The sequence below is a fragment of the Burkholderia sp. SJZ089 genome (assembly GCF_007828315.1).
Classification (GTDB): Bacteria; Pseudomonadota; Gammaproteobacteria; order Burkholderiales; family Burkholderiaceae; genus Burkholderia; species Burkholderia gladioli.
Genome location: NZ_VIUM01000006.1, coordinates 228,069 through 283,919, shown reverse-complemented (window position 1 = coordinate 283,919; position 55,851 = coordinate 228,069). Strand labels below are relative to the sequence as shown.

The window sequence follows — 55,851 nt, the reverse complement described above, 5'->3', positions numbered from 1 at the left end:
ACATGTCTCTGCAAGGATTGAGGTGGCCCGCACGGAATCGGTCCAGGAATGGACGCGCTGCCTCGGGCATGGCTGCCGGCGGGCGCATTGGATGCGGCACGTGCGGCGACAAAGACCGCCGGGCAAATGGCGTCTCGCTACGAACTCGACCGCGATGTGCCGGCGAGAGGCGATGTTACGATATAACGTATCAATTCACAAGCGGAGCACGGCAAGGGGCGCCCGGCCAGCCGAGCCTCAATCAATACATGGGAAACAAATCGACGGCATCGTCGGGCCTTACCTCGCCAAAGGAAGCAAAACCCGCCCGGCGCCGGCCGCTCAGCCCACCACGCCCGTCACCAGCAGCAGGTTGGTGCCGGTGATCACGGCGAACAGCAGCCAGGCGAACAGGCGCGCGGGCAGGCCGATCGCGTTGTCCTGCATCAGCCGGCGGTCGCTGACCGAGCGGATCAGCGGCCACATCGCGAACGGCAGTTGCAGGCTCAGCAGCACCTGGCTCCACACCAGCAGCTTGCCGACCGAGCCGTCGCCGAGCACCAGCACGCCGATCAGCGCCGGCACCAGGGCCAGCCCGCGCGTGATCAGGCGACGCTGGTAGCAGGGAATCTTCACTTGCAGGAAACCGTCCATGATCACCTGCCCGGCGATCGTGCCGGTCAGCGTCGAACTTTGCCCGGAAGCCAGCAGCGCGATGCCGAACAGGATCGCCGCGCCGCCGCCCACCAGCGGCGTGATCAGCTGGTAGGCCTGCTCGATGTCGGCCACGCCGGTATGCCCCGCCGCGTGGAAGGCCGAACCGGCCAGGATCAGGATCGCCGCGTTCACGCACATCGCCACCAGCAGCGACACCCAGGTATCGACGCGCACCATCGCCAGCGTGTCGCGAAACTGGCCGCGCTCGCCGCCGGTGACGCGGCGAGTCTGGACCACCGAGGAATGCAGGTAGAGGTTGTGCGGCATGATGGTCGCGCCGACGATGCCCAGCGCCAGCACGATCGCGTCCTTGCTGTCATGGCCCGGGTTGCCCGGCACCAGGCCCGCGGCCACCGCGTGCCAGTCGGGCGGCACCATCGCCACCTGCGCCACAAAGCAGCACGCCATGGTGCCGATCAGGCCCAGCACGATCGCCTCGATCTGCCGGAAGCCCTTGCCCTGCAGGCCCAGCACGATCACCGTGTCGAGCGCGGTCAGCACGATGCCCCAGGCCAGTGGCACGCCCAGCAGCAGCTTGAAGGCCAGCGCGCAGCCCAGCACCTCGGCGATGTCGCAGGCAATGATCGAGATCTCGGCGGTGACCCATTGCAGCCACTTGCCGAACGGGCCGTAGCGTTCGTAGCTGGCCTGCGCGAGGTCGCGCCCGGTCACCAGGCCGAGCCGCGCGGCCAGCATCTGCAGGAAGATCGCCGCCAGGCTCGAGAAGGCCACCACCCACAGCAGCGAATAGCCGAATTCGGAGCCGGCCTGGATGTCGGTCGCCCAGTTGCCCGGGTCCATGTAGCCGATCGCCACCAGCAGGCCGGGGCCGGCGAAGCGGCGCAGCTTCTGGGACCACGGCGCGCGGGCGTCGATGGTGATGCTGCCCTTCACTTCGGCGGGACAGAACGGGGCGGTCGGGATGGTCGGCAGCGGCATTGGGGGCGGGCGAGAAAAAGGGGGCGGCACGGCGGAACCCGTGCATTGTACTGAGGCCGGAAAGATCCGGCCGGGATCGTGCGCCGCGAACGACGCCGCCCTATTCTCGTCCCCTCCCGGCGCCGCCGAGGGCGAGCCTGGGCCAAGAGCTCTCGAGCCACCGACGCGACGAGCCGGCCCGGGTCAACGCGTCGGGCCGCCACCGCGACGAGCGCCCCCTTGCCGGCGCGTCAGGCCGCCGCCGCGATGCGAACCTGTCGCCCCAGGTCGCGGCTCGCATGACGGTGCCCGCCGTGCCGCACGCGACGCGAACGCGGGCGCGAGCCAGCCGCGCCTGCCCGGCACGACCTGGTGGTTGTCACGCGTGGCCGGGCCTTCGCGATCACCGATCGTCGGGCAACTGCTCGACTGGCTGCTGGCGCAGGGCGACCCGGCGGGCGACGGGACGAACCCCGCCGCCTGAGCCAACCCGCGCGCCGCGCGGCGCCGAACTCAGAGCTGCGCCTCGACGATCGCGCGACCACGAATCGCGCGCTCGACCAGTTGCTCGTCCTCGACCTTGCGGATCGCATCGTCCAGCAGCCCCTCGGGCGCCTCGGTCACCAGCTTCAGCATGCCGGAGAAACCGCGCGCATCGAGCACCACCAGGGTCTCCATCGAATCGGCTCGGCTCACCAGCACGCGGCGCAGGGCCGGGCCGGCGCCGAAGCTGGCACACAGGGAAATCGTCTCGTCGCCGAGCGTGTAGTTGAAGTGCTTGATCATGGCGCACCGTCGCGGCAAGGGGCTGGTCGATGGGCGCGCGCCAGGGCCGGCATGCCGGCGCGTCGGGGCGCGCTGGCGGCGCCGCTCGACAGCTTCGACCGGTCACCGCTATCGGCATGCTAGGGGCCCTGGATTAAGGCGCGCTTAAGAGCCCGAAGGCCCCGACCCACCCGAGCAATCCGGCGCGGCGCGGGCGGCCTTGCCCGCCTCGACGTCGCGCAAGCCGGCCACCGGCACGCGATGCCGGCGCGCGGTCAGGTCGGCGACGATCGACGCGGCGATCTCGGGCGGCGTGCTGCCGCCCAGGTACAGCCCGATCGACACATGCCGGCGCGCGAGGAAGGCCTCGAGCGCGTTCAATGCCCCGCTCCCTGCGCGCGGATCCGCGCCGAGGCCGCTTCCAGATCGCGCCAGGCCGGCTGGTCCGGCGCGTATCGCTTGCGGATGTAGGCGGCCAGCTCGGCCATCTGGCGATCGTCGAATTCGTCGCGGAAGGCCGGCATGTAGCCGAGCGCGGCGGTGGCCGGCTGGGCGATGCCGTTCTGCAGCACGCGCAGCAGGTTGTCGGGATTGGCATGGCTCACGCTGGTGTTGAGGCCCATCAGCGGGCGCACGCCGAAGTGGCCGACACCGCCCGATTCCGCGTGGCAGACCGCGCAGGCCGCATCGAAGGCGCGCCGCCCGTTCTCCATGCCGAGCGTCGAGACCAGCTCCGCGCCGCCGGCGCGCGACGCGGCGGCGGCCGAAGCCGCCTGCGCGTCGACCGAGGGCGACAGCGAGGCGAGGTAATGCGCGATCGCGCGCACGTCGCCCTCGGGCAGCTCGGCCAGCCCCGCCACCACCGGCGCCATCGGCCCGGCCGCCACGCCGTGCTCGGGCGAGAAGCCGGTGCGCAGGTAGCGGAACAGCGCGTCCTCGGTCCAGGGCACCGGCGCCGCGTGCGAGGCGGCGACCAGCGCCGGCGCGTCCCAGCCCTCGGCCTGGCCGCCGCTCAGGTAGGCGAAACCGCCCTTCTCGGCGCCCAGCGCGTTGCGCGGCGAATGGCAGGCGCTGCAATGGCCGGCACCATCGACCAGGTACTTGCCGCGGTTCCACTGCGCCGAGCGCGCCGGATCCGGCACATAGGGCGTGTCGTCGTGATAAAGCCAGTTCCAGCCGGCCACCAGGCGCCGCTGGTTCATCGGGAACGGCAGGCGCGTGGGCGGCGCCGCCGCCTTCACCGCCGGCTGGGACATCAGGTAGGCATACAGCGCGAGCATGTCGGGCTCGCTGAGCCTGGCGAAAGCCGTGTACGGAAAAGCCGGGTAGAGATGATGGCCGTCGCGCGAGATGCCCTCACGCATGGCGCGCGCGAAGGCCGGGTAGGACCAGTTGCCGATACCGGTCTCGGCATCGGGCGTGAGATTGGTCGAATAGATCGTGCCGAACGGCGTTTCGAGCGGGAAGCCGCCCGCGTTGGGCTTGCCGCCCGGCGCCGTGTGGCAGACCGCGCAGTCGCCGGCGATCGCCACCAGGCGGCCGCGCTCGAGCGTCTCGGCGCTCCAGACCTGGGCGCCGCCCGCCGAGCCGGCCGGGATCGGCGCGATCGGCGCGGGGCCCGGCAGCATCGCGCCGGCCAGGCCGATCAGCCCGCCCACCACGCCGCCGATGCCGCCGCCCTTCAGCCAGCGCCGCCAGCGCTGCGCAGCCGTGGGTTGCCGCGCCGCCATCGCGGCGCGCGCCTGGTGCGTGGCCAGCGCCTCGCGCACCGTGCGCGCGTCGAAGGGCGGCGCGCGAAAGCGCACGCCGGTGGCGTCGTAGAGCGCATTCGCGATCGCCGCCGCCGCGGGCGCGGCGGCCCGTTCTAGCCGCGCGCGTTCGGCCGGGTCCAGCGAGGCGAGGTCCGGCGCGGCCGCCAGCTCGCTCGTGGCCTGGCCGGCGCGCGTGAGTTCGTAGGCGAGCGCGTCGCCGCCTGCGCCACCTTCACCGGCGCTCTCGTCGAAGGCATGGCGCGCGGCATGCTGCACGCCGAGCAGGCGCGCCACGGTGGCCTCGACCTGCGCGGCCGCCACGCCGGAGCCACGCGGCAGGCCGTCGGGGCCCGGCTCGCCGGCGCCCTGCCCGGCCACCACGCGACGCAGCGCGACATCGCCGCTGGCCGGATCGACCTCGATGTCGACCACCCAGGCGCTCCAGTCCGGACGCGCGTCGAGCGACGCGGCGCCCGGCGCGCCCTGCTCGGCCCGATCCGCCTCGACGCGCCGCCCGTCGAACGCGAAACCGCGTCCGCGCAACCAGGACGAGGCCGGCACGGCAATCGCCGGCGCCTGCCATCGGGCCCGCTCGCTCACCATGCGGATCACCGCCTGCGCGCCCGCGTCGGCGACCGGATCGAGATGGCGCAGGCGCAGTTCGACGGGATCGGCGCGCAACTCGGCCGCGCATTCGTCGAGACCCGATTCGCGCGCGAACACATGCGCATGCGCCGGAATCGCGAACGCGGGATCCTCCACCTCGATGCGCGCCTCGGCGTGCCGATAGACGAAGGGCAAGGCGCGCCCGCCATACGCGCCATACGCGCCAGAATCCCCATGAGCAGGCGCCTCGCCCGATACCGGCACCGGCCGCGAACGCGCCTCGCCGCTCGCCGTCGACAGGCGCGCCCGGTAGCGCCAGCTCGCGAGCCGCCCCTGCTCCGAGATCCCCGCCTCGACCTCGAGCATCGCGCTCACGCCCGGCGTGCCGGTCGGCCAGCCGTATTCGGCATGGCGCCGCGAGGCCACCTCGGCCTCCCGGCCCGCCTCGTGCCCGCCCCGCGCCGCCAGGCTTGCCGCCGGCGCCTCGCGCGCCTCGGCCAGCGCCGTCGACTCGGCTTGGTTCACCGCGCGATCAGGCTTCATGGTCGGCTTGCAGATAACGTGCCGCGCGCTGCACGGCGCGCACGATCTCGAGATGGGTGCCGCAGCGGCACAGATTGAAACGCAGCGCCTCGCGGATCGCCGCGTCGTCGGGCGCCGGCTCGCGATCGAGCAGGGCCTTGGCGCTCATGATCATGCCGTTCAGGCAGTAGCCGCATTGCGCGGCCTGCTCCTCGATGAAGGCACGCTGGATCGGATGCAGCGCCTCGGGCGTGCCGAGCCCTTCGAGCGTGGTGACCTCGCGCCCGCTCGCGGCGCCGGCCGGCACCACGCAGGAACGCGTTGCCTGGCCATCGACCAGCACCGTGCAGGCGCCGCATTGGCCGAGCCCGCAGCCGTACTTCGGGCCGTTCAGGGCGAAATCGTTACGCAGGATCAGCAGCAGGGGCGTGTCGGGCGCGGCGTCGGGGACGCTGCGCGCCTCGCCGTTGACGCGGAGCGTGAGCGGCCCCGCAGGATGGCCGGAATGCGACATGACAGACTCGATTCAATAGGCCGACGCGCGTGGCAGACGCGCGAGCCGGCAGGCAACTCCGCGCGGCGCAGGCCGCGCGATTCCGTTATACCTCGCCGAAATTCCGGCGGGGCGGCCTCGAACTTCCGTCAGACCTCGCCGCCCCCTCGTTCCGCGGGGCGCCCGGCCAGCGCCCCTTGCCGCGCAACCGCCTCAGCCGGCCACCGGCTCGCGGCTCGGTGCCTCCAGCGGCACGCCGAACACATCATAGGCGAACACCCAGGCCGGGTCCTCGTTGGTGCGCAGCCAGGTGTTGTTGTGCGAGACCAGCTGCACCTTCGAGGCGCGCGCCGCGCGGTTCGCCTCGTAGAGCGCGAAGGCGTTCGCGTAGTCGGCGATGCCGACCTCGTCGAGGCAGCGCGCGAGCATCGCCGCGTCCTCGATCGCCATCGCCGCGCCCTGCGCCATGTGGGGCTTCATCGGGTGGCAGGCGTCGCCGAGCAGCACCAGCCGGCCGCGGCTCCAGAGCGGCAGCGGGTCGCGTTCGAGCAGCGGCCACTTGGTGATCGAGGGCGAGACGTCGATCAAATGCTGGATGTCGGGATGGAAACCGTCGAAGGCCTCGCGCATCTCCTCGCGGCTGCTGTCGACCATCGACACGCCGGCCGGCCACTCGGCCTGCGGCACGCCCGTCACGTAGTAATACTCGTCGCGCTTCTCGGTGACGTAGTAGACCATCATGTGGCGGTCTCCCGACCACCACTTCACGCACATGTCGTAGGGCTTGTTGTCGAGCAGCGAGGCCGGGAACACCGCGCGATGCGCCACGTAACCGGTGTAGCGCGGCGGCTCGGCGCCGAGCAGGTGCTCGCGCAGCCGCGAATTCACGCCGTCCGCGCCGATCGCGATATCGGCCGTCTCCACCGTGCCGTCGTCGAAAGTGAGGCGCACCTCGCTGCCGGTGTCCTCGATCGCCGTGAGCTTGCGGCCGAAGGCGATGGTGCCCGGCGCCACGGCCTGGGTCATCAGCGCGTGGAAATCGCCGCGATGCACGGTCAGGTAGCTCGCGCCGTAGGTCTTCAGCGCGAAATCGCCGAGCGGGATCTGCGACATGACCTCGGCCGTGATGCCGTCGCGGCTGTACCAGAAATCCGGATGCGAACCCATCGCGTTCAGCGCGTCCTCGCAGCCGATCCTGCGCATGATCTTCATCACGTTCGGGCCGAGGTGGATGCCGGCGCCGAGCCGCGAGAACGACGGCGCCTGCTCGTAGAGCCGCACGTCGTAGCCGCTGCGCTGCAGCAGCGCGGCGGCGGCGGTGCCGCCGAGGCCGGCGCCCACGATCGCGATACGGGGTTGCTTCATCGGAATCTCCTCATCTGAGCGCCGGCGGCGGGGACGGTCGGCCACGGCGCTGGTTACGTTGAAATCTAGCGTACACACTGCAAAATATTCGCACAAGCAAAAATTTTCGCACCGTATCCGGGCACGCCGCCCGCACCAAAATCGATCGAATAATCGGCAATCAAAGGGATTACCCTTAAGCCTCCGGCATTTTTGAGACGTTGTGATATTCAAATGTACACGCTAGACTTTGCCTCAGATCCGGCGATCGCCCGGCGCCGATGCCGGCATCAACGCGACGCCGCCCGACGCCAATCCGCCGCCATCCATTCGCAGCCCAGGAGCCCCTGATGACCCGCACCTTCCGCATCGGCCAGATCGTGCCGAGCTCGAACACCACCATGGAAACCGAGATCCCCGCGATGCTGCGGCTGCGCGAGGCGATCCGCCCGGAGCGCTTCACCTTCCATTCGAGCCGCATGCGCATGAAGAAGGTGGTCAAGGAAGAACTGGCCGCGATGGATGCCGAATCCGATCGCTGCGCGCTCGAGCTGTCGGACGCGCGCGTCGACGTGCTCGGCTACGCCTGCCTGGTGGCGATCATGGCGATGGGCCGCGGCTACCACCGCGTTTCGCAGGAACGCCTGACGCGCCACACCGCCGAGAACGGCGCCAAGGCACCGGTGCTGACCAGCGCGGGCGCGCTGGTCGACGCGCTGAAGGTGATCGGCGCGAAGAAGATCGTGGTGGTCGCGCCCTACATGAAGCCGCTCACCGAGCTGGTGGTCGACTACATCGGCCACGAGGGTTATGAAGTGATCGCCTGGCGCGCGCTCGAGATCCCCGACAACCTCGACGTCGGCCGCCACGATCCGGCGCGCCTGCCCGAGATCGTCAAGAGCCTGCCCTACCAGGACGCCGACGCGATCGTGCTGTCGGCCTGCGTGCAGATGCCCTCGCTGCCGGCGGTGGCCAAGGTCGAGGCGATGACGGGCAAGCCGGTGATCACCGCCGCGATCGCCACCACCTACTCGATCCTGCGCGAACTCGATCTCGAGCCGATCGTGCCGGGCGCCGGCGCGCTGCTGTCGGGCGCTTACTGAGCGAGGCCGCCATCATGAGCTCCACCTTCCTGTACGGCGCCAACGTCCACGCCAACGGCATCCGCCAGCACTACCTGCGCTACGGCGGCGCGAGCGGCGAGCGCGCCGCGCGGCCCGCCGTGATCCTGATTCCCGGCATCACCAGCCCGGCCATCACCTGGGGTTTCGTCGGCGAGGTGTTCGGCGCGCGCTTCGACACCTATGTGATCGATGTGCGCGGCCGCGGCCTGTCCTCCGCCTCGGACACGCTCGACTACAGCCTCGACGCGCAGGCCGCCGACGTGGCCGCGCTGGCCGCGGCGCTGAAACTCGAACGTTACGCGCTGGTCGGCCATTCGATGGGCGCGCGCATCGCCGCGCGCGCCGCGCTGCGGATCGAGGCGGCCCTCGAATCGGTGGTGCTGGTCGATCCGCCCGTCTCGGGGCCGGGCCGCCGCGACTATCCGGGCAAGCTGCCCTGGTACGTCGACTCGATGGCGCTGGCGCGTGCCGGCACCGACGCCGAGGGCATGCGCGCCTTCTGCCCGAGCTGGACCGACGAGGAACTGCGCTTGCGCGCCGAATGGCTGCACACCTGCGACGAGCGCGCCGTGCTGGCCTCCTACGAAGGTTTCCACCAGGACGATTTCCATGCCGACGCGGCGCGGCTGCGCGTGAGCTCGCTGCTGATCACCGCCGAGCGCGGCGACGTGGTGCGCGACGAGGACGTGGCCGAGCTGCAGCGCGCCACCCCGGCGATGCGCCATGTGCGCGTGCCGGCCGCCGGCCACATGATTCCCTGGGACAACGCGGCCGGCTTCTACGCGGCCTTCGGCGATTTCCTCGGCGCGCCGCTGGTGCCCGCCGCGGCCGCTGCCTGATTCGAACGGAGCCGAACATGCCGATTAGCGATTTCCAATTGATCGACGCGTGGAAGCGCGTGCTGACGCTGTCGCGCCTCGAGGCGGGGCAGACCGTGACGATCCTCACCAGCTCCTCCACCCATCCGCAGACGCTGTCCTGCGCGCTGATCGCCACCCAGCAGATGGGCGCCATCGTGAACCGCCTGGACCTGCCGCCCGTAAACGGCGAGAAGGCCTTCAGCCGCGATTCGCTGGCCTATCTCGGCACCACGCCGCTGACCGGCAACCGCGCCGCGATCGCGGCCCTGAAGGCCAGCGACCTGGTGCTCGACCTGATGACCCTGCTGTTCTCCCCGGAGCAGCACGACATCCTGAAGTCCGGCACCAAGATCCTGCTGGCCGTCGAGCCGCCCGAGGTGCTGGCGCGCCTGGTGCCCACCGAGGGCGACCGCACGCGCGTGCTGGCCGCCGCCGCGAAGATCTCGGCCGCGCGCGAGATGCGCGTCAGCTCGCCGGCCGGCACCGCGCTGGTCTGCCCGCTCGGCGATTTCGGGCCGACCGCCGAATACGGCTACGTCGACGAGCCGGGCCGCTGGGACCACTGGCCGAGCGGCTTCGCGCTGACCTTCCCGAACGACCGTGGCGCGCAGGGCACCATCGTGATCGATCGCGGCGACATCCTGCTGCCGCAGAAGCACTATGTGTCCGAGCCGATCGTGCTGACGGTGGAAGGCGGTTACGCCACCCGTATCGAGGGCGGCGTGGATGCCGCGCTGCTGCGCGACTACATGGAGACCTTCCAGGATCCCGAAGGTTATGCGATCTCGCATATCGGCTGGGGGCTGCAGCCGCGCGCGCGCTGGTCCACGCTGGGCCTCTACGATCGCGAGGCCACCATCGGCATGGACGCGCGCGCCTTCGAGGGCAATTTCCTGTTCTCGCTCGGCCCGAACAACGAGGGCGGCGGCGATCGCACCACCACCTGCCATATCGACATTCCCCTGCGCCACTGCACCGTGCAGCTCGACGACGACGTCGTGGTGCGCGACGGGCGCGTGCTCGACCAACCCGCCTGACGAGGCCCGCGCATGAGCACCATCGATACACTGTCCCGCCACGCCGAAGCCGGCGTCTACCGCCAGCAGGGTTTCGGCACGCCGCTGCCGCCGGCCGGCAACATCGGCCTGCTGATCATCGACCTGGTGGTCGGCTTCGCCGATCCCGCCACCTTCGGCGGCGGCAACATCCCTGCCGCGATCGCGCGCACGCGCCAGGCGCTGTCGATCGCGCGCGAACGCGGCTGGCCGGTCGCGCACAGCCGCATCGTCTATGCCGAGGACGGCAGCGACGACAACGTGTTCTCGCTGAAGGTACCCGGCATGGCCACCCTCACCGAGGATCACCCGAACAGCCAGATCGTCCCCGAGCTCACGCCCGCGGCCGGCGAGCTGGTGGTGCGCAAGCAGGTGCCCTCGGCCTTCTTCGGCACCCAGCTCGCGCCCTGGCTCACCCAGCGCGCGGTGCGCACCCTGCTGGTGGCCGGCGCGGTGACCAGCGGCTGCGTGCGCGCCAGCGTGGTGGACGCGATGTCGTTCGGCTTCCGGCCCTTCGTGCTGTCCGACTGCGTGGGCGACCGCGCGATCGCCCCGCACGAGGCCAACCTGTTCGACATGGCGCAGAAGTACGCGGCCGTGATGCCGCTCGACGAGGCGATCGCCGCGATCGAGGCGGTGCAGGCGGCGCGCTGAGGTCGAGGTCGAAGCCGCATTCGCCCTCGCCGCTCCGGCTCGCCTGGCGCTGGCCCGGCGACGGCAAGCGGGCGAAGGCTGCCGGGACTGAATTGACCGGCTCGATTCATCGGCTCGATTCACCGGCCCGACTTGCCCGCAAGATTGACCGGCGCGTTTTGGCCGACTAGATTGCCGGATGCCGGCGCGCCTCGCGCCCCGTCGTCCGGCGCTCCTCCCTCCTCGCGGAACCGATGCCCGTGAACCGCTCCGAACTGCTTGCCCGCGACGGCTGCCTGAGCGTGATCCGGCGCCCCGTGCCCCCCGTCAAGCCCGCCCCGGGCCAGCCCGGCAGCCTGTCCTCGTACACGCCCGAGGTGCCCGAGGTGTTCGTCGCGATCCTCGACGACGGCCGCGTGCTCGCCTTCAACGGTCACGTCGACCTCGGCACCGGCATCCGCACCTCGCTGGGCCAGATCGTCGCCGAGGAACTGGACCTGCTGCCGTCCCAGGTCGAGATGCTGCTAGGCGACACGGCGGCGACACCGAACCAGGGCCCGACGATCGCCAGCGCGACCATCCAGATCTCCGCCAAGCCCTTGCGCGCGGCGGCTGCCCAGGCGCGCCGCAAGCTGCTCGAACTGGCCGCCGCGCGCCTGGGCGTGCCGCTCGAACGGCTCGCGAGCGACGGCGGTGTCGTTTCGATCGTCGATGGCGATGGCGATGGCGATGGCGATGGCGATGGCGATGGCGATGGCAAGGATCAGCGCGGCAGCCCGATCGACGCAAGCCGGCGCCTGAGCTTCGCGGAACTGGTCCGCGGCCAGCGCCTCGCGCTGGAGCTCGACCTCGACACGCCCGTCAAGGACCCATCGCGCTACCGCGTGATCGGCCGCTCGTCGCCGCGCGTCGACCTGCCCGCCAAGGCCACCGGCCAGCTCACCTTCGTGCACGACATGCGCGTGCCCGGCATGCTGCATGGCCGCGTGATCCGTCCGCCCTACAGCGGACTGGACAGCGGCCCCTTCGTCGGCCGCCTGCTCGCCGGCGTCGAGCGCGAGTCGATCGCCCATCTGCCCGGCATCGTCGCGGTGGTGACGCTGGGCGATTTCGTCGGCGTGGTGGCCGAGCGCGAGGAACAGGCGATGCGCGCGGCGCGCGAGCTGCGCGTGCGCTGGCATCCGCTGCCGCCGCTGCCCTCGCTCGACGATCCGCGCGCGGCGATCGAGGCCGCGCCGGCCACGCGCCGCCCGCTGCTGGAGCAAGGCGATGTCGAGGCGGCGCGCGACACGCCCGGCGCGACCACCCTCTCGCGCACCTACGTCTGGCCCTACCAGTTGCACGGCTCGATCGGCCCGTCCTGCGCACTGGCCGACTACCGCGCCGCGGGAGCAGGCCGCATCACCGTGTGGTCCGGCACGCAGAACCCCGTCACGCTGCGCTACGACCTCGCCACCCTGGTCGGCCGCGACGAGGCCGATCTCGACATCGTGCGCATGGAAGCGGCCGGCTGCTACGGCCGCAACGGCGCCGACGACGTCTGCGGCGATGCGCTGCTGCTCTCGCGCGCGGTCGGCCGCCCGGTGCGCGTGCAGCTCACGCGCGCCGACGAACATCTGTGGGAGCCCAAGGGCACCGGCCAGGTGGTCTCGATCACCGGCACCGTGAGCCGCGACGGCCGCCTGCTCGGTTACGATTTCGCCACCCGCTACCCGTCCAACGACGCGCCGCTGCTGGCCTCGCTGCTGACCGGCACGATCTGCGCCGAGCCGCGCGTGTTCGAGATGGGCGATCGCACCGCGGTATCGCCCTACGAGAGCCCGAACCGGCGCTTCGTCTGCGACGACCTCGCGCCGCTGGTGCGTTCCTCGTGGTTTCGCGGCGTGTCCGCGCTACCGAATTCCTTCGCCCACGATGCCTTCGCCGACGAATGCGCGGCGCTGGCCGGCGTCGATCCGCTGGAATTCCGGCTGCGCCACCTGGCCGACACGCGCGCGGCCGAGTTGCTGCAGGCGGTGGCGCAGCGCGCCGGCTGGGTGTCGCGGCCGCAGGCGAGGCCCGACGAGGCGCGGCTCGCGCGCGGACGCGGCATCGCCTACGCGCGCTACGTGCACAGCCGCTTCCCCGGCTTCGGCGCGGCCTGGTCGGCCTGGATCGTCGAGCTGCTGGTGGATCGCGTGACGGGCGAGATACGGGTGGAGCGCGTGACGGTCGGCCAGGACACCGGCACCATGATCAACCCCTACGGCGTGCGCCACCAGATCCACGGCAACGTGATCCAGGTGCTGAGCCGCTCGCTGAAGGAGCGCGTGCGCTTCGTGGACGGGAAGGTGGCCACGCGCGAATGGGCCAGCTACCCGATCCTGACCTTCCCCGAGCTGCCCGCCGTGGACGTGGTGCTGATGCCGCGCCAGGGCGAGCCGCCGCTCGGCGCGGGCGAATCGGCCTCGGTGCCGGGGCCGGCCGCGCTCGCCAATGCGATCTTCGACGCGACCGGCGTGCGCCTGTACGCGCCGCCTTTCAATGCGGAGACGGTGAGGGAAGGATTGCGCGCCGCCGGCCGCCTGCTGGAAGCGTCGGCGCCGGAGCGTGCCTGAGCACGCCGCGCGCCGTCAGGCGCCGGTCGGTGCTGCCTGGCGTGGCTGGCGTCGATTGATGCCGCCCGAGGCCGGCGAACGCAGGCAAGCGCCGCGAAACATGCCGAGCCTCGCATCTCATGCCGGCCGCGCATCCCGGCACGCCGCGCCCGAGCAGCGCGGCGCCGACGCTCATTCGCCGTCGCTCTCCAGCATCTTGTTGAGCAGGTACTGCAACGCGACGCGCTCGCCCACGTTCAGCGCCCCATAGGTGCGCTCGGTCACCTGCTTGGCGAAGGGCACGGTGCGATCGATCAGCGCCAGCCCGGTGGCGGTGGCGCGCACCAGCAGCTTGCGCCCGTCGCTCGGATCGGGCAGCACCTCCACCAGCGAGCGCACCTTGAGCCGCTCGACCACGCCGCGGATGGTGGCCTGGTCGATCGCCGTGACCTTGACGATGTCGTTCAGCGAACAGCCCCTGGTTTCCTTGACCGTGCAGAGCGTGACGAACTGCGCGGCCGTCAGGTCGGAATCCGGGATCGCCTCCTGGAAGATCGCGACGTGGCGCTGGTAGGCGCGTCGCAGCAGATGGCCGATCTGGTCGTGAAAATCGTAGGAATCGCGGGAGGACGGCATGAACGGCGGGGCCTGGCGGCCCGAGGTCGAAAGTGAGGAAGTGTACACCCTCGAGTTTCGTATTCCTCACGGGATTGGCCCGTCGTCGCGCCTGCATCGGGTGTCACGCGTCACGGCGCGAACAGGCACGGAAGATGCATGCAGTCCACGGGCATCGAATCATGATGTACACGCTTCAATTTATGGCGTACTCGCACTATCCGGGTGCAAGCCGATCGCGCCGGATCGAGGCCCGTGCACCGATCCGGCATTGATGAAAACACCTAGCAAAACAAGGCATCCAGCGCCTATAAAGAGATTGCGGAGGATCGTTTCCCGGCTCTCGTTTCAGGCCGGTTTTTGTAGTGTGTACGCTCATTAAATGGCGTGATATACAGACTCCCGGGCGTCATCGCGCAAGTGACCGTAGCGACCGGCACCAACCCAACCGTCCTATCCGAACAGGGGCAGTCCCATGTCAACGACTCATCCGAACGCGGCCGTGCCGGCCGCCCCGGCGCAACACGCGGCGCTGTACCGCAAGGTCACGATCCGTCTCGTCACGATCTTCTGTCTCTGCTATTTCGCGGCCTACCTGGACCGCATCAACATCGGCCTGGCCAAGCTGCAGATGCTCGACGCGCTGAAGTTCAGCGATTCGATCTACGGGCTCGGCGCCGGGCTGTTCTTCGCCGGCTACATCCTGTTCGAGGTGCCGAGCAACCTGGTGCTGCAGCGCGTGGGCGCGAAGCTCTGGATCGCGCGGATCATGATCACCTGGGGCATCCTGTCGGGCGCCACCCTGCTGGTGAAGACGCCGACCCAGTTCTACGTGCTGCGCTTCCTGCTCGGCGCGGCCGAGGCCGGCTTCCTGCCCGGCGTGCTGCTGTACCTGACGCAGTGGTACCCCGACGCGCGCCGCGCCCGCATCGTCGCGCTGTTCATGGTCGGCCTGCCGCTGTCGAGCATGGTGGGCAGCCCGATCTCGGGCTGGATCATGCGCGCCTTCGACGGCGCGCATGGCCTGGGCGGCTGGCAGTGGCTGTTCCTGCTGGAAGCGCTGCCCTCGATCGTGCTCGGCTTCGCGGTGCTGCGCTGGCTGCCGAACTCGATCGAGACCGCCGCCTGGCTGGCCGAGGACGAGAAGAAAACCTTGCGCGCCAATCTCGACAGCGACGCGGGCGGCCACAAGAGCCATGCGCTGCTGCGCGCCTTCACCGACCCGAAGGTCTGGGCGCTCGGCATGATCGACCTGTGCGTGCTGCTCGGGCTCTACGCGGTGAGTTTCTGGCTGCCCACCATCCTGCGCGACACCGGCGTCAAGGACGCCTACCAGATCGGCTGGCTGATGGTGATCCCGAACGCGGCGGCCGTGCTCGCCACGCTCTACTGCGGCGCCAGCTCGGACCGCACGCGCGAGCGTCGCTGGCATATCGTGGTGCCCTTCGCGGTGGCGGCCGTCTCGCTGGTGATCGCGGCGGCCGCGCCGCACGGCACGCTGGGCACGCTGATCCTGTTCTCTCTGGTCAATGCCGGCGCGGCCGCGGCGATGCCGGTGGTCTGGTCGCTGCCCTCGATGTTCCTGAAGGGCGCCGCCGCCGCGGGCGGGATCGCCTTCGCCTGCTCGCTGGCCAACCTGGGCGGCTTCGGCAGCACCTACTTCATCGGCTGGCTGCGCGACACCTTCCATACCCAAAGCGCCGGCCTGTACGGCTTCGCGGTCTGCATGCTGGTGGGCTGCGCGCTCGCGCTGGCTTACCCGAAGCAGCTCGTGAACCGCTGAAACGCGCGCGCCTGTGCGCATCCTCGCGCCGCACCGGCAACTCGCCGCGCGCGGCGTTTTTCATGGCGCGTGCAAACGATATCGCGCGGCACCGTTGCCGGCCCCACCGGAGTGTTTTCGAGGTACCCGACATGGCATGCCGGCAACGGAAACCCGGGCGAAATAGAGAGCCCGGCGATCAGCGGCGAGCCAATAAATCGGCGATTGATATCCGGCTCGCTGTTGGCAACCAGCTTCGGCCGGGCCCGAAACGGAAAACGGGCGACGCAAGGCGCCGCCCGTTCGACTGCCACTCACTGCATTGCTTCCGACACAACTGCTACAGCCTGCTTCAACGGTACTCACTGCGTACTTCCTGCTACAGACTTGCGTGCTACCTGCTGCAACTTCAACCACCCACCACTGCAAGACAACAACGACTGCGACCTCAACCACTACCACTCACCAGCTACTACCACTCACTGCCTGCATCGCGGGCGGATCCGATCGAATGCGATCATTTCGCATCACTGAATGAATCGGCAAGCTCGCCGCCCGCGATCACGATGCCGTGCTCAGGGATGGCTGTACATCGCGTCCCAGTCGGACTTCGAGACGCCGCGGCCGATCGGGCTGCCGGCCTGCACCTTGTTGCTGACGCCGCCGTAGCCGCTGGTGTCGGCGCCGTTCAGCGCGGCCACCTTCTTCTCGGCTGCCAGGATGTCATCGGGATAGCGCGGATCGGAGCCCGCGGCCGGACGCCAGCCGGTCTGCTCGAGCTGCACCAGTTCGGCGCGCACCTGGGCACGCGTCACGGCGCCATTCGATTGGGTTTGGGCGAATGCAGCGGCGGGAACCACGAGGGCGGCTGCGATGGCGACGGCTTGAATCAGGTTCTTCATGATCGATACCTCCAGGATGTTGTGCGTTCGGTCGCTGTGTTGCTCAACCGATGGACTGAAGTGTAGGACGCATCGAAACCTAGGGTTAACACCTAAATCGCGACAACAGTGTTTCCATATGAAGAACAAATCCCCGCCAAGCCTTGCCGGGCGGGGCTCGCGGCGCTGCCCGGAAAGCCCGGGGCGGGCCGGATATCCCTACTGATGCATCGGCAAGCACCACCGGCGGCCGTTCGCTTTCAAGGCTTTCAACGAACCTCGGCCGCCTTCCCGGCCTGCGCGGCCTCGGCGGCGGCGGCCACGCAGGCCGCGAAGGTCGCCGCCGCCGCCGGCCGTTCGCCTGCCGTGCGCTCGACGTAACCGATCTCGCGGCTCGGCGGATCGCCGTCGAGCGGCAGCGCCACCGCCGTGCGCGGAATCCGCAGCGCCGCCGCCTGCGGCACCAGGGCGACGCCGACGCCGCGCGCCACCAGCTCCACGATGGCCTGCAGCTCGTCGAGCTCGACCACGTCCTGCACGTTCAGGCGCATCTTGCGCAGCCAGCGCTCGACGATTCGGCCCCCGAAGGAATTCCGGTCGTAGCGGATGAAGGGTTCGCTCTTGAGCAGCGCGCGCCAGTCGCCATTGCGCTGCGCGCGCGGCACCAGCAGCGTGAAGGGCTCCCGCACCAGCGCGCGCCACTGCAGTTCGGCCGGCAGCGCGAACGGCGGCTTGATCAGCACCGCGCCGTCCACCTCGCCCGAATCGACCTGCGCGAGCAGGTTCAGCGACACGCCCGGCATCACGCGCACGCGCCAGCCCGGCGCGCGTTCGCGGAACAGCGCGATGGCCTGCACCAGCAGGGAGGTCTGCGCCGAGGCGATCGCGCCGATCCGCAGCAGCCCCGTGTCGGGCTCCGCCGCGCCCTCGTTGGCCAGGCGCGCATAGACGGCCAGCAGTTCCTCGGCGCGCTCGACGGTGCGCCGCCCCGCCGCGTTCAGCGTGGCCGAGCGGCCGGTGCGATCGAACAGCGTGAAGCCGAGCTCGTCCTCCAGCCGCTGGATCTGCGCGCTGACCGCCGACTGGGTCAGGCCCACCTGGGCGCCGGCGCGCGCGAAGGTGCCGTAGCGCACCACCGAAAGAAAGGTCTTCAGCTCGCGGATCATGGTTCGATTGATCGAAATTATTTGTGCCAAGTCACAAAATATATCGTTTTTCAGCGAATTTTGTCATGCATAGACTGGCTCTCATCTCGCGTGACCAGCCCCGCCCTGGCGCCGGCCGGCACGCTCCCCCGCATTCGAACCACCCCGCAATGGATGTCGACATGAGCACCACGAGCCTTACCCAACCGCCCTTCCACCTGGCCTTCCCGGTCCACAGCATCGCCAGCGCGCGCGAGTTCTACGGCGACCTGCTCGGCTGCCCCGAGGGCCGCAGCGCGCCCGAGTGGGTCGACTTCAATTTCTACGGCCACCAGATCGTCGCGCACCTGGCGCCCGAGGAATGCGGCCATCGCCATACCAGCGCCGTCGACGGCGACGCCGTGCCGGTGCGCCACTTCGGCGTGGTGCTGTCGATGTCGCAATGGGAGGAGGCCGCGGCCAGGCTGCAGGCCGCCGACATGAAGTTCATCATCGAGCCGCACGTGCGCTTCAAGGGCGAGGTGGGCGAGCAGGCCACCATGTTCTTCCTCGATCCGTCGGGCAATGCGCTCGAATTCAAGGCCTTCGCGAACATCGATTCGCTGTTCGCGAAGTAAGCACGCCCCGCCGCCCGAGCCACGTCACGCCACGTCCGCGATGCGCCACTCACTCCCCGCCCAGCCCGCGCCCGCCAACGGCGCCACGCGCTGGACGCTCGCGCCCTCGGGCGAGCGCCTGCTGATCGTCGACCTGCATGCCCCGGACCTGCGCCGCGCCAACCTGGCCGCGCGTCGCGCGGCGGCCGCGATCGGCGCGGCGCGCCTGCCCTTCGTGCTCGACATCGTGCCGGCGATGGCCACCGTGGGCGTGCACTACGCGCTGGAGCGGGTGCCCTTCACGCGCGCCGACGGCTCGCCCTACGTCGCGCTGGAACGCCTGATCGGCGCCTGTCTGGCCGAGGCCTGGCAGGCCGGCGAGGGCCATGCCGACGAGGCCGAGGCGGGCCGCGTGATCGAGATCCCGATCTGCTACGGCGGCCTGCACGGTCCCGATCTGGCCGGCGTGGCCCAGGCCTGCGGCATCACGGAATCCGAAGTGATCCGCCGCCACAGCGCGAGCCTGGTGGACGTGATGATGCTCGGCTTCGCGCCGGGGCACCCCTACCTCGGCCTGTTCGATCCGGCGCTGGCGGTGGCGCGGCGCGCCACGCCGCGCACCTCGGTGGCCTCGGGCTCGGTGGGCCTGGCCAATCGCCAGTCGGTGATCTACCCGAGCATGCTGCCGGGCGGCTGGAACGTGATCGGCCGCACCCCGCTGACGCTGTTCGACGCCACGCGCGAGACGCCCTGCCTGGTGGCCGCGGGCGACCGCGTGCGCTTCGTGCCGATCGGCGAGGACGAATTCCGCGCCGCCAACGAACATCTCCCGAGGAAGGCCGCATGAGCATCGAGGTGATCCGTCCCGGCGCGCTCAGCTCGTTCCAGGACCTGGGGCGCGGCGGCTATCAGCATCTGGGCGTGCCGGCCAACGGCGCGATGGACGAGCGCGCGCACCGGCTCGCCAACGCGCTGGTCGGCAACGCGCCCGGCGAGGCCACGCTCGAGATCACGCTGACCGGCCCCACGCTGCGCTTTCATCGCGCCGCCGTGATCGCCGTGTGCGGCGCCGACCTCGACGCCTGGCTCGACGAGCAGCCGCTGCCGCGCGAGCGCGCGGTGGTCGCGCCGGTCGGCAGCACGCTGAGCTTCGAGCGCCGCCGCAGCGGCGTGCGCGCCTACCTGGCGGTGCGCGGCGGCTTCGAGCTGGCCATGCCGATGGGCAGCGCCAGCACCGCGCTGCGCGCCGGCTACGGCGGCCATCGCGGCCGCGCGCTGCGCCGCGGCGACACGCTGACGATGCGCGAGCGCTATCCCTCGTTCCGCGAGCGCCCCGACTACGGCGAGGTGTTCGCGCCCGGCGTGCTGCGCGCGGCGGGCGAGCCGCTGCGTGTCGTCGCCGGCCGCGAATGGGCGCGCTTCACGCCGCACGCGCAGGCGGCCCTGCTCAACACCGTGTATCGCGTGAGCCCGCAGTCGGACCGCATGGGCTACCGGCTCGAAGGCCTGCCGCTGAGTCTGCTCGAACCGTTCGAGGCAGCCTCCGAGGCACTGTCCTGCGGCACCGTGCAGGTGCCGCCCGACGGCCAGCCGATCGTGCTGATGGCCGACCGCCAGACCACCGGCGGCTACCCGAAGATCGCCCAGGTCTGCTCGGTGGATCTGCCGCGCCTGGCGCAAACCCTGCCGGGCGAATCGATCGCCTTCGAACGGGTCGAGCTGGCCGAGGCGCAGCGCCTGGCGCTGGCGCAGGCGCGCGGCTTCGACACCTGGGAGCGGCGCGATGCGCACTGAACTCGACTTCAACAGCGACCTGGGCGAAAGCTTCGGCGTCTACCGGCTCGGCAACGACGCGGCCGTGCTGCCGCACGTCAGCTCGGCCAACATCGCCTGCGGCTTCCACGCCGGCGACCCGCGCACCATCGCCCGCACCGTGAAGGCGGCGCGCGCGGCCGGCGCCGCGATCGGCGCGCATCCCGGTTATCCCGACCTGGTCGGCTTCGGCCGCCGCGAGATGCAACTGAGCGCCGAGGAACTCTACGAGATCACCGTCTACCAGGTCGGCGCCGTGAAGGCCTTCGCCGAGGCGGCCGGCTCGCGGCTCTCGCACGTCAAGCCGCACGGCGCGCTGTACAACCTGGCCGCGCGCCGCCGCGAGATCGCCGAGCCGCTGTGCGCCGCGGTGCGCGATGTCGACCCGGGCCTGATCTTCTACGGCCTGGCCGGCTCGGCGCTGGTGGAGGCCGCGCGCGACGCCGGGCTGGCGGTGGCGCAGGAGGTGTTCGCCGATCGCACCTACCAGGACGACGGCACCCTCACGCCGCGCAGCGACCCGCGCGCGCTGATCACCGACATCGAGATCTCGATCCGGCAGGTGTTCGAGATGCTGCGCGAGGGCGTGGTCACTTCGGTCAACGGCATGGCCGTGCCGATCCAGGCCGACACGCTCTGCATCCACGGCGATCAGCCCGGCGCCGCGCTGTTCGCGCAACGGATCCGCGCCGCGCTCGACGCGGCCGGCATCGCGGTGCGCCCGCCGCGCGCGAGCCTGCCGGCCACCGCCGCCGGCTGACGCCGTCTTCGCTTTTCCACGCCGACCCCACCGGCTCAAATCCTCAGGAGTCCAGATGTTGAACGCAAGCACGGCAGAGCTCCCGGCGGCAGCGGCGGATGCCGACAGCACCGCCTCGTCCCGCGCCATCGCGCGCAAGGCCGCGCTGGCGGCCGCCGCCGGCACGGCGATCGAATACTACGAGTTCGGCGTCTACGGCTACATGGCCGCGCTGATCGGGCCGCTGTTCTTCCCGGCCGACCATCCCACCGCCGCGCTGCTGTCGATCCTGGCGATCTTCGGCAGCGCCTTCCTGATGCGGCCGATCGGCGGCATCGTGCTGGGGCGGCTGGGCGATCGCGTGGGCCGGCGCGCCGTCTTGCTGGTGACGGTGCTCGGCATGGGAATCGCCACCGCGGCGGTAGGCCTGCTGCCGACCGCCGCCACCGCCGGCGTGGCCGCGCCGGTGGCGCTGCTGCTGGCACGCCTCGCGCAAGGCTTCTTCTCCGGCGCCGAGGTGACGGGCGCGGCCACCTATCTCGCCGAATCGGCGCCGCGCGGCCGGCGCGGCTTCTACGGCGCCTTCACGCCGGTGGGCGTGGCGATCGGCGGGGCGCTGGCCGCCACCGTCTGCGGGCTGACCACGGCCCTGGTCGGCGCCGAGCAGATGCATGCCGGCGGCTGGCGCATCCCGTTCCTGGCGGCGCTGCCGCTGGTGCTGCTGTCGGCGCTGATCCGCAAGCGCGTGGACGAATCGGTGGCGTTCCGCCAGTCGGCGGCGCGCCACGAAACCGTCAAGGCGCCGCTCTCCGAGCTGTTCGCGCATCACCGCGCGGCCCTGCTGAAGGTGTTCCTGATCTCGCTGGGCCAGAACGCCGGCTACTGGGTCGGCTTCATCTTCATGAACATCTACCTGACCAGCTACCTGAAGTACGACAAGGCCAGCGTGTTCACCCTGATGGCCGTGATCAGCCTCGCGATGGCGGCCCTGATGCCCTTGTGGGGCGGGCTGTCGGATCGCATCGGCCGGCGCCGCGTGCTGCTGGTCGGCTTCGCCGGCTACATCGCGCTGATCTTCCCGATGATGGTGCTGATGAACCAGCAGAGCTTCGCGCTGGCCGCGCTGGCGATGTTCGTGGTGGCGCTGCCGATGCCGGCCGTGCAGTCGGTCGGCTACCCCACCTACGCCGAGCAGTTCCCCACCCGCGTGCGCTACACCGGCATGGCCTTCAGCTTCAACTTCGGCGCGATGCTCGGCGGCGGCGTGACGCCCTACCTGGCCACCGCGCTGATCGGCAGCACCGGCAACCTGATGTCGCCGGCCTTCCTGATGGTGGGTGCGCTCGTGATCGGCGGCCTGGCCCTGCTGAGGATGCGCGAGACGGCCGATGCCGCGCTCGATTGACGACCGAATGGGGATCGCTCCCGGATGAACACGATCGACTCCGGCGCCCTGCGCGCCTCGCCCGATGCCCCCGCGCTCGACACGCCCCGCGCCGCGCGGCTGGCGTTCCGCGCCGGCTACGACGGCAATACGAGCGGCGCCGCGCCGGGCCACGCGCAAGGCAACCTGGTGATCCTGCCGGCCGCCTGGGCCGACGATTTCGCCGCCTACTGCCGCGCCAACCCGACGCCCTGCCCGCTGATCGGCATGACCGAGCCGGGCAGCCCGCTGCTGCCCGCGCTCGGCGAGGATCTGGACCTGCGCCGCGACCTGCCGCGCTATCGCGTCTGGCGCGACGGCGTGCTGGTCGACGAACCGCGCGAGATCGCGGCGCTCTGGCGGGACGATTTCGTCGGCTTCGTGATCGGCTGCTCGCTGTCCTTCGAACATGCCCTGGAGCAGGCCGGGCTGCGCGTGCGGCACGTCGACGAGCGCAAGGTGGTGCCGATGTACCGCAGCGCGATCCCGACCGTGCCGGTGGGGCCGTTCCGCGGGCCTACCGTGGTCTCGATGCGGCCCTACACGGCCGAGCAAACCGCGATCGCCTTCGAGGTCTGCGCGCGCCTGCCCGGCGCGCACGGCGCGCCGCTGCATGTCGGCGATCCGGCCGCGATCGGCATCGCCGACGTGAACCGTCCCGACGAAGGCGAGCCCACCGAGATCCGTGCCGGCGAGCAGCCGGTGTTCTGGGGTTGCGGCGTCACTCCGCAGGCGGCCGTGATCGAGGCGCGCCCGCCGATCTGCATCACGCATGCGCCGGGCTACATGCTGGTCTGCGATCCGCTGGTGGCGGATCTGCGCCTGGTTTGAGCGTCAGGCGCGCTGGGCGCTTGGGCTTGGCTCAGGCGCAGACCGCCGCACCGGCCGCGTGCCGCGCTCGCCAGGCCCGCCCCGCACGCGAGGCACCAGGCCGACCCAGCGCGCGCGAGATGAATTCGCCGGCCTCGACCAGCCGCGCCAGGTCCACCCCGGTCTCGATCCCCAGCCCCTCGCAGAGATAGGCCAGGTCCTCGCTGGCGAGATTGCCGGTCGCGCCCGGCGAGAACGGGCAGCCGCCGATCCCCGCCACCGAGGCGTCGAAGATGGCGATGCCGGCCGCCAGCGCCGCGCAGACGTTCGCCACCGCCATCCCCCAGGTATCGTGGAAATGCCCGGCCAGCGCCGCGAGCGGCACCTCGCGCGCGCAGGCCGCCACCAGGCGCCGGGTGGCGAGCGGCGTGCCGCGCCCGACCGTGTCGCCGAGGCTGATCTCATGACAGCCCATCCGGTACAGCTCGCCCGCCACCGCCGCCGCCTGCGCCGGCGCGACCTCGCCCTGGTACGGGCAGGCCATCACGCAGGACACGTAGCCGCGCACCGGCACGCCCGCCTCGCGAGCCGCCTCGATCACCGGCACGAAGCGCGCGAGGCTCTCGGCGATCGAGCATTCGATATTGGCTCGCGAGAAGGCCTCGGTGGCCGCCGCGAACACGGCGACCTCGTCGCAGCGCGCCGCGAGCGCCGCCTCCAGCCCGCGCCGGTTCGGCACCAGCGCCGACAGCACCACGCCCTCGCGACGCGGCAGCGCGTGCAGCACCTCGGCGCCGTCGGCCATCTGCGGCACGCGCCGCGGCGAGACGAAGGCGGCCGCCTCGATATGCCCGAGCCCGGCATCGGCCAGCCGCTCGATCAGCTCGACCTTGGTTGCGGTCGCAACCAGCGTTGCCTCGTTCTGCAGGCCATCGCGCGGCCCCACCTCGACGATGCGCACGCGTGCCGGAAGCGGCACGCCGCTTGCGTCACCGAAGCCGCCGCCCGGCGTACCGCGTTCGGTCGGCGCCATGTTCGGCCGTTGCCAATGCGCCCTCGGCGGCGCGGGAAATGTGCATCGCATCGTGTCGTCCTCCGTGTCGAAGCGCGCCGTCGGGCGCGGCGGAACGCGAAGCGGCCCGCGGCCCGACTATCGGATCCGCGCGCCCGCGCGGCAAGGGACGGTTCGCGACGACAGTCGCCGCGCTGTCATGGTGACAGCGCGACGGCAGCCACCCGGCAGCGACCCGGCAACGGTAGCGAAACGCGTTCCCGCGCCGAGGCTGACGATCGGCTGTCGATGCCCGGGACCATTCGCGCCGTCGGAGCGCGAGCCGAGGCTCGGCGGAACTAATCGGGGCGGGACGCAATCATGTTAACGTCCTGCCAACGCTCTCCAAGACGGGCCGCCGCCGACGCGGAGCCCCACCCATTCCCTATGCGACAGATCCTGATCGGCTGGCTGCTGGCCATCGTCGTCACCGCGGCCCATGCGGCCGCGCCCGCCTCCGCGGCTTCGGCCTCGACCGCCTCCGGCGCCGTGCCGCCGCTCACCCCGCAGCAGGCCAAGCAGGCGCTCGCGGTGCTCGAGAACACGCAGCAGCGCGCGCAGTTCGAGGCCACCTTGCGCGCCATCGCGGCGGTCGGCGAACTGAGCACGCCGGTACCCGCCAGCGCGGCCAGCGCCGCTTCCGCGGCAAGCGCGCCACCGGCATCGGCGGCCTCCGCGCCGGCCGCGCTCCAGACCAATGGCCTGGCCTCGCAACTGGTGCGCCAGGGCTCGCACTGGGCCGCGCAGATCGGCAATGCGCTGCGCGATTCGCTGCGCTCTCTGCTCGACGTCGGCTCGGTCGGCAGCTGGTGGCGCAGCAAGCTCACCCACGGCGCCGAACGCGCCGACTTCATGCACTTCCTGCAGTTGATCCTGAGCGCGCTGCTCCCGGCGCTGGCGATCGAATGGTTCGCGCGGCGCTTGCTGCGACACGCGCTGGCCGCGCTGGCCGCGCGCCGTGCCAATGGCAATCACGACGAAAGCGCAGAATCCGAGGCTGATGCCAAGCCAGCCCCCGCCGACGACGCAGGCCAGGACGCCCGACAAAGCGCCCACGCCAGCCGTGGACGCGGCGACGCCCAGCACCACAGCACCCTGTTGCGGCGCATGCCGCGCGCGCTGGTGAGCCTGGCGCTGCGGGCGATTCCCGTGCTGGTGTTCGTCGGCGCGGCGACGCTGGCGATGTCGATGCTGACCGAGGACGACACGCCGCCGGCCAACGCGATCAGCGCGCTGATCGACATCTACGTGATCTGCCGCGTGGTGGCGATCGTCACGCGCCTGTTCCTCCAACCCGACGCGCCGAACCTGCGCCTGCTGCACATGAGCGATCGCTGGGCCATCTTCACGCAGCAGTGGATCCGCCGCATCGGGTTGGTGGTGGGCGGCTGCGCGGCGGTGGTCGAGACGGCCGCCAACTTCGGCCTCAGCGAGGCGGGCCACCTGGCCCTGCTCAAGGCCGTCGCGCTGGTGGGCCACGTGATGGTGTCGATCCTGATCCTGCAGTGCAGCCGCCCGGTGGCGGCGCGCATCCGTGCCCACGCGGCCGGCAATCCCTCGGTGACGGTGCTCGGCAACGCGCTGGCCGATGCCTGGGCGCCGGCCGCGGTGTTCATCGTGATGGCGCTGTGGTTCGTCTGGGCGCTCGACGTACACAATGGCTACCACGTGCTGTTCTCGCTGGGCGGGCGCACCATCGCCGTGATGATCGGCATGCGGATCGTCTCGATCATCGTGTTCGGCGCGCTCGCGCGGCTGTTCCAGCGGCGCGACAGCGAACGCGGCACGCTGGTGCATCGCCATGCCTATCGCTACTACCCGCTGGCGCGCCAGATCGTCTCCGGCGTGATCGGCATCGTCACCCTGGTCCTGCTGCTGCAGATCTGGGGCGTGCCGGTGCTGCGCGCCTTCGAGGCCGGCACCATCGGCCACCGGCTCGCCTCGGCCCTGGTGACGATCGCGATCGCCGCGGCGGTGGCGCTGCTGGTCTGGGAAGCGGCCAATATCGCGATCGAGCGCCGGCTCGACAGCTGGACCCAGCAGGGCAACCTGGTGCGCGCCGCGCGCCTGCGCACCCTGCTGCCGATGCTGCGCTCGCTGCTGTTCGTGATGATCGCGCTGGTGGTGGTGCTCACCGGGCTGTCGGAACTGGGCGTCAACGTCGGGCCGCTGCTGGCCGGCGCCAGCATCTTCGGGGTCGCGCTCGGCTTCGGCTCGCAGAAGCTGGTGCAGGATTTCATCACCGGCATCTTCCTGCTGATGGAGAACGCCATGCAGGTGGGCGACTGGGTCACCCTGGCCGGCGTGTCGGGCACCGTCGAATACCTGTCGATCCGTACCGTGCGGCTGCGCGCCAGCGACGGCTCGCTGCACACCGTGCCGTTCAGCTCGGTGTCGACCGTCAACAACACCAACCGCGGCCTGGGCAACGCGGCGGTGAAGGTCAGCATCCAGTACGGCGAGGACGTCGACCTGGCGGTGGCCACGCTCAAGGAGATCGGCGCGGCGCTGCGCGAGGATCCGCAGTACAAGGACGGCATCCTGTCGGACTTCAGCTACTGGGGCATCGATTCGGTGGACGGCGCGGCGATCGCGATGTCCGGGCAGATCCAGTGCAAGGACTCGACGCGCTGGGGCGTGCAGCGCGAATTCAATCGCCGCATCGCCGAGACCTTCCGCGATCGCGGCATCCGCATCGCCAACCCGCAGCGCAACGTGCTCGCGCGCGAGGCGCACGACGGCGCGATACCCGAGGATGCCGATCCGGCCACGCCGGCCGAGCGCGAATCGGGCAAGCCGGCCGGCGCGCCCGCCGACACGCCGCCGCCGGATCGTGGCTGAGGACGGCACTGGGGGCATTCGTATCGCTTGACGTTACCTGCCGGCCAGCCACGTCGCCCAAGGCCGTTCGCGAAGGCTGATGCGGCGCTCGGCAACCCGCCGCGCTCAGGCGCCCGCGCCGTCCGCCTCCTCGGCGGCGAGCCCGGCCAGCGCCCGCGCCAATGCGCGGATCCGCGGCTCCCGCGCGCGCTGCACGGGATACACGAGGTAGTAACCGAGCCCGTTGGGCAGCGCCGCGCCGAACGGCATCAGCAGTTGACCCGCCGCCAGCCGTTCGCGCGCCATGCGCGGATCGCCGATCGCCACGCCATGGCCTTCCGTCGCCGCCGTCAGGCTCAGTTCCAGCGTGTCGAGCATGAGCCCGGCCCGGGCGTCGATGCCTGTCGCGCCGGCCTGCTCCAGCCAGCCGCGCCAGCCGCCGTCGCCATGGCCGCCATGCAGCAGCGTGGCGCGCGCCAGATCGGCCGGCGCGCCCAGTGAAGCGGCCAGCGCGGGCGAGCACATCGGCGCCAGCCGCTCGGCGAACAGCGGCACCGCCTCGATCCCGGGCCACTGCCCCGCGCCGCGTACCACCATCGCATCGACCTCGTCGGCCGAGAAATCGGGCCGATCGTCGGCCGAGGTGCGGATCCGCAGGACGATCCCGCCAAGCGCGGCGTCCAGCGCCGCCCGGCGCGGCAGCAGCCAGCGGATCGCGAAGGTCGAGGGCAGGCGCAGCGAGAGCGCCGCGGCCGGCGCCTGTTGCGCGCCCAGCAGCGCCAGCGCCTGGGTCGCGACAGCCAGCAGCGCCTCGCCCGCGGCGGTCAGCCTGAGTCCCGTCGCGTGCCGCAGGAACAGGGCATGGCCGCCATGCGCCTCGAGCTGCTGGATCTGGCGGCTGACGGCGCCCTGCGTGCGGCACAGATGCTCGGCGGCGCGGCTCACGCTGCCGAGCCGCGCCGCCGCCACGAAGGCCTGGTAGGCCGGCAGCGGCGGCAGGGAGCGCGTGAGCGCGGCCAGCGGGTATGCCTCGGCGGCATACCCGGCTTGCGGATTTTTCGATGGTTCGGACATGGCCGTTTCGCTATCGTCGCGGCTTCGGCTCCGGTCGCGATCCCGCGGCCGCGAAGGCCGCTCGAGCGAGGGAGACAGGACATGGAACAGACTTCGGCAGCACTATACACCGCGAGAATCCGCGCTTACCTGGGCGCGCTGGAGCGCGGCGACGCGGCCGCCCTGCTCGCGCTGTTCGCGCCCGGCGCGCGGATCGTCTCGCCGCTGGCGGGCACCGCCGCGCCGGCGGACTTCTACCCGAAACTGTTCGCCGCTTCGAGCCCGAGCCGCATCACCCTGCTCGACATCGCCGTGAGCACGACCGGCTCGCCTCACGCCACCGCCTATTTCCAGTACGACTGGGTGCTGCGCGACGGCGCGGCGGCGCCGTTCCGCTGTGTCGATGTGTTCGGCTTCGATGCCGGGGCGCGCATCGTCGAGCTGGTGATCGTCTACGACACGCATCCGATCCGCGAGGCGGTCGGCACGCAGTTTTCCTGACCGGGCGCCACGCTCAGGCGCCCTCGCCCGCCTCGCCGAACCCTTGCGCGAAGGCCTCGCGCAGATAGGCCACGAAGGCCGTCACCACGCGCGGCACATGCGTCGCGTAGGGCCGCACCGCCAGCAACTGCTCGGCGAACACGCCCACCGGCCGCCACTCGGGCAGCACGCGCACCAGCGTGCCGGCCTGCAGCGCGGCCACCGCCGAGAAATCGGGCAGCAGCGCGATGCCGAGATCGTCGAGCGCCGCGTCGCGCAGCACCTCGCTGTTGTTGGCGCAGAACGGTCCGGCGATCGGCACCGTGACGCGCGCGGCGCGCTGGCGGCGCGTGCCGGCGCGCTCGAAGGTCCAGGCCGCCGAATCGTGGCTGCGCGGGTAGAACAGGCAGTCGTGGCCGGCCAGTTCGTCGGGATGGCCCGGCCGGCCGCGCGCGGCGAGATAGGCGGGCGTGGCCACCAGCAGCGAGACGGTGCGGCACAGCTGCCAGGCCACGTGCGTCTCGGGCGCCGAGGCGCTGTGGCGGATTGCCAGGTCGTAACCCTCGGTGGCCAGCGACACCAGCCGATCCGACACGTCGAGCTGGATCCGCACCTCGGGATGGCGGCGCCGGAACTCGGCCAGGCGCGGCACCAGTTGCTGGCGCGCCAGCGCCACCGGCGCGCTCACGCGCAGGCTGCCGCGCACCACCTCGGCGGTATCGCGCACGCCGGAGAAGCTCTGCGCGATGCGCTCGTAGAGCGGCCGCGTCTCGTCCACCAGATGCCGCCCCGCCTCGGTGAGCCGCACGCTGCGCGTGGTGCGCTGCACCAGCGGCACGCCGGCGGCACGCTCGAGTTCGGCGATCTTCAGGCTCACGGCGGCCTTGCTCACGCCCAGGCGGCCCGCCGCGGCCGTGTAGCTGCCCTGGTCGGCCAGCACGGTCAGCCAGTGCAGGTGGGCCCACAGGCTTTCGATGGATTCGCTCGGCATGATGGATCGTGGATCGGTCGGATGATTGTTCAGTTTTTTAAACAATGATTTCACCGACAGTGTATATCCATCGCCCGGCCCGGCTCCTACACTGCCAGACATCGAACCGCCTTACCCTGGACATCCTGGAGGAGCCCATGAACGCCTACAACGATCGCAGCGACGTCGAACACTTCATCGGCGGGCAACGCACCGCCGGCCACGGCCAGCGCTCGCAGCCCGTCTACAACCCGGCCACCGGCGACATCGCCCGCACGCTGCGCCTGGGCGACACGCGCGACGTGGACGCCGCGGTCGCCTCGGCCAAGCAGGCCTTCGCCGGCTGGAGCAACACGCCGCCGATCCGCCGCGCGCGCGTCATGCTGCGCTTCCTGGAACTGATGAACCAGCGCCGCGACGAGTTGGCCGCGATCATCACGGCCGAGCACGGCAAGGTGTTCAGCGACGCGCAGGGCGAGGTCTCGCGCGGCATCGACGTGATCGAGTTCGCCTGCGGCATCCCGCAACTGCTCAAGGGCGACTACACGGAACAGGTCTCGACCGGCATCGACAACTGGACCACCCGCCAGGCGCTCGGCGTGGTGGCCGGCATCACGCCGTTCAACTTCCCGTGCATGGTGCCGTGCTGGATGTTCCCGGTGGCGATCGCCGCCGGCAACGCCTTCATCCTCAAGCCCAGCGAGCGCGACCCGTCGGCCGCGCTGTTCATGGCCGGCCTGCTCAAGGAAGCCGGGCTGCCGGACGGCGTCTTCAACGTGGTGCAGGGCGACAAGGAAGTGGTCGACGCGCTGCTCGCGCATCGCGATATCAAGGCCGTCAGCTTCGTCGGCTCGACCCCGATCGCGAACTACATCTACGAGACCGGCGCCAAGCACGGCAAGCGCGTGCAGGCCCTGGGCGGCGCCAAGAACCACATGGTGGTGATGCCCGACGCGGATCTGGACGCGGCCGTCGATGCGCTGATCGGCGCCGGCTACGGCTCGGCCGGCGAGCGCTGCATGGCGATCTCGGTGGCGGTGCTGGTGGGCGACGTGGCCGACAAGATCGTGCCGCGCCTGGCCGAGCGTGCCCGCACGCTGAAGATCGGCGACGGCATGAACGCCGAGTCGGAAATGGGCCCGATCGTCACGCGCCAGGCGCTGGAGCGTATCGAAGGCTATATCGGCCTGGGCGTCGAGGAAGGCGCCGAGCTGGTGGTGGACGGCCGCGGCCACAAGGTGCCGGGCCACGAGCACGGCTTCTTCACGGGCGGCACGCTGTTCGACCACGTCACGCCCGAGATGCGCATCTACAAGGAAGAGATCTTCGGCCCGGTGCTGGCCTGCGTGCGCGTCAAGGACATGGGCGAGGCGATCGACCTGATCAACGCCCACGAGTTCGGCAATGGCGTGGCCTGCTTCACGCGCGACGGCCACGTGGCACGCGAGTTCGGCCGCCGCATCGAGGTGGGGATGGTCGGCATCAACGTGCCGATCCCGGTGCCGATGGCCTGGCACGGCTTCGGCGGCTGGAAGCGCAGCCTGTTCGGCGACATGCACGCCTACGGCGAGGAAGGCGTGCGCTTCTACACGCGCCAGAAGTCGATCATGCAACGCTGGAACGAGAGCATCGAGAAGGGCGCGGAGTTCGCGATGCCGACCGCGAAGTAAGCCCTCCAGCGCGATGGTTCGGGCTGGCGCAGCCCGCAACGAAAAAGGCCGGCAAGCGAACTTGCCGGCCTTTCCTCATTTCGGCCGAGGCGCCGCCGCCCCGCCCTCGAGTATCACCACTCCACCACGATCTTGCCGAAGTGCCCGCCCTGCTCCTGCCAGCGGAACGCCTCGGCCAGTTCGCCGAACGCGAAGCTGCGGTCGATCACGGGACGGATCGCGGTGCGCTCGAGCGCGGCCACGTAGTCCTGCTGCTGGCGCCGGCTGCCGACGATCAGCCCTTGCAGGCGCGCCTGGCGCGCCATCAGCGCGGCGGTCGGCACCTCGCCCTGCATGCCGGTGAGCACGCCGATCAGCGAGATATGGCCGCCCACGCGCACCGCCTCGATCGATTGCGCGAGCGTGCCCGGCCCGCCCAGTTCGAGCACGTGGTCGACGCCGCGGCCGCCCGTCAGTTCGCGCGCCACCGCGCCCCATGCCGGCGTCTGCCGGTAGTTGATGGTGTGATGCGCGCCGAGCGCGCTGGCCTTTTCGAGCTTCTCGTCCGAGGACGAGGTGACGATCACGGTCGCGCCCATCGCGCGGGCGATCTGCAGCGCGGCGATCGAGACGCCGCCGGTGCCGAGCGTGAGCACGGTGTCGCCGGCCTTCAGCGCGCCGTCACCCACCAGCGCGCGCCAGGCGGTCAGCCCGGCGGTGGTGAGGGTCGCGCTCTCGGCAGCACGCCAGCCGCGCGGCGCGTGCGTGAAGGCGCCGGCCGGGCGCACCACCACCTCGGTGGCGAAACCGTCGACGCCGTCGCCCGGCGTGCCGGCGAAATCGCCGACGGCCGGGTAGGCGGCGCCGTCCACCCAATGCGGGAAGAACAGCGAGACCACCGCGTCGCCGGGCTGGAATTCGGTCACGCCCTCGCCCACCGCCTCCACCACGCCGGCGCCGTCCGACATCAGCACGCGGCCGTCCTCGGTCGGGATGGCACCCTTGGCGACCAGCAGGTCGTGGAAGTTGAGCGAGGTGGCATGCAGCGCGACGCGGACCTGGCCCGGGCCGGGCGCGCCCGGATCCGGCACGTCACGGATCTCGATGCGTTCGAGGCCGCCCGGTGCGCGCAGGACGGCGGCCTTCATGCCGGCCTCCCTTGCGCGGCGTGGCGGGCGTGAAGCGAAACGGGCTGGCTGAGCGTGGACATGCAAGGCTCCTGGGGTTCGGTTGACGAAATGGCACGAAGTGGCACGAACGGCACGACGCGGCGAAGGCACGGCGCCCCGCGTCGAGGCATGCTTCGCCGCGCTGGCGGCAAGGGCCTAATGATCGCCTCCCGGGCGCCCCGCTGCCAACCGGAAATCGCGCGCAGCCTGCCGAGCCGCGTCGCGCGGGGCTCGGCGTGCCCGGCGCGACCTGCCATCCCGTACCGCGCCAAGGGGCTTTCGCGCGGCCTTCGGCGAGATCGGCGAAACCCGACTACAGTAACGATCCGGCGCGCGATCGGCCCCGTCGGCCGACGCGCCACGCTCGATGCCCGCCCCGCGCGCGGGCCGCCGTTGCGGCCTTGCCGTCGCCCCGTTTACTGCTGCTTTGCCGCCTTTCCCGGAGAACATCGCATGAGCCAGGATTCCGCCTACACCCCGCCCGCCGTCTGGACCCCTCGCACGCCTTCGGGCGGCCAGTTCGCCAACATCAACCGCCCGGTGTCGGGCGCCACGCACGAACGCGAACTGCCGGTCGGCAAGCATCCGCTGCAGCTCTATTCGCTGGCCACGCCCAATGGCGTGAAGATCGGCGTGATGCTGGAGGAATTGCTCGCGCTGGGCCACGCGGGCGCCGAATACGACGCCTGGCTGATCCGCATCGACGGCGAGCAGTTCGGCAGCGGCTTCGTCGGCATCAACCCGAACTCGAAGATCCCGGCCCTGGTCGATCGCAGCGGCGCGCAGCCGGTGCGCGTGTTCGAATCGGGTTCGATCCTGCTGTACCTCGCCGACAAGTTCGGCGCGCTGGTGCCGAGCGACGCGGCCGCGCGCGCGGAAACGCTGAACTGGCTGTTCTGGCAGATGGGCTCGGCGCCGTATGTGGGCGGCGGTTTCGGGCATTTCTACGCCTACGCGCCGGAGAAGCTCGAATACCCGATCGACCGCTTCACGATGGAAACCAAGCGCCAGCTCGACGTGCTCGACAAGCTGCTGGCCGAGCGCCGCTACATCGCCGGCGACAGCTACACGATCGCCGACATCGCCATCTGGCCGTGGTACGGCGGCCTGGTGCTCGGCGAGTTGTACGGCGCCGCCGAATTCCTCGACGTCAAACAGTACCAGCACCTGCTGCGCTGGGCCGAGGAGATCCGGGAACGCCCGGCGGTGAAGCGCGGGCGCCACGTCAATCGCGCGCGCGGCGACGAGGCCGAGCAGCAGCACGAGCGTCACAGCAGCGCCGACCTGGACCGCTTCGCGCCAGCCACGCGCGCGTAAGCATCACCCGGGCATCACCCGGGCACGGCGTCGATCCAGGGATCGGCGCCGAGACGCCGCCCGCTCAGCCGAGCCGCAGCGACAGTTCCACGTCACCGCCGAAGGGCGTCGACAGGTAACCCTGCGCGGGCGAGCGCACGCGCTCGAGATACTCGGGGCTGTGCTCGGCGTTGTCGGCGATCACGAAGGCGCCGGGACGCAGCCGGCTTTCCAGCAGCGCCAGCACCGCGGGATACAGCGACTTCGCGCCGTCGAGCAGCACCAGGTCGATCGACTCGGGCAGGTCGGCGGCGAGCGTGCGCAGCGCATCGCCCTCGCGGATCTCGACCAGGTCGGCCAGCCCGCCCTCGGCCAGGTTGCGGCGCGCACGCTCGATCTTCGAGGGCTCGAACTCGCAGCTGACGAGCCGGCCGCCGCCGTTGTCGCGCAGCGCGGCGGCCAGGTGCAGCGTCGAGATGCCGAACGAGGTGCCGAACTCGACGATATGGCGCGCCCCGGCGCCGCGCGCCAGTTGGTACAGCAGGATGCCGGTCTCGCGCGAGACCGGCAGCGGCAGGTCCTTCAGGCGCGCATAGAAATCGAGGTACTCGGTCTTGCTCTGCATCAGCCGCGTCAGTTCGCCGGGCGGCAGTTCGGCGACGGCGCGGCTCATCCGCGGCCTGGCGGCATCGGCTTCGGCGAACAGGCGCTCGAGCAGCGGTGCGAGCGGCGCGGTGCTCAGGGTGCTCATGAATGGATGACTCCGGTCGGGAGGGCGCGATGCGCGACGGCACCGCGCCCGATCAGTAGGATGACGAATCGATCCGGCGACGGGCCGCGATTCGATGGAGTTCGACGCGACTCAGTCGTCGAAGCTGCCGCGATACTCGGGCGAGGCATCGTCGCGCGTGTTCAGCTCGAACATCACGCCGCCGGGGGCGCGGCAGAAGAAACGCGAGCCGCGGCCGTTGTTGAATATGTCGGTTTCCATCGGCACGCCCGCCTCCACCAGCCGCGCGCGCAGGGCCGTGACGGCCGCCAGGTCGGGCAGCTCGAATCCCGCGTGGAAGTTGCGGGGCCAGGCCGGCACCTCGTCGGCCGCGTGTTCGATCACCACGTCGAAGCCGGGGCGCTTGAGGATGTAGGAGCGGTCCCAGGTGCCGGAGATGGTGAAGCCGAGATGGCGCTCGAAGAAGGCCGCCGTGGCCGTCGCGTCGGCCGAGGGGAAGCTCAGGTGGTTCAGTTTCATGCGGTGGGTGAAGTCGTTCATGATCGTGCTCGGGGTACGGGCGCTGGCCCCAATGCCAGCTGCCGATGACGATCAGAATACGAGCCCGCGCTCACATTCGGCTACTCGCATCGCGGCGGCGCGCCGAAGCGGCCCGCGAGCCGCGCCGTGGCGGGGTTTGAGCGATCCGGGCGGATCGTGCCGGCCGCGCTTGCTCACATTTCGGCGGGTCGAGCCGCGTGCAGTCAGGCCGAAGGCCCGGCCGGCGCGGCAGCGGGCAGCAAGCCCAGCTCCCTCAGATAGCCGAACACGGCGGCGCGCAGGCGCGTCTCGAGGCTGGCGATGTCGTGCTCGCCACGCGCGCCGGCGCTGTCGACCATGACGTGGATGATCTCGCCCAGATCGACGGCCGCATGCGCGCCGCGAGCGTCGCCGGCCGGCAGAAGGCGACGCAGGATCGCCGCCACCGGCGTCTCCATGCCGTCGCAGTCCACCGCGTCGCGCAGCGCGGGGCTCGCCTCCTGCTCGTCGAGCAGGCGCGCCAGCATCGGCCGCTGCAACTGCTGGCGCACGGCCGCGCCGATCAGCAGGCCGAGCGCCACCATGCCGTCGGGCTCCGCCATCGCCCGGTCCATGTCCTCGACGAAGCGCTGCGTCTCGCGCTGCATCAGGGCCACGGTCAGCGCGTCCTTGCCGGGGAAATACTGGTAGAGCGAGCCGATGCTGACGCCGGCCCGCTCGGCCACCGCATTGGTGTTGAAGCCCTCGATGCCGCGCGTCTCCAGCACCTGCGCGGCCGCCTCGACGATCGCGGCGACCGTCCCGGCCGCGCGCGGCTGGATCGGGTTCTTGCGCGGTTGCAGGCGGGGGCGGCGGGGACGGTCGGTCATCGGCGGGCGCGGGCTGGGGTGGGATTCGCGCATTGTACAAAGGCGCGAGCGCCGGCGGGGTTGGAGGCGGGGTTCGAAGCGGGGAAGGTTCAAGGCGGGCTCAAAGCGGATTCAAGACAGGCCCGGCGCCGGCGCGCGACGAATTCCCGCGCGGGACGCCGTCGCCAGCCGGCGCCACGCCACCGCTCAAAGCTTGCCCAGGCGCTCGCGCATCGCCGCGGTGAGCCGCCGGCGCGCCGCCTCGTAGCCGTCCCAGGGATCGCGCCGCAGCGAGGCCAGCCGCTGCGGCACCTCGGCGATGGTCCATTGCGCGCCGCCGCGGGTACCGGGCAGTTCATCCCAATCGATCGGCACCGACACGCCCATCCCCGGCCGCGCCCGCGCCGACCAGGCCGCCACCGTGCTGGCGCCGCGCCCGTTGCGCAGGTAGTCGACGAAGATGCGGCCCTTGCGGTTCTGCGCGCCCATCTTCGCCGAGAAACGCTCCGGCGCGACGCCGGCCAGGTGCTGCGCCACCGCCTGCGAGAAATCGCGCGCCTGGTCCCAGGAAGCGTGGCGCGTGATCGGCACCACCAGGTGCAGGCCCTTGCCGCCGCTGGTCTTGCAGAAGCACGGCAGCCCCAGCGCGTCGAGCAGCGCGCGCAGCGCCTGGGCCGCCTCGATCATCGCGCGCCACGGCAGGGCCGGGTCGGGATCGAGGTCGAACACCAGCCGGTCGGGCCGCTCGATCCGGTCCACGCAGGCATTCCAGGTGTGGAATTCGAGCGCGTCGAACTGCGCGGCGCCGACCAGGGCCTCGCGATCGTCGAGCGTGATCAGCGCGTCGTGCCCGGGATCGAGGCCGGGGTGGCGCGTGACGAAACCCATGCCGCGCGGGCCCGCGTGCTTCTGGAAGAAGGACGGCCCGTCGATGCCCTTCATGTAGCGCACCAGCGAGACCGGCCGTCCCGCGAGCTGCGGCAGCAGGTGCTCGGCGATCGCGGCGTAATAGCGGACCACGTCGATCTTGCGCAGGCCGCTCGCGGTATCGACCACGCGCTCGGGATGCGTGATGCGCACACCCGCCACCGTGGCGTCGTCGTTCCTGCCGGTGGCGTGGTTCGCGGCCTTGCCGCGCGAGCGCGAGCCCGTCGCCTGATGATCGGTCCTCATCCTGCCTCCTGTCGGTTGCCCGCCGGCGGGCACGGCCGTTTCCCTGACGATCTGCCCGGCCGGCTTGTCCTCGCGCAAGCCGATGAAGGCAGCCTGCCGGACCAGGCCGTCGGCGGTCCAGCCCGCGAACTCGCATTCGGCTACCAGCCGCGGCTCGACCCAGTGCACCGCGTCGCCGCGTTCGGCCGGCGTCACCGCGAACGGCGCGTCGCTGCGTTCGATCTTTCTTAGCCTCGCCGCGATCGCATCGAGCGCGCGCCGATCGAACCCGGTGCCGACGCGGCCGACATAAGCCAGGCCGCCGGCACGGCGACGCCCTTGCGCGGGCCGCTCATGCACGCCGAGCAGCAGCGCGCCGAATCCGCTGCGGCTGCCGCGCGGCTCGCTGAAGCCGCCGATCACGAATTCCTGGCGCTGGCGGCACTTCAGCTTGATCCACGACGCGCTGCGCCCGGCGCGATAAGGGCTGTCGGCGCGCTTGCCGATCAGGCCTTCGAGGCCGGCCCGTGCCGCCGCGGCGAGCAGTTCGGCCGGCTCGCCCTCGAGCGTCGGCGAAAGCTGCACGGCTTGCCTGCCCGCGCCGCCGAAGCAGGCCGCCAGCCGCTCGCGGCGCGTATCGAGCGGCAGGTCGGCCAGCGCCCGGCCATCGAGAAAGGGCAGGTCGAACACGAAGAACACGATGGCGGCGTCCTCGCCGGCCGACAGCGCCTGCTGCAGGGCCCCGAAATCGGGCAGGCCGCGCGCGTCGAGCACCACGGCCTCGGCGTCCAGCCAGGCGTTGTTCACCGGCAGGTCGGCGAGCGCGGCGCATTGCCGGCGGAATTTCGCGCTCCAGTCCTTGCCCTCGCGCGTGAACACCTGCACCGAGCGGCGCCGACCGCGGCCGGCGATGCGGATCAGCACGCGATAGCCGTCGAACTTCATCTCGTAGCGCCAGTCCTCGCCTTCGGGCGGCGCGGCCACGAGCGTCGCCAACTGCGGCGCGAGCGTGGCGGGCAGGGCCTCGCGCCGGCCGGCGCGATCCGCCGCGCGCTTGCCGCGTGGCGGTGGTGCGCCGCGCTTTTCTGCATGCTTCTCGGAGTGCTTGTCGCCATGCGTTTCGGCACGCTCGCCGGCACGCTTGGCCGCCGTCGTGGTCGACCGCTTGCGCGCCGCCTTGGTGCGCTCGCCGCTCGGCAAGCCCGCCTGCTCGTCGCGCGCCTTGATCAGCAGCCACGACGACTTGCCGTTGCGCTCGGGAAGGTGCGTGCGCACCAGCGACCAGCGTCCATGCAGACGATGGCCCTCGAGTTCGAAACTGAGCTTGCCCTCGCGATAGCCGCGCCGCGCGCCGGCGATACCGCCATCGGGCCGCCAGACGCCCTGGTCGTCGATGCGCACGCTGCCCGCGCCGTAGTGGCCGGGCGGGATCTCGCCCTCGAAGCCGGCATAGTCGAGCGGATGATCCTCGACATGCACCGCGAGCCGCTTCTCGGCCGGTTCGGTGCTCGGCCCCTTCGGCACCGCCCAGGACTTCAGCACGCCGTCGAGTTCGAGGCGGAAGTCGTAATGCAGGCGCCGCGCGTGATGCTCCTGCACCACGAAGTGCAACTCGCGCTCGGGATCATGGCGCGGGCGCGCCTGGGCGCCGCGCTTGCCGGCTGGTTCCGGACTCGCGTCGAAGCGGCGTTTGCGCTGGTATTCGGCGAGCTTGCTGGCCATCGGTGGCGATCCTCCTCGTGCCTGCCTCAGGCGGCGCGCTTGTGGCCGGTGCCGGCCGCCGCGCCCTTGCGCGTCGCCGTCGACCCGGCGGCCTTCGCCTTGCGTTTCGCGCTACCGGCGGCGGTCGGCTTCGATTTCGAAGCGGTCGATTTCCTTGCCGCGGTGGGCTTGGCGGCCGACTTGCGCGCGGCGGCGCCCTTGGTCGCCTTGGCGGCCTTGGTGGCCTTGGTGACCTTAGCGGCCTTGCCGTTCCTCGCCGCGCCCGCCGCCTTGCCGGCGCGCCTGCGCGGCGCCGCCTCCTCTGCCTCGCCATCGCGAGCCGAGCCACGGCGCCCTCCACCGCCTCCGAGGCTGCGCCGCAGCAGCTCGGTCAGATCGAGCACGTTCGAACCCGCCGTGGACGGCCGGGTCTCGTGCGGCGTCTCGATGGTCTTCGACTTGCCCGCCTTCACCTTGCGATCGACCAGGGCGAGGATGTCCTCGCGAAACGTGTCGTGGTACTCGTCGGGCTGCCAGTCGCCCGACATGTCCTCGATCAGCTTCTGCGCCATCTTGCGCTCCCTCGCGCTGAGGCCCTCGCCGCGTTCGCGCTTGCCGCCCACCCGCAGCTCGTCGAGCGGGCGCAGCTCGTCCTGCCAGCGCAGCGTGTCGAGCGCGAGCACCGGGCCCACCGGGATCAGCGCGGCCAGGTGCTGCCGGTCGCGCATCACCACCAGTGCGATGCCGATCCGCCCGGTCTCGACCAGCGCGTCGCGCAACAGCGCATAGACCTTCTCGCCATGGCGGTCCGGCACCAGGTAATAGGGCGTGTCGAGATAGAGGAAGGAGACGGCCGAGGCCTCCACGAAGGTAAGGATGTCGACGCTCTGCGTCGACTCGGGATTGGCCGCGCGGATCTCCTCGTCGCTGAGGACCACGTAGCGTTCCTTCTCGTATTCGTAGCCGCGCACGATATCGTCGCGCGCGACCTCGCGCCCGGTGCGCTTGTTGACGCGCCGGTAGCCGATCGGGTCCATCGAGCGGCGATCGAGCATCCGGAACGAGGGCTTGACGGTGCGCGTGGCCGGCACCAGTTGCACCGGCACGTGAACCAGGCCGAAGCTGACCGCGCCCTTCCATATCATCGACGGCATGCACGGCTCCTGTTGGTGGTGGGATCGCGAGCGCCGCGCCGGCCGCATCGCGATCGAGCATCGATATGATGACGCAAGCCAATGCAAGCCGCGTGCCATCCACACTCGCGCGACACGCCGCGTTCGCCCGCCCCACCGCCACCGCCGGCCCGGGCCTACATCATCTTGCCCCGCGCGCGTTCAGCCTGCGCCGCCTCGGCCGCGGGCGCGCCGTCGCGCCCCGCCTCGGGCGGCGGCAGGACGGCCGGGAAACCCATCGCGGCGAGCCACATGCCGCACGCCCAAGCCCGGGTGCGATACAGACGATGATCCTCCTGCGCTGCCACCGCATCGTGCGCCTCCCTCAGTAATAGGGCCGCGTCGCCGGACAGTTGCTCCGCCGCCCGGCCGATCAATTCCCAGTTCAGGTTCCGCTTGGTCTCGGCCAGCAGCACGCATTCTGCGGCGATGATCTGCGCGTCGGCCGGCGAGGCGTTGCGGCACGCCAGCTCGATCACGTTGACCAGCGCCTTGCCGGTCTCGGCCACCGCGAGCCGGCCCGGGGTCTGGATCAGCTCGTCGAGCCCGAGGCCGTGGAAGATCGCGCGCAGCACGTCCTGATGATGCAGGCTCTGCCGATGATGGCGCTCCCAGGTCTCGTGCAGGGCGGGATCGTGCACGCAGGACAGGGCCGCGCGATACACCTGGGCGCCGCCGAGTTCGGCTTCGAACGCCTGGTACAGCAATTCGTGCACACCGCGATGTCTGGCCTTGCCGTGAAACATGATGCCCTCCGAAAAACAGTCGCCGGCTCGCAAGGCGATGCCCGGCCCGCCTGGCCCCGACTGCCGCAAGCCCCGTGCCGCCGACGCGCCGTGACGCGCCCGCGCCCTTCCACGCCGGCGCCCGCAATCCCCGCCCGCCCGGCGCGAAAAAGCTGCATGCGCTTGTAAAAAGGTCAGAGCCCGGTGTGCCCGCGGTGGCAACCGGGCGGCGCGCCGATGGCATGCGGATTGCGAATCGAAGCATGTTCGACCGGTTCGGATCGGTCCCCGTCGACGGCTTGCCGCGTCCCGCCGATCCGCCCCTTTCCGTTGCGGAGCAGCAGCCCGTCATGGGAGCCGCCCGCGCCCTTATCGAGGAACCGCGATGAAAACCGACACCCCAGCTTCGACCGATACGCCCAAGGAAGCGTCGAGCGGCCCCCCCAGCGGGCCGCTGGTCCGCTTCCACGGCCAGGCCCCGAGCGGCGAGCATCCGATCCCAGGCCACCGTTTCGAGGGCGTGGGCGTGCGCGCCACCGACGGCGCCGATGTCGGCCATGTCAGCGACGTGCTGCTCGACCTCGGCCACGGGCGTATCACGCACGTGCTGGTCACCACCGCCGAGGGCCATCCGGACCGCGTGATCGCGATCCCCTGGCAGGCGCTGTCCGCGGACACCGAAGGCCAGGGGCTGGCCGTCGCGGCGACCGCCAAACGCGTGCTGGCCGCGCCGCCCTTCGACAACCAAGGCGGTTCCGCTGCGCAACACGAGGAATGGGTCGCCGCGGTCGACCGGCATTTCGGCAAGCCGGCCTGAAGGCATCGCCAGGCACATCGGCCGTCGGCATGCGCAACGCTGTCGGCCGATGCGAAGTGATGGCGCGCCGGCCGCTGATGCGGAGCCGGCACGGCCGCACCCCCGCGCGCTTTCGAGCTTGCGTGCCGATGCCACGGCGAATCGTGTAAGGTCGCTTTTTTTACCACCGCGAGACCGCCATGCCGGCATTCGAACCCGTGACCATCACCACCCGCCGGCTGCGCCTGCGCCCGATGCGCGAGGACGACTGGCGCGCCGGCTTCGCGCTGTGGTCCGATGCCGATGCGATGCGTTATTTCTCGTTCCCGCCGATGACCGACCCCGCCCAGGCTATCGAGCGCACCTCGCGCCTGGCGGCGCGCTCGGCCAATGGCGAGGATCTGGTGTGCGTGGTGGAGTTGCTGGCGACCGGTGAGCCGATCGGCGACTGCAGCCTGTTCGATCACGACGCGCAATGCCGCCGCGCGCAGATCGGCTTTTCGCTGCAACGTCGTTGCTGGCGCAACGGCTATATGACGGAGGCGGGATCGGCCCTGCTCGACCACGCCTTCGACACGGTGGGACTGCGCCGGCTCGAGGCCGACATCGATCCGCGCAACGAGGCTTCGGCGCGCGTGCTGGAACGGCTCGGCTTCGTGCGCGAGGGGCTGCTGCGCGAGCGCTGGCAGGTCGGCGACGACGTATCGGACAGCGCGATCTACGGCCTGCTCGCCAGGGACCCGCGCCCCGCCGCGGCCGCCACGCCCTCGCTGAGCGACCTGGCCGGCCGCTGAGCCGCGCGGCCGCTCCAGCCGGCCGCCGAGCCCGTTTCCCGATCAACGATAGAACACGTAGCGAGCCAGGTAGGGCGTGCTGCCCTCCTGGTGCTCGCTGGCGCAAGGCGCGCTCGGCGCCAGGCCGCCGACGGTGTTCAGGCGCTGCACGTAGCGCACCTCGGCCAGCATCCCCGCGCCGCCGGTGCCATGCGTCTCCAGCAGCAGTTGCGGGATGCTGCCCGGCGTATCGCTGGGCTTCTGCGCCAGCACGCGGCCGACCACGCGGCTGCCGTCGCCGGCTTCCCAGGACGGCCCCGCGCCGTGCAGCACGACTTCCCCGCCGCTCGCGTCGTAGAGCATCGCCGAGGGGCGCTTGAAGCTCCATTGCAGCTGATGCTGTGCATTGAACTCGCAACTGTAGATCTGCACGCCCGAGGCTTCGAGCGCCGCCAGTTGCCGGCCCGCGGGCGGCTCGATCGAGGCGCCCGCCACCGCCGGCGTGGCGCCGGCCGTCGGTGCCATCGCGCAGGCGCCGAGCGCGAGCATCGCCGCCGCGGCCAATAGCGCCGAGGCGCCGGTTTTCAGGATGGGTTTCGACATCGCTGCTTCCTCAGGATCGCGCATGCTCAGACGCGCTCGAAGTTCGCCGAGGCGAACGCCCAGTTCAGGTGACGCGAGACCGTCGCGACCAGGTAGTCGGGGCGGCGGTTCTGGTAATCGAGGTAGTAGGCGTGTTCCCAGACATCGACCGTCAGCAAGGGCGCCGCGCCGCGCGTGAAGGGCGTCTCGGCATTGCCGGTCTTGACCACCGCCAGTTCGCCGCCGTCCACCACCAGCCAGCCCCAGCCGCTGCCGAACTGCGAGGCCGAGGTGGCCACCAGCGCCTTGGTGAGCGCCTCCATCGAGCCGAACTTGCGCTCGATCGCGGCCTTCAGCTTCTCGCTGGGCGCGCTCGCCTCGGGCGCCAGCGAGTTCCAGTAGAAGTTGTGGTTCCAGGCCTGGGCGGCGTTGTTGAACACGTCGGCCATCTCCGGCACGCCGTGCGACTGCATGATCACCTGTTCGAGCGAGGCCTGCTGCAGCGGCGTGCCGGCCAGCAGCTTGTGCAGGTTGTCGAAGTAGGCGCGGTGATGCTTGCCGTAATGAAAGCCGATGGTGCGCGCCGAGATGGTGGGCTCCAGCGCGTTCTCGGCATAGGGCAGCGGCGGCAGCGTCTGCGGCGAGCTGCTCAGGAAGGCCGGCACGGTGCGCAGCACCGGCGCGCCGGCGCCGGCCGTCTCGGCGCGCGACATCTCGCCGAAGGCCACGCGCGACAGCGCGAGCCCGAGCGAGGCGAACGACAGACCGCCCAGCAGGCGGCGACGCGAAAGATTCGAATTCAGCATGGCCAGGACCTCGTATGTGTGGGTTGAGCGCCGGGCGCGCCGGTTTGGCCCGCGGTGCGTCCGATATCCCCAGAACACCCGATCCCGTGACGCTATTCCATAGGATCGCGTCGATTTTTTGCATCGCCGGCGCATTTCTTTACACCTCGCCGACACCCCGAAACACGATGGAATAAATTCCGGCGCCTCGTGTTTTGCACTCGACGAACGCGTGTTCCGCAGCCGATGTCGGGGGACACGGTGGCTCGAAAGGCCCGCGTCGTCCTTGCGTCTGTCCGGCCGATTCGCGCCCGGCCGGACCGGTAGCCCAACTTATCCATCAGGAATCCATCATGAAAGTGAAACGCATTGCAGCCCTGGCCGCGCTGGCCGCCGTCACGGCCTTCACGCTCGCCGCATGCGGTGGCGGAGACGACAACAGCACCCCGCCCGCGAGCACCACCCCGCCGCCGCCGGCGCTGAAGACCCAGTTCAAGTCGACCACCCTGGTCTCGGACGGCAGCGCCACCGCCGCCAACATCGACCCGAACCTGAAGAACGGCTGGGGCATTGCGTTCAACCCGACCGGCGTGATGTGGGTCTCGGACAACAACACGCACCTGTCGACGCTCTATGACGGCAATGGCGTGCCGCAATCGCTGGTGGTGACGATCCCGGCGAACGCCGCCGGCACCGCCGCGGGCCCGACCGGCATCGTGTTCAACAAGACCGCCGCCGACTTCCAGATCAGCGCGAACGGCGGCGCGGCCAGCAATGCCGTGTTCATGTGGGCCACCGACGCGGGCACGATCGCCGCGTGGTCGCCCAAGGTGCTGCCGACCCAGGCCGTCAACGCCTATGACGACGGCGCCGGCGGCGCGGTCTACAAGGGCCTCGCGATCGGCGTGAACGGCGGCGCGAACGTGATCTACGCGACCGACTTCCACAACAAGAAGGTCGACACCTTCGACCGCGCCTTCAACAAGATCCTGGTCGGCAAGTTCGTCGACCCGAACCTGCCGGCCGGCTTCTCGCCGTTCGGCATCGCGGCGATCGGCAACACCGTCTACGTCTCGTACGCGGTGCTCGGCAGCAACGGCAAGACCCAGGTCAACGGCGCGGGCAACGGCGTGGTCGACGCGTTCGACACGGCCGGCAACTTCGTCAAGCGCATCGCCACCGGCGGCACGCTGAACTCGCCGTGGGGCATGGTGATCGCGCCGTCGAACTTCGGCTCGGCCAGCAACGACCTGCTGGTCGGCAACTTCGGCGACGGCACCGTCGACGTGTTCGACCCGAACAGCAACGCGCTGATCGGCGCGCTGCCGAACCCGGACGGCTCGACCTTCAAGCAGGCCGGCATCTGGGGCATGTCGTTCGGCAACAATGCCGCCAACCAGCCGAGCAACACGCTGTTCTACGCGGCCGGCCCGACGCCGACCACCGGCGTCTACGGCCGCATCGACGTCACGCCGTAACCTGGGCGACGCGCCGGGCTGCCCGCCAAGCGGCGCGCCCGGCGCCACCCGGGCGGCATCGGCGCGCGCGCCTCGCGGCGCCGCCCGATGCCGCCCGCTCGCACGCGGCCCGGCGCCCCGCCGGCCGGCCGCCGCGCGCGGTTTCCGTGTTCCTGTCCGCGCGCGGCGAGCCACTGCGCGGGCGGCCACTTCGCGTCCCGCCCGGCCCACCCGCCGGCGCGGCGGCGCATCATGACGCCGTCGGCCGCCTGGCCGACGGCATCGCCACGGAGCCGGGCCCGCGACGGCGCGCCCCGCCTCCGGCTCCCAGCGGAGATTGACGCCGATGAGCAGTGCAGACTTGCCGAGCCTGCTTCCCGAGATGCTGCCGCGGCTGTGGGCCTTCGCCCTGCGCCTGGCCGGCGACCAGCACGACGCCGAGGACCTGGTGCAGCGCGCCTGCGTGCGCGCGCTCGAACGCGCCCACCAGTTGCAGCCCGATACCGCGCCGCTGAGCTGGATGTTCTCGATCGTCCACACCACCTGGCTCAACGAGCTGCGCTCGCGCGGCGTGCGCCGTCGCGCCAGCTTCGACTGGGACGACGACCTGATCGAGAACCTGCCCGATCCCTCGGGCCAGACGCCCGAATCGGCGCTGATGCACGAGCAGGTGATCGCCGCGGTCGAGCGGCTGCCCGAGGCGCAGCGCGTGGTGATGCTGCTGGTGGCCGTGGAAGGCCTCAGCTACCAGGAAGCGGCCGACGTGCTGGAGATTCCGATCGGCACCGTGATGAGCCGCCTGTCGCGCGCGCGCCAGGCGATCGGCGCGCGCTTCGCGCCGCGTCGCGCGCCGTCTCGCGCGGCCACCACGCCCGGGGATACGCTGGCATGAAAGTCGACGAAACCCTGCTGATCGCCTATACCGACGGCACCCTGCCGCCCTCGCAATGGGCCGGCGTGGCCTCGCTGGTGGCCACCTCGGCCGAGGCCGCGCGCATCGTGCGCCTGCTGCGCGCCTCCAAGCTCGATTACCGCGCCGCGTTCGAGGCGCAGGCCCTGCCGCCGCTGCCCAGCGCGCTCGCGCTCGACCTCGACCGGCTGATCGACGCGCATCGCGATCGCGACGAAGCGCCCGGAGCGACGAGGGCCGTCGAGGCTTCGCCGAATACCGCGCAACGGGCGCCTTCGCATGCCGCATCGCCGCCCTCGTCCCCGCCGCCTGCGCCGCGACTGCGCCCGCGCGCGCCGACCCTGCCCTGGCTGGCCGCAGCCTGCGTGGCCGGTGCCGTCTGCGCGGGCCTGCTGCTGCGCGCCGCCTCGGGCAATCCGGTGTCGCCCTGGCTCGCCGCGGCGGTCGGCTACCAGCAGCTCTATACGCGCGACACGCTCGAATACGCGAGGCTCGATGCGAACGAGGCGGCCGATGCGATCGCCGGGATTCGCGCGCGCGACCACCTCGACCTGCGCGTGCCCGACCTCAGCGATGCAGGGCTGCAACTGCGCGCCGTGCAGCGCCTGGCATTCCGCGGCAGGCCGCTGATACAGCTGGTCTACCTGCCGCGTCGCGGCGGCCCGGTCGCGCTGTGCGTGATCGCCGAGTCGAAACCTGACCTGGCGGTCAGCGAACGTGCCATCAACCGGATGCGTGTGGTAACGTGGCGCCGCGCCGCGCTCGGCTATGCGCTGATCGGTGCGCCGAACGACGCGCCCGGCGACGTCGACCTCGGCGCGCTGGGCCGGCGCCTCGCCGCGGAACCCGCCACGCCCGCGCCTGCCGCGTCCTCGGCGCCGCCCTCCGGCGAGCATGCGCCGCGAGGCCGGGCCGACTCGTGACGAGGGGTAATAGAGAGAACGACGGAGCGAGCGCCGGGGCAAACCCGGTGGCGAACGTGAACAAATGAAAAAAGTGGGCGCGATTCCAGAACAACGCCGCGCGCCGAGCTTATGCTTCACCGAAAATGCGGTGCCGATCGGACCGTCGGCGCCCGGCATGGAACAGATCGATCCCTGCCCATTCGATTAGAACGACATAGATTGATGAAACCGGACGATATCCAGTTACTGGCTTACGTGGACGGCAAGCTGCCCTTGCCCGAGCGTGCCGCGATCGACCAGGCGATGCGGGCCTCGCCCGCGCTGGCCGGCCAGGTCGCGCTGCTGCGCGCCTCGGCGCTGCCCTACCGCGATGCCTTCGCCACCCAGGCCCTGCCGCCGATGCCGGCGGGCCTCGCGCACAAGCTCGAGCAGCTCGCGCGGGAGCACGCCGCGGCACCCGCCTTCACGGCCCCGCCCGGCGCCAACGACCCGGCCATCGCCGGACACGGCGCCGGCGCCACGCCGCCGCGCTCGCGCCTGCGCGTGGCACCGGCCTGGCTCGCGGTCGCCTTCGTGGCCGGCGCCTTCCTGTGCGGCGGCATCCTGCAGTTCGCGCCGGGTGCTGTCGGCCTCGACGCGCCGTTCGGCGCGGGCTCGGCCCCGCGCACCTGGATCGCCGCGGCAGCCGGCTACCAGCAGCTCTATTCGCGCGACACGCTGGCCTCGGTGAACGCCGACCCGGCCGCGACGGCCAGCACGCTCGACGAGATCCGCCGGGTCGACGGCTTCGACATGACGATCCCCGACCTGCGCGCGGCCGGCCTCACGTTCAAGCGCGTGCAGCGGCTGCGCTTCGAGGGCCGCCCGCTGGTACAGATCGTCTACCTGCCCGAGCACGGCGCGCCGATCGCGCTGTGCGTGATGAAGGAGGCCAAGCCCGACCAGGCGATCGCCTCGCGCAGCATCGCGCAGATGGACGTGGTCAACTGGCGGCAGTCGACGCTCGCCTACGCGCTGATCGGCCAGCCCGGCGACGCCGACCTGGCCCTGATCGCGCAGCGCATCTCCGCGCCCGGCGCGGCGCCGCTCTATTCCGCGCTACCGGCGGCGGCCCCGGCGCACGCCGGCTGAAGCACGCCGCGAGATGGCGGGGCATCGGGCGTCGACGCGGCGCCCGATGCCCCGCCCTCGTTTACGTCACGCTTTCGAATTCCTATGATCAGTCCTGCGAAACAGGGCCCCGCTTACGTTCCTGACAAGCGGGGCGCCGCGCTCGCAACCCCCGGTAATACAAGCGTTCGACGCGGCCGCTGCGAGCCGCGCGAATCTATGCGCTAATGCATGAACCTGTCATGCACGCGCGGGCCGATCCGGCACCCAGGCCTCGCGCGACGTGACCGATGCCAGCCCGAGGCGATGGAATAAACCCCCGGCCGCGCGCGTTATGCAAGGGAGCGGACGAGAACTGCGTCCGCCCGGCTCCCTCAACGCAAACGACCCACCGACCACACCATGAAACTGATCCCGCACCGCGCCCTGCTGATCGCCTCGCTGAGCCTCGGCCTCGGCGCCTCGCTGTCCGCGCGCGCCGACACGCTGGCCGTGCACGCCACGCTGAACGCCGCCTCCGAAGTGCCGCCCAAGCAGAGCGACGGCCACGGCACGTTGACCGGCAGCTACGACACCAGCACCAAGGTGCTGAGCTGGCACGTGGTCTACTCGGACCTGACCGGCCCGGCCACCATGGCGCACTTCCACGGCCCGGCGCCGGTCGGCCAGAACGCCGGCGTGATGATCCCGATCGACATGAAGGACGTGCCGAGCCCGATCGACGGCCATGCCACGCTGAGCGCCACCCAGGAAGCCGGCCTGCTGGCCGGCAACTGGTACTTCAACGTGCACACGGCGAAGAACCCGGGCGGCGAGATCCGCGGCCAGGTTGCCGCCGACAAGCAGTAAGCCGGCCATGGCGACCGGCAGCCGCCGCGAGCGCGGCCCGGTCGCCCAGCCGCGACGCGCCCTGAACCGGCAGCGTCCCTGAACCCGGCCCCGACGTCCCCACCACGAGACCAGAACCGACATGAATTCACGTGCCCCGTCCCAGGCCAGCCCGGCCGCCGATGCGAGCCGCAGCGTGCCGCGCTACACGCGCACGGCCATGGTGCTGCACTGGCTGATCGCGCTCGGCATCCTCTGCAACGTCGCGATCGCGCTGTCGGCCGACGCGATGCCCGATGCCTGGGTGCGGCCCGCGATCGACATCCACAAGTCGATCGGCATCACCGTGCTGGGCCTGGCGATCCTGCGCCTGCTGTGGCGCGTCTCGCATCGCCCGCCGTCGCTGCCGGCCTGGTTCCGCCGCTGGGAACTGCGCGCCGCGCATGTCGCCCATCTCCTGCTCTACGTGCTGATGTTCACGCTGCCGATCACCGGCTGGCTGCACGACTCGGCCTGGAACGGCGCGGCCACGCATCCGATGTCGCTCTACTACGTGATCCCCTGGTTCCGCCTCGGCTTCATCGAGAGCCTGCCGCCGGCGGTGAAGGATCATCTGCACGACCTGTTCGGCGCGATGCACACCTGGGCCGCCTACGCGCTGTACGTGGTGCTCGCCATGCATATCCTCGGCGCGCTCAAGCACGAGCTGTTCGATCGCGAGTCGGTCCTGCGCCGGATGCTGCCGTGAGCTGCCCTCCTTCCACCCTCGTCCGGGAGCCCCGCATGGACCGTCCGTCGAACCCGCCGCGGCGCCCCGCCACCGGCAGCGGCAGCCACGGCACCATCGCGGCCGCGCGCGAAGCGCTCGAGCAGGCCCGCACGCGCATGTCGCCGCGCCTCACGCCGCGCGGCACCACGCTGGCCAGCGTGCTGATCCACGGCACCGCGATCGCCGTGTGGGTGCTGCTGCTCACGCGCGCCCTGGTGCCGGGCCTGGTGTCCTGGTCGGTGGGCATCGCCTACGTGATCTACGACACGCTGCTGCTGTCCTTCGTGGCCTTCAAGATCCTGCCGCTGGCCGGCCCGATCTCGCGCCTGCATGCGCCGGCCAGGCCCGCGCCCGGCGCTCGCCAGCCGAGCCTCGGCGTGGTGGTGGCCGCCTACAACGAGGCCAGCGTGATCAAGGTGACGCTCGACGGCCTGTTCTCGCAGAGCGAGCCGCTGCAGCAGATCATCTTCGCCGACGACGGCTCGAGCGACGACACGATCGGCGTGCTGACGCGCCAATACGGGCTGGTGCAGGCACCCGACGGGGAGCTGAGCGCGCCCAGCACGACCCACCCGAACCTGCGCTGGCTGCGCGTGCCGCACGGCGGCAAGGCCGCCGCGCTCAATGCCGCGCTGCTGCACATCGAGACCGACGCGGTGATGACGGTGGACGCCGACACGCGCCTGGCGCGCGACGCCTGCGCCGCGATGCGCCGCGCCTTCGCGGCCGAGCCGGCGCTGGTGGCCGCCACCGGCATCCTCACGCCGATCTGCGCGCGCACCCTGTCGGGCCGCTTCTTCCAGTGGTTCCAGACCTACGAGTACATCCGCAACTTCATCTCGCGCTTCGCCTGGATGCGCGCCGACAGCCTGCTGCTGATCTCGGGCGCGTTCGCCTGCTTCCGCCTCGACGCGCTGCTCAAGGTGGGCGGCTTCGACGGCGAATGCCTCGTGGAGGACTACGAACTGATCCATCGGCTGCGCCGCTACGCGGTCGAGCACGGCGAGACCTGGCGCGTGCGCGTGATCGGCGACGCCCATGCGCACACCGACGCGCCCGGCACGCTGCGCAGCTTCCTGCGCCAGCGCCGCCGCTGGTTCGCGGGCTTCCTGCAGACCCAGTACTGGAACCGCGACATGACCGGCAACCGCCGCTACGGCCAGCTCGGCATGCTGATGCTGCCGGTCAAGGCGCTCGACACGCTGCAGCCGATCTACGGCCTGACCGCCATCGCTCTGCTGTTCGTGTTCCTCGTCGAGCACCGCTTCCATGTGGCGCTGTCGATCTCGGGCGTGATCGCGGCCAAGATCGTGATCGACTTCGCCTTCCATCTCTGGTCGATCCATCTCTATCGCCGCTGGACCGGCTATCGCGAGCAATCGAGCCTGGCCATCGCCTTCGTCGCCTCGGTGCTGGAGCCCTTCAGCTTCCAGGTGCTGCGCCATACCGGCGCCGCGCTCGGCTGGGTGCACTTCCTGCGCGGCAACCAGCGCTGGGGCGCCCAGGAGCGCACCGGCCTGGTCGGCGACGGCAACTGAACCCGGCGCGCTTCAGAGCGGCTTGATCATGAAGTAGCGCGAGGTGCCGGCCGGCTGGCAGGGCACCTCGCCGAACACGCGAAAGCCGTGATTCTCGTAGAAGCGCGGCGCCTGGAACGAAATCGTGTAGAGCACGGCGTTGTCGCAGCCGCGCGGCCTCGCCTCCTCCTGCGCGCGGGCCAGCAGTGCGCTGCCCGCCGCGCCGCAACGTCTCCGGCAAGTACAGCATGTCGATGAAGCACATGCCCAGCGAGGTGCGTCCCGACAGGCCGCCCAGCACTTCGCCGGTGGCCGGGTCGCTGACCACCAGGTCGAGCGGCGTGTTGTCGGGCTGGCCCGAATTGAGGTTGTTGTAGTCGTCGAGCTTGCGCGCGAGCAGCTCGCGCGCGGCCTCGTGCTTGCCCTCGGCGAGCTGGATCGAATAGGCGGCTTGGGTGGTCATCGGTTCGGGCGGATCGGTGGCAGAGCAGGCGCGGCAACAGCAAGCGCGGAAAAAAACGAGCGCACATGGTGCCACGGCGCGGCGGCCCAGCCTATGCCGCGCGCGCTCGATGCCGGCGCGCCGTCGCCACCTCGACGGAATCGATGCGATCGCGCCGCGCTTGCCTGCCGTCGCGAACCACCGGCCGCTCAGGCCGACAAGCTCAGCAGCCCCGGCGCGCAATCGAAGTCGAGCGCGCGCGTCGCCTCGCTCATGTAGTCGACGAACACGCGGATCCGCGTGGGCAGGTGCTTGCGGCTCGGATAGCAGAGATAGTGGCCACGATCCTCGTCGGCGAAGGCGCCCAGGCAGGCCAGCAGCCGTCCCTCGCGCAAGGCCTCGCAGGCCAGGTAGGCCGGCAGTTGCGCCAGCCCCTCGCCGTCCAGGGCCGCCTGCATCGCCAGTTCGGGATCGTTGAAGCCGTGGCGCGCCTCGGGCACGACGCGGCGCCCGCCGCCCTCGACGCGAAACGTCCAGGCCTCGACCGAACCGGCCGCGCCGCGCAGGCCGATGCAACGATGCGCGGCGAGTTCGCCGAGATCGCGCGGCAAGCCGTGGCGGCTCGCATAAGCGGGCGAGGCGCAGACCAGCAGGCGCATCGGCATCAGCCGCCGGGCGATCAGCTGGCTGTCCTCCAGGATGCCGTCGCGAAACGCCACGTCGATGCGCCCGGCGGCGAAATCGGGCGGCCCGTCGTGCAGCAGCAGGTCGAGCGCGATCTCGGGATAGCGCTCGCGAAAGCCGCGCAGCAGCGGCGCCACCACGCGCCGGCCGAAGCCGCTGGCCGCGCGGATTCGCAAGGCGCCGCGCGGCGGCCCGCTGCGCAGCTCGCGCATCTCGTCGAGCGCCTGCGCGATCTGCTCGATGCCAGGGCGGCAATGCTCGTAGAACAACTGCCCCTCGCGCGTGAGCTGGGTGCAGCGCGTGGTGCGCAACAGCAGCCGCGCGTCGAGCTGGGTCTCGAGCTTCTGCACGTTGCGGCTGACCGCCGAGCGGCCGATGCCGAGCCGCTCGCCGGCCTTCGCGAAACTCCCTTCGGCCGCCACCGCGAGGAAGGCGATCACGCCCGTGTAGCTGGTGGCGAAGCTGGCGGCGAAAACGTCGTCGCCGCCCGGGCGGGCGGCGGCGCGATGATCGGGAAACAGGGACATGGCGGGCTCGAACAGGGTTGCGGATCACCACAAGACGTCCGGCGCGCGCATGTTGTGACAGCGTTTCGCGTTTTTTCACCGGGCCGCCCGCGCGACCCGGCAAGCCCGCTCAGGACAGGTTCGCCTTGTCGAGCCCATAGGCCTTGTCGGCCGAGCCGGGCACGGTGCGAAAGCCGACGTTGAGACGGTTCCAGGCATTGATCGCCATCACCGCGAAGCTCAGGTCCGACAATTCCGCCTCGGAGAACTGCGTGCGCACGCGCTCGTAGATCTCGTCGGGCACGCCCTGCTCGGGCAGGCGCGTGAGCACCTCGGTCCAGGCCAGCGCGGCCCGCTCGCGCGGCGCGAACAGCGTCGACTCGCGCCAGATCGCCAGGTGGTGCAGGCGCAGCGCGCGCTCGCCATGCAGGCTCGCCTCCTTGACGTGCATGTCGACACAGAAGCCGCAGCCGTTCAGTTGCGAGGCGCGGATCGAGACGAGATCGAGGATGGTTCGCTCGATCGTGCTGTCGTGCAGCAGGTTGCTGAACTCGATCAACTTGTGGAACAGCTTGGAGGATTGGCGCGAGGCGTCGATACGTTGGGACATGAGGGCACTCCATGATGGGTGGATGGCGGCCGCGCGGCACCGGCCCGATCGCCGGATCCGGCCGCGCGCCGGACTGAACCCATGCTAGGAGCGAGCGATCAAGCGCGGAAGCCGCGCGGCGGGCTCACGCCGTTGCCGCGCGCGCACCAATCGCCGTGCATCGATCGCCTTGCCTTGATCGCCGCACATCAATCTCCGCGCATCAATCGCCGCGCATCAGGGAGCCGGCGCCCAGCCGTCGCCGCCGACGGCCTCGCCGCGCGCGGCGGCGATCCGCGCCAGCTTGTCGGGATTGCGCTGCACCAGGATGCGCCGGATGCGTTCGCCGTCGGTCTCGTAGGTCTGCGCCGATTCGAGCCGGCCGTCGATGAAGCGCAGCAGCGCCCACTGGCCGTTGAGCACAGCGAGCTCGGCGCGCACCGCGCCCGGGAAGCGCCGCGCGCCCGCGTAGAAAAGCTGCGCGATGCGCCGAGCGCCGACCATCGGCCAGGGAAAGCTCGGCACCCGGCCGCCGCCGTCGCCGATCAGCACCGCATCCTCGGCCAGCAGCGCCTGCAGCGTCGCGAAGTCGCCGCTCTCGAGCGCGCGCGCGAAACCCGTCAGCAACTGCCGATGCCGCGCCGGCGAGACGGCGAAGCGCGGCCGCGCCTCGCGCAACTGCGTGCGGGCGCGGCTCACCAACTGGCGGCAGGCCGCCTCGCTCTTGCCGATCGCGCTGGCCACCTCGTCGTAGCCGGCGTCGAACACCTCGCGCAGCAGGAAGGCCGCGCGCGCCTCCGGCGTCAGGCGTTCGAGCAGCATCAGGAAGGCCACCGAGAGATCGTCGGCACGCTCGGCGAGCTGGTCGGGCGTGGCCGGCGCCTCGGACAGCGCGGGCTCGGGCAGCCAGAAGCCGCTGTAGTGCTCGCGCTGGACCTTGGCCGCGCGCAGCCGGTCGATCGCGATGCGGGTGGTGACCGACACCAGCCAGGCCTCGGCATTGTCGATCTCCTCGCGATTCGCGCCGTGCCAGCGCAGCCAGACGTCCTGCACCACGTCCTCGGCCTCGGCCACCGAGGCCAGCATGCGATAGGCGATGCCGTGCAGGCGCGGACGCAGGCGGTCGAAGCGGCGTATCGCATTGCCGGCTTCGTCGCCGTCGCTGCTGTCGCCGGAGGCGGGATCGTTCGCGGCGGCTGGGGTTCGAATCATGATGGTCGGCCCGTGTAGAGAGGGCGGGATCGAGACATCGCCGCCTCCCGGCCCGGGCGGGAGCGCGGCGGACACGGTCCGCACGGCCGTGACCTTCGCCAGACGTTCGAGGCGACCCGTTTGTGACGGCCGTCGTCGAATTTTTCGCGCTGCCCGATTTGCGCCCGAATCTCGCTGAGTCAGCGCTCAACCAGCGCTCAACCGGCGATGCTGCAGCGATGATCCTGCATCTCCTCGGCCGGCACGCCGAGCAGCGCATTGCCCGTGGCCGCCAGCACCAGGAAGCGTCGCGCGTCGAGCTTGACCAGCGCCACGCCGGTATAGGCCAGCGGCTCGTGCTCGGCGGCCAGCTTATCGCGCACCAGGACGAAGGGATCGGTATGCGCCAGATCGGCCGCATCGATCTTCCTGGCCATGTAGCCGTGCCAGCCGATGCGCCCCGGCAGCGCGAACCAGTCATCGCCCAGCTTGCCGGGTTCGAGCGTGTCGAGCATCGCGCGCACCTTCGGCTCGAGACAGGAAATATGGATATGCAGCTGGTTCTGCGTGCGCGCGTTCTCGGCATTCACGGTCAGCGCGATGTCGGTCTCGCGCAGCGGCTTGCCGAGCTTCTCGGCCAGCAGCGCACGCGCCTGCCAGGCATACCAGAAGTAGTTGGGCGTGCCGGGCGCGGCCAGGCGGGGATCCTCGATGCCGGTGATGCGCTCGCTCGGCAGCAGCAGGTATTGATAGGGATCGCGGTCGACCTTGTAGAGCACGTAGCCGTGCGCGGTATCGACGAAGGCGCAGGGGCTGTAGCTTTCGCGGGCCTGGTAGTTCGGCAGGCACTGGCCGCTGATGCGCTTCCAGAGGATGTCGTGATCGACGGCCAGCGCCTCGCGCGCGACCAGCAGCATGGCGAGGATCGACAACAGACGCAGGCAGGAACGGAACGGGACGCGCATGGTTCGGAGCGGAAGCGGATCGGAGGCCGCGCGCGAGGGCTCGCGCGCGGGGACGGCCCGGCGATTGTCCGTCGTCGCGTCGCGCGCGACAAGCGCCGGCGCGGGCCGCTTCGCCCCGCGAAACGCCGGCACGGCGCTCGCCGGGGCAGGCGCCGCCCTGCCCGCTACCTCAGCGCGCCGAGCTCGCGCTCAGCCGCACCGAGCGATAGGTCTCGCGGCGCTGCGGATGGGTCAGCACGATCTGCCAGAGCTGCCCCTGGCGCGAGCGGAAGAAGCCCGCGCAGCAGAGCAGGTAGTACTTGAACATGCGATAGAAGCGCAGGTCGTAGCTCGACTTCAGGCTCGGCCAGGCCGCATCGAAACGCGCCCACCAGGCCATCAGCGTGCGGTCGTAGTCGGGGCCGAAGTTGTGCCAGTCCTCGATCAGGAAGCGCCCGTCCACCGCCTCGACGATCTGCCCCGGCGCCGGCAGCTTGCCGTTGGGGAACACATAGCGGTCGATCCAGGGATCGGTGCCGGCCGACTCGCTGGCGATGCCGATCGAATGCAGCACGAAGATGCCCTCGGGCGCCAGCAGCCGC

Annotated in this window: 51 protein-coding genes and 1 pseudogene (1 of these 52 cut by a window edge); 25 read left to right on the top strand and 27 right to left on the bottom strand. The window is 71.0% G+C overall.

Features of this window, described 5'->3' with window-relative positions:
• Positions 1–321: 321 nt before the first annotated feature.
• The 6 genes from FB600_RS13715 to FB600_RS13685 form a co-directional block, all read right to left on the bottom strand.
• Positions 322–1,635, bottom strand: a complete 1,314-nt coding sequence (locus FB600_RS13715; RefSeq protein ID WP_096749380.1) for an Nramp family divalent metal transporter — start codon at positions 1,633–1,635, stop codon at positions 322–324.
• Positions 1,636–2,127: 492 nt separating this feature from the next.
• Positions 2,128–2,400 (bottom strand): hypothetical protein, encoded by a 273-nt coding sequence (locus tag FB600_RS13705; RefSeq protein WP_017921582.1) that lies wholly within the window; start codon positions 2,398–2,400, stop codon positions 2,128–2,130.
• Between the two features lie 144 nt (positions 2,401–2,544).
• Complete coding sequence (locus FB600_RS13700) at positions 2,545–2,760, bottom strand: hypothetical protein (protein WP_096749381.1); 216 nt, start codon at positions 2,758–2,760, stop codon at positions 2,545–2,547.
• A complete protein-coding gene (locus FB600_RS13695) occupies positions 2,757–5,279 on the bottom strand; it encodes a c-type cytochrome (protein WP_145756893.1) in 2,523 nt (840 codons plus the stop codon). The genes FB600_RS13700 and FB600_RS13695 overlap by 4 nt, the downstream gene beginning before the upstream one ends.
• Positions 5,269–5,772 carry a (2Fe-2S)-binding protein gene (locus tag FB600_RS13690; RefSeq protein WP_096749383.1) on the bottom strand — a complete coding sequence of 168 codons (504 nt, stop codon included), beginning with the start codon at positions 5,770–5,772 and terminating at the stop codon, positions 5,269–5,271. The genes FB600_RS13695 and FB600_RS13690 overlap by 11 nt, the downstream gene beginning before the upstream one ends.
• Before the next feature lie 192 nt (positions 5,773–5,964).
• Positions 5,965–7,116: an FAD-dependent monooxygenase gene (locus FB600_RS13685; RefSeq protein WP_105859001.1), complete on the bottom strand. Its 1,152-nt coding sequence runs from the start codon at positions 7,114–7,116 to the stop codon at positions 5,965–5,967.
• A gap of 329 nt (positions 7,117–7,445) precedes the next feature.
• Between FB600_RS13685 and FB600_RS13680 the strand changes: the two genes are divergently transcribed.
• The 5 genes from FB600_RS13680 to FB600_RS13660 all read left to right on the top strand — a co-directional run bounded on the left by FB600_RS13680 (position 7,446) and on the right by FB600_RS13660 (position 13,364).
• Positions 7,446–8,198 (top strand): Asp/Glu racemase, encoded by a 753-nt coding sequence (locus tag FB600_RS13680; RefSeq protein ID WP_013697294.1) that lies wholly within the window; start codon positions 7,446–7,448, stop codon positions 8,196–8,198.
• Between the two features lie 14 nt (positions 8,199–8,212).
• On the top strand, positions 8,213–9,058 hold the full coding sequence (locus FB600_RS13675; RefSeq protein WP_098181161.1) for an alpha/beta fold hydrolase: 846 nt from the start codon (positions 8,213–8,215) through the stop codon (positions 9,056–9,058).
• A gap of 17 nt (positions 9,059–9,075) precedes the next feature.
• Positions 9,076–10,116, top strand: a complete 1,041-nt coding sequence (locus FB600_RS13670) for a 2,5-dihydroxypyridine 5,6-dioxygenase (protein ID WP_096749386.1) — start codon at positions 9,076–9,078, stop codon at positions 10,114–10,116.
• Between the two features lie 21 nt (positions 10,117–10,137).
• A complete protein-coding gene (locus FB600_RS13665) occupies positions 10,138–10,788 on the top strand; it encodes an isochorismatase family protein (RefSeq protein WP_096750637.1) in 651 nt (216 codons plus the stop codon).
• Positions 10,789–11,027: 239 nt separating this feature from the next.
• Complete coding sequence (locus tag FB600_RS13660; RefSeq protein ID WP_145756894.1) at positions 11,028–13,364, top strand: xanthine dehydrogenase family protein molybdopterin-binding subunit; 2,337 nt, start codon at positions 11,028–11,030, stop codon at positions 13,362–13,364.
• Between the two features lie 171 nt (positions 13,365–13,535).
• Here FB600_RS13660 and FB600_RS13655 read toward each other — a convergent pair whose 3' ends face one another.
• Entirely contained in the window at positions 13,536–13,979 is a 444-nt protein-coding gene (locus FB600_RS13655) for a MarR family winged helix-turn-helix transcriptional regulator (protein ID WP_013697289.1), read from the bottom strand.
• Between the two features lie 454 nt (positions 13,980–14,433).
• Here FB600_RS13655 and FB600_RS13650 point away from each other — a divergent pair, with 454 nt between their 5' ends.
• Positions 14,434–15,741, top strand: coding sequence for an MFS transporter (locus FB600_RS13650; protein ID WP_013697288.1), 1,308 nt, complete (start codon positions 14,434–14,436; stop codon positions 15,739–15,741).
• A 554-nt stretch (positions 15,742–16,295) separates the two neighbouring features.
• Here the strand turns inward: FB600_RS13650 and FB600_RS13645 are convergent.
• Both FB600_RS13645 and FB600_RS13640 read right to left on the bottom strand, forming a co-directional pair.
• The gene (locus FB600_RS13645; protein ID WP_013697287.1) at positions 16,296–16,622 is read right to left on the bottom strand and encodes a DUF4148 domain-containing protein; all 327 of its coding nucleotides are present in this window, start codon (positions 16,620–16,622) and stop codon (positions 16,296–16,298) included.
• Between the two features lie 248 nt (positions 16,623–16,870).
• Positions 16,871–17,767 carry a LysR family transcriptional regulator gene (locus tag FB600_RS13640; RefSeq protein ID WP_046578818.1) on the bottom strand — a complete coding sequence of 299 codons (897 nt, stop codon included), beginning with the start codon at positions 17,765–17,767 and terminating at the stop codon, positions 16,871–16,873.
• Positions 17,768–17,928: 161 nt separating this feature from the next.
• On the opposite strand from FB600_RS13640, the gene FB600_RS13635 reads away from it, so the two are divergent.
• The 6 genes from FB600_RS13635 to FB600_RS13610 are packed head-to-tail and all read left to right on the top strand — an operon-like array spanning position 17,929 to position 23,147.
• Complete coding sequence (locus FB600_RS13635; RefSeq protein WP_098181966.1) at positions 17,929–18,363, top strand: VOC family protein; 435 nt, start codon at positions 17,929–17,931, stop codon at positions 18,361–18,363.
• 40 nt (positions 18,364–18,403) lie between these two features.
• Positions 18,404–19,189 (top strand): 5-oxoprolinase subunit PxpB, encoded by a 786-nt coding sequence (gene pxpB, locus FB600_RS13630; RefSeq protein WP_105820078.1) that lies wholly within the window; start codon positions 18,404–18,406, stop codon positions 19,187–19,189.
• A complete protein-coding gene (locus FB600_RS13625) occupies positions 19,186–20,136 on the top strand; it encodes a biotin-dependent carboxyltransferase family protein (protein WP_145756895.1) in 951 nt (316 codons plus the stop codon). The genes pxpB and FB600_RS13625 overlap by 4 nt, the downstream gene beginning before the upstream one ends.
• A complete protein-coding gene (locus tag FB600_RS13620; RefSeq protein WP_098154293.1) occupies positions 20,126–20,914 on the top strand; it encodes a LamB/YcsF family protein in 789 nt (262 codons plus the stop codon). Before FB600_RS13625 ends, FB600_RS13620 begins: the two co-directional genes overlap by 11 nt.
• 55 nt (positions 20,915–20,969) lie before the next feature.
• Positions 20,970–22,298, top strand: a complete 1,329-nt coding sequence (locus tag FB600_RS13615) for an MFS transporter (protein WP_098154294.1) — start codon at positions 20,970–20,972, stop codon at positions 22,296–22,298.
• Between the two features lie 24 nt (positions 22,299–22,322).
• Positions 22,323–23,147, top strand: a complete 825-nt coding sequence (locus FB600_RS13610; protein ID WP_096749393.1) for a putative hydro-lyase — start codon at positions 22,323–22,325, stop codon at positions 23,145–23,147.
• Between the two features lie 31 nt (positions 23,148–23,178).
• Here FB600_RS13610 and FB600_RS13605 read toward each other — a convergent pair whose 3' ends face one another.
• Positions 23,179–24,105 (bottom strand): hydroxymethylglutaryl-CoA lyase, encoded by a 927-nt coding sequence (locus FB600_RS13605; protein WP_208451159.1) that lies wholly within the window; start codon positions 24,103–24,105, stop codon positions 23,179–23,181.
• A 459-nt stretch (positions 24,106–24,564) separates the two neighbouring features.
• On the opposite strand from FB600_RS13605, the gene FB600_RS13600 reads away from it, so the two are divergent.
• On the top strand, positions 24,565–27,018 hold the full coding sequence (locus FB600_RS13600) for a mechanosensitive ion channel domain-containing protein (protein WP_145756897.1): 2,454 nt from the start codon (positions 24,565–24,567) through the stop codon (positions 27,016–27,018).
• Between the two features lie 105 nt (positions 27,019–27,123).
• On the opposite strand, the gene FB600_RS13595 is transcribed toward FB600_RS13600, so the two are convergent.
• Positions 27,124–28,071 (bottom strand): LysR substrate-binding domain-containing protein, encoded by a 948-nt coding sequence (locus tag FB600_RS13595; protein ID WP_145756898.1) that lies wholly within the window; start codon positions 28,069–28,071, stop codon positions 27,124–27,126.
• 81 nt (positions 28,072–28,152) lie between these two features.
• Here FB600_RS13595 and FB600_RS13590 point away from each other — a divergent pair, with 81 nt between their 5' ends.
• Positions 28,153–28,551 (top strand): nuclear transport factor 2 family protein, encoded by a 399-nt coding sequence (locus tag FB600_RS13590; protein WP_145756899.1) that lies wholly within the window; start codon positions 28,153–28,155, stop codon positions 28,549–28,551.
• A 13-nt stretch (positions 28,552–28,564) separates the two neighbouring features.
• Here the strand turns inward: FB600_RS13590 and FB600_RS13585 are convergent, their stop codons facing one another.
• Complete coding sequence (locus FB600_RS13585; RefSeq protein WP_098154302.1) at positions 28,565–29,521, bottom strand: LysR family transcriptional regulator; 957 nt, start codon at positions 29,519–29,521, stop codon at positions 28,565–28,567.
• A 137-nt stretch (positions 29,522–29,658) separates the two neighbouring features.
• Between FB600_RS13585 and FB600_RS13580 the strand changes: the two genes are divergently transcribed.
• On the top strand, positions 29,659–31,170 hold the full coding sequence (locus FB600_RS13580; RefSeq protein ID WP_145756900.1) for a CoA-acylating methylmalonate-semialdehyde dehydrogenase: 1,512 nt from the start codon (positions 29,659–29,661) through the stop codon (positions 31,168–31,170).
• 113 nt (positions 31,171–31,283) lie between these two features.
• Here the strand turns inward: FB600_RS13580 and FB600_RS13575 are convergent, their stop codons facing one another.
• Positions 31,284–32,297 (bottom strand): zinc-dependent alcohol dehydrogenase family protein, encoded by a 1,014-nt coding sequence (locus FB600_RS13575; RefSeq protein ID WP_025099693.1) that lies wholly within the window; start codon positions 32,295–32,297, stop codon positions 31,284–31,286.
• A 474-nt stretch (positions 32,298–32,771) separates the two neighbouring features.
• Between FB600_RS13575 and yghU the strand changes: the two genes are divergently transcribed.
• Complete coding sequence (yghU, locus tag FB600_RS13570) at positions 32,772–33,635, top strand: glutathione-dependent disulfide-bond oxidoreductase (RefSeq protein ID WP_096749399.1); 864 nt, start codon at positions 32,772–32,774, stop codon at positions 33,633–33,635.
• A 64-nt stretch (positions 33,636–33,699) separates the two neighbouring features.
• Here the strand turns inward: yghU and FB600_RS13565 are convergent, their stop codons facing one another.
• The 6 genes from FB600_RS13565 to FB600_RS13540 form a co-directional block, all read right to left on the bottom strand.
• Complete coding sequence (locus FB600_RS13565) at positions 33,700–34,365, bottom strand: O-methyltransferase (protein ID WP_145756901.1); 666 nt, start codon at positions 34,363–34,365, stop codon at positions 33,700–33,702.
• 111 nt (positions 34,366–34,476) lie between these two features.
• Positions 34,477–34,863: a VOC family protein gene (locus tag FB600_RS13560; RefSeq protein WP_036034251.1), complete on the bottom strand. Its 387-nt coding sequence runs from the start codon at positions 34,861–34,863 to the stop codon at positions 34,477–34,479.
• Between the two features lie 224 nt (positions 34,864–35,087).
• Positions 35,088–35,732: a TetR/AcrR family transcriptional regulator gene (locus FB600_RS13555; protein WP_145756902.1), complete on the bottom strand. Its 645-nt coding sequence runs from the start codon at positions 35,730–35,732 to the stop codon at positions 35,088–35,090.
• A gap of 186 nt (positions 35,733–35,918) precedes the next feature.
• A complete protein-coding gene (ligD, locus tag FB600_RS13550) occupies positions 35,919–38,585 on the bottom strand; it encodes a DNA ligase D (protein WP_098154306.1) in 2,667 nt (888 codons plus the stop codon).
• A 26-nt stretch (positions 38,586–38,611) separates the two neighbouring features.
• The gene (locus FB600_RS13545; protein WP_145756903.1) at positions 38,612–39,718 is read right to left on the bottom strand and encodes a Ku protein; all 1,107 of its coding nucleotides are present in this window, start codon (positions 39,716–39,718) and stop codon (positions 38,612–38,614) included.
• 155 nt (positions 39,719–39,873) lie between these two features.
• Positions 39,874–40,482: a hypothetical protein gene (locus FB600_RS13540; protein WP_105819328.1), complete on the bottom strand. Its 609-nt coding sequence runs from the start codon at positions 40,480–40,482 to the stop codon at positions 39,874–39,876.
• Positions 40,483–40,846: 364 nt separating this feature from the next.
• On the opposite strand from FB600_RS13540, the gene FB600_RS13535 reads away from it, so the two are divergent.
• Positions 40,847–41,278, top strand: a complete 432-nt coding sequence (locus FB600_RS13535; protein ID WP_145756904.1) for a PRC-barrel domain-containing protein — start codon at positions 40,847–40,849, stop codon at positions 41,276–41,278.
• Positions 41,279–41,457: 179 nt separating this feature from the next.
• Positions 41,458–42,051 (top strand): GNAT family N-acetyltransferase, encoded by a 594-nt coding sequence (locus FB600_RS13530; protein ID WP_046578850.1) that lies wholly within the window; start codon positions 41,458–41,460, stop codon positions 42,049–42,051.
• Positions 42,052–42,093: 42 nt separating this feature from the next.
• Here the strand turns inward: FB600_RS13530 and FB600_RS13525 are convergent, their stop codons facing one another.
• Both FB600_RS13525 and FB600_RS13520 read right to left on the bottom strand, forming a co-directional pair.
• Entirely contained in the window at positions 42,094–42,633 is a 540-nt protein-coding gene (locus tag FB600_RS13525; protein ID WP_096750640.1) for a DUF3455 domain-containing protein, read from the bottom strand.
• A gap of 26 nt (positions 42,634–42,659) precedes the next feature.
• Positions 42,660–43,265, bottom strand: a complete 606-nt coding sequence (locus tag FB600_RS13520; protein WP_186015159.1) for a superoxide dismutase — start codon at positions 43,263–43,265, stop codon at positions 42,660–42,662.
• A 485-nt stretch (positions 43,266–43,750) separates the two neighbouring features.
• On the opposite strand from FB600_RS13520, the gene FB600_RS13515 reads away from it, so the two are divergent.
• The 7 genes from FB600_RS13515 to FB600_RS13485 all read left to right on the top strand — a co-directional run bounded on the left by FB600_RS13515 (position 43,751) and on the right by FB600_RS13485 (position 50,914).
• Positions 43,751–44,875 (top strand): TIGR03118 family protein, encoded by a 1,125-nt coding sequence (locus FB600_RS13515; protein WP_017921918.1) that lies wholly within the window; start codon positions 43,751–43,753, stop codon positions 44,873–44,875.
• 325 nt (positions 44,876–45,200) lie between these two features.
• Positions 45,201–45,746, top strand: coding sequence for an RNA polymerase sigma factor (locus FB600_RS13510; RefSeq protein WP_013697261.1), 546 nt, complete (start codon positions 45,201–45,203; stop codon positions 45,744–45,746).
• Positions 45,743–46,687 carry an anti-sigma factor gene (locus FB600_RS13505; protein WP_145756905.1) on the top strand — a complete coding sequence of 315 codons (945 nt, stop codon included), beginning with the start codon at positions 45,743–45,745 and terminating at the stop codon, positions 46,685–46,687. Before FB600_RS13510 ends, FB600_RS13505 begins: the two co-directional genes overlap by 4 nt.
• 204 nt (positions 46,688–46,891) lie before the next feature.
• Positions 46,892–47,800 (top strand): anti-sigma factor, encoded by a 909-nt coding sequence (locus FB600_RS13500; protein WP_181164005.1) that lies wholly within the window; start codon positions 46,892–46,894, stop codon positions 47,798–47,800.
• A 381-nt stretch (positions 47,801–48,181) separates the two neighbouring features.
• Complete coding sequence (locus tag FB600_RS13495; RefSeq protein ID WP_096749407.1) at positions 48,182–48,628, top strand: CHRD domain-containing protein; 447 nt, start codon at positions 48,182–48,184, stop codon at positions 48,626–48,628.
• A 121-nt stretch (positions 48,629–48,749) separates the two neighbouring features.
• Positions 48,750–49,355, top strand: a complete 606-nt coding sequence (locus FB600_RS13490) for a cytochrome b (RefSeq protein WP_145756906.1) — start codon at positions 48,750–48,752, stop codon at positions 49,353–49,355.
• 35 nt (positions 49,356–49,390) lie between these two features.
• The gene (locus FB600_RS13485; protein ID WP_374941948.1) at positions 49,391–50,914 is read left to right on the top strand and encodes a glycosyltransferase family 2 protein; all 1,524 of its coding nucleotides are present in this window, start codon (positions 49,391–49,393) and stop codon (positions 50,912–50,914) included.
• A 12-nt stretch (positions 50,915–50,926) separates the two neighbouring features.
• Here the strand turns inward: FB600_RS13485 and FB600_RS13480 are convergent.
• The 6 genes and pseudogenes from FB600_RS13480 to cfa all read right to left on the bottom strand — a co-directional run.
• Positions 50,927–51,356: pseudogene (locus tag FB600_RS13480) on the bottom strand (GNAT family N-acetyltransferase).
• 188 nt (positions 51,357–51,544) lie between these two features.
• Complete coding sequence (locus FB600_RS13475; RefSeq protein WP_145756907.1) at positions 51,545–52,546, bottom strand: LysR family transcriptional regulator; 1,002 nt, start codon at positions 52,544–52,546, stop codon at positions 51,545–51,547.
• A 109-nt stretch (positions 52,547–52,655) separates the two neighbouring features.
• Complete coding sequence (locus FB600_RS13470) at positions 52,656–53,135, bottom strand: carboxymuconolactone decarboxylase family protein (RefSeq protein WP_025099674.1); 480 nt, start codon at positions 53,133–53,135, stop codon at positions 52,656–52,658.
• Positions 53,136–53,351: 216 nt separating this feature from the next.
• Complete coding sequence (locus FB600_RS13465; RefSeq protein WP_145756908.1) at positions 53,352–54,326, bottom strand: RNA polymerase sigma-70 factor; 975 nt, start codon at positions 54,324–54,326, stop codon at positions 53,352–53,354.
• Positions 54,327–54,523: 197 nt separating this feature from the next.
• On the bottom strand, positions 54,524–55,270 hold the full coding sequence (locus FB600_RS13460) for a CDP-diacylglycerol diphosphatase (RefSeq protein ID WP_145756909.1): 747 nt from the start codon (positions 55,268–55,270) through the stop codon (positions 54,524–54,526).
• Positions 55,271–55,439: 169 nt separating this feature from the next.
• Positions 55,440–55,851, bottom strand: the final stretch of a protein-coding gene (cfa, locus tag FB600_RS13455) for a cyclopropane fatty acyl phospholipid synthase (RefSeq protein WP_098154323.1). It continues 785 nt past the right edge of the window; 412 of the gene's 1,197 nt are visible here — the last part of the coding sequence; the start codon falls outside the window, past its right edge; the stop codon is at positions 55,440–55,442.

Excerpts from the sequence above, each read along its gene's own strand:
- FB600_RS13715 (WP_096749380.1), bottom strand. The coding sequence starts at position 1,635 with ATGCCGCTGCCGACCATCCCGACCGCCCCGTTCTGTCCCGCCGAAGTG.
- FB600_RS13705 (WP_017921582.1), bottom strand. The coding sequence starts at position 2,400 with ATGATCAAGCACTTCAACTACACGCTCGGCGACGAGACGATTTCCCTG.
- FB600_RS13695 (WP_145756893.1), bottom strand. The coding sequence starts at position 5,279 with ATGAAGCCTGATCGCGCGGTGAACCAAGCCGAGTCGACGGCGCTGGCC.
- FB600_RS13690 (WP_096749383.1), bottom strand. The coding sequence starts at position 5,772 with ATGTCGCATTCCGGCCATCCTGCGGGGCCGCTCACGCTCCGCGTCAAC.
- FB600_RS13685 (WP_105859001.1), bottom strand. The coding sequence starts at position 7,116 with ATGAAGCAACCCCGTATCGCGATCGTGGGCGCCGGCCTCGGCGGCACC.
- FB600_RS13680 (WP_013697294.1), top strand. The coding sequence starts at position 7,446 with ATGACCCGCACCTTCCGCATCGGCCAGATCGTGCCGAGCTCGAACACC.
- FB600_RS13675 (WP_098181161.1), top strand. The coding sequence starts at position 8,213 with ATGAGCTCCACCTTCCTGTACGGCGCCAACGTCCACGCCAACGGCATC.
- FB600_RS13670 (WP_096749386.1), top strand. The coding sequence starts at position 9,076 with ATGCCGATTAGCGATTTCCAATTGATCGACGCGTGGAAGCGCGTGCTG.
- FB600_RS13655 (WP_013697289.1), bottom strand. The coding sequence starts at position 13,979 with ATGCCGTCCTCCCGCGATTCCTACGATTTTCACGACCAGATCGGCCAT.
- FB600_RS13650 (WP_013697288.1), top strand. The coding sequence starts at position 14,434 with ATGTCAACGACTCATCCGAACGCGGCCGTGCCGGCCGCCCCGGCGCAA.
- FB600_RS13645 (WP_013697287.1), bottom strand. The coding sequence starts at position 16,622 with ATGAAGAACCTGATTCAAGCCGTCGCCATCGCAGCCGCCCTCGTGGTT.
- FB600_RS13640 (WP_046578818.1), bottom strand. The coding sequence starts at position 17,767 with ATGATCCGCGAGCTGAAGACCTTTCTTTCGGTGGTGCGCTACGGCACC.
- FB600_RS13635 (WP_098181966.1), top strand. The coding sequence starts at position 17,929 with ATGAGCACCACGAGCCTTACCCAACCGCCCTTCCACCTGGCCTTCCCG.
- pxpB (WP_105820078.1), top strand. The coding sequence starts at position 18,404 with ATGCGCCACTCACTCCCCGCCCAGCCCGCGCCCGCCAACGGCGCCACG.
- FB600_RS13625 (WP_145756895.1), top strand. The coding sequence starts at position 19,186 with ATGAGCATCGAGGTGATCCGTCCCGGCGCGCTCAGCTCGTTCCAGGAC.
- FB600_RS13620 (WP_098154293.1), top strand. The coding sequence starts at position 20,126 with ATGCGCACTGAACTCGACTTCAACAGCGACCTGGGCGAAAGCTTCGGC.
- FB600_RS13615 (WP_098154294.1), top strand. The coding sequence starts at position 20,970 with ATGTTGAACGCAAGCACGGCAGAGCTCCCGGCGGCAGCGGCGGATGCC.
- FB600_RS13610 (WP_096749393.1), top strand. The coding sequence starts at position 22,323 with ATGAACACGATCGACTCCGGCGCCCTGCGCGCCTCGCCCGATGCCCCC.
- FB600_RS13600 (WP_145756897.1), top strand. The coding sequence starts at position 24,565 with ATGCGACAGATCCTGATCGGCTGGCTGCTGGCCATCGTCGTCACCGCG.
- FB600_RS13595 (WP_145756898.1), bottom strand. The coding sequence starts at position 28,071 with ATGTCCGAACCATCGAAAAATCCGCAAGCCGGGTATGCCGCCGAGGCA.
- FB600_RS13590 (WP_145756899.1), top strand. The coding sequence starts at position 28,153 with ATGGAACAGACTTCGGCAGCACTATACACCGCGAGAATCCGCGCTTAC.
- FB600_RS13585 (WP_098154302.1), bottom strand. The coding sequence starts at position 29,521 with ATGCCGAGCGAATCCATCGAAAGCCTGTGGGCCCACCTGCACTGGCTG.
- FB600_RS13580 (WP_145756900.1), top strand. The coding sequence starts at position 29,659 with ATGAACGCCTACAACGATCGCAGCGACGTCGAACACTTCATCGGCGGG.
- FB600_RS13575 (WP_025099693.1), bottom strand. The coding sequence starts at position 32,297 with ATGAAGGCCGCCGTCCTGCGCGCACCGGGCGGCCTCGAACGCATCGAG.
- yghU (WP_096749399.1), top strand. The coding sequence starts at position 32,772 with ATGAGCCAGGATTCCGCCTACACCCCGCCCGCCGTCTGGACCCCTCGC.
- FB600_RS13565 (WP_145756901.1), bottom strand. The coding sequence starts at position 34,365 with ATGAGCACCCTGAGCACCGCGCCGCTCGCACCGCTGCTCGAGCGCCTG.
- FB600_RS13560 (WP_036034251.1), bottom strand. The coding sequence starts at position 34,863 with ATGAAACTGAACCACCTGAGCTTCCCCTCGGCCGACGCGACGGCCACG.
- FB600_RS13555 (WP_145756902.1), bottom strand. The coding sequence starts at position 35,732 with ATGACCGACCGTCCCCGCCGCCCCCGCCTGCAACCGCGCAAGAACCCG.
- ligD (WP_098154306.1), bottom strand. The coding sequence starts at position 38,585 with ATGGCCAGCAAGCTCGCCGAATACCAGCGCAAACGCCGCTTCGACGCG.
- FB600_RS13545 (WP_145756903.1), bottom strand. The coding sequence starts at position 39,718 with ATGCCGTCGATGATATGGAAGGGCGCGGTCAGCTTCGGCCTGGTTCAC.
- FB600_RS13540 (WP_105819328.1), bottom strand. The coding sequence starts at position 40,482 with ATGTTTCACGGCAAGGCCAGACATCGCGGTGTGCACGAATTGCTGTAC.
- FB600_RS13535 (WP_145756904.1), top strand. The coding sequence starts at position 40,847 with ATGAAAACCGACACCCCAGCTTCGACCGATACGCCCAAGGAAGCGTCG.
- FB600_RS13530 (WP_046578850.1), top strand. The coding sequence starts at position 41,458 with ATGCCGGCATTCGAACCCGTGACCATCACCACCCGCCGGCTGCGCCTG.
- FB600_RS13525 (WP_096750640.1), bottom strand. The coding sequence starts at position 42,633 with ATGTCGAAACCCATCCTGAAAACCGGCGCCTCGGCGCTATTGGCCGCG.
- FB600_RS13515 (WP_017921918.1), top strand. The coding sequence starts at position 43,751 with ATGAAAGTGAAACGCATTGCAGCCCTGGCCGCGCTGGCCGCCGTCACG.
- FB600_RS13510 (WP_013697261.1), top strand. The coding sequence starts at position 45,201 with ATGAGCAGTGCAGACTTGCCGAGCCTGCTTCCCGAGATGCTGCCGCGG.
- FB600_RS13505 (WP_145756905.1), top strand. The coding sequence starts at position 45,743 with ATGAAAGTCGACGAAACCCTGCTGATCGCCTATACCGACGGCACCCTG.
- FB600_RS13500 (WP_181164005.1), top strand. The coding sequence starts at position 46,892 with ATGAAACCGGACGATATCCAGTTACTGGCTTACGTGGACGGCAAGCTG.
- FB600_RS13495 (WP_096749407.1), top strand. The coding sequence starts at position 48,182 with ATGAAACTGATCCCGCACCGCGCCCTGCTGATCGCCTCGCTGAGCCTC.
- FB600_RS13490 (WP_145756906.1), top strand. The coding sequence starts at position 48,750 with ATGAATTCACGTGCCCCGTCCCAGGCCAGCCCGGCCGCCGATGCGAGC.
- FB600_RS13485 (WP_374941948.1), top strand. The coding sequence starts at position 49,391 with ATGGACCGTCCGTCGAACCCGCCGCGGCGCCCCGCCACCGGCAGCGGC.
- FB600_RS13475 (WP_145756907.1), bottom strand. The coding sequence starts at position 52,546 with ATGTCCCTGTTTCCCGATCATCGCGCCGCCGCCCGCCCGGGCGGCGAC.
- FB600_RS13470 (WP_025099674.1), bottom strand. The coding sequence starts at position 53,135 with ATGTCCCAACGTATCGACGCCTCGCGCCAATCCTCCAAGCTGTTCCAC.
- FB600_RS13465 (WP_145756908.1), bottom strand. The coding sequence starts at position 54,326 with ATGATTCGAACCCCAGCCGCCGCGAACGATCCCGCCTCCGGCGACAGC.
- FB600_RS13460 (WP_145756909.1), bottom strand. The coding sequence starts at position 55,270 with ATGCGCGTCCCGTTCCGTTCCTGCCTGCGTCTGTTGTCGATCCTCGCC.